The organism is Kutzneria sp. 744, assembly GCF_000568255.1.
Lineage (GTDB): Bacteria > Actinomycetota > Actinomycetes > Mycobacteriales > Pseudonocardiaceae > Kutzneria.
Genome location: NZ_KK037166.1, coordinates 2,031,559 through 2,088,729, shown reverse-complemented (window position 1 = coordinate 2,088,729; position 57,171 = coordinate 2,031,559). Strand labels below are relative to the sequence as shown.

Below are 57,171 nucleotides of genomic sequence, written 5' to 3'. Positions count from 1 at the left end.
GAACGTGTGGTCCCTGCCGTCGGTGCAGCTGGCCGTGCGTCGGCTGGCGGCGGCCAGCACCGCGGCGACGGGTGTGGTGCTGGTGGGGGTTTTGGCGGTCGGCACGCTTGCCGTCGGCAGCAGTGTCAATCACGCCGAGCAGAACGCCTTGGCCAGCAAGTCCGGCAACAAGATCGGCGCGACGACGTCGGTGCAGATCTCCACCTCGTTCGGGCAGAGCAAAGAACCGCTGCCGGCCGCGGTGGCCGCGCACGGCACCGTGGTCGGCGTGGTCGACCGGGGCGTCAGCAACATGGTCGCGGTCGACCCGGCGACCTTCGCCAACGGCGCGTGGATCGACCCCGACCGCCGCACCGAGATGCTGGACCTTGTGAGTCAACTGGGCCATGGCGCGGCGATCGCGGTGGGCGGGGCCAAGATCGGCTCGTCGATCAGCATCCCCGGGTTCGCGCCGCTGCACACTATCGGGCAGCTGCCGGTGTTTCCCGGTATGCCGTACAACATCGGCTACGTGACGGCGCGGTCGGACAACACCACCGCGTCGGAGGTCAACTCGTTCTTCCTGTGGTCCAGCCAGGACTCGACGACCGTGCTCAACCAACTGGCCGCCGCGCACATCGACCACATCAGGTACCAGACGACCGACATGGCCCTGGACGCTCTGCCCTTCTACACCGTGGCTTGGACGTTCGGCTACATCGCCTCGGTCGGCGCCCTGCTGGCGGTGATCGCGGCGGCCTCGCTGCTGCTCGCGGTCGGCGCACGGCGCAAGCAGACGGCGTTGTCGGGCGCGCTGGCGACCCGGATGGGGTTGCGGCCCAAGACATTGGTCGTCAGTCACCTGCTGGAGTTCGGCGCGGTGGCCGCATCGGTGTTGGCGGCCGGCGTGACGGTCGGGCTCGTCGTCGCCGCGTTCTCCTTGCCACGCCTGGATCCCGCGCCCTGGCTGCGGCCGGTGTCGGTGCTGCCGGACTCGGTGATGTTCGTGCTGGTCGCGGTGGCGATCGGGCTGGCGGTGGTGGCCGTGGCCGGATGGATCGCGGTGCGCGGGGTGCGCACCGCCCGAGTCGGGGAGCTGATCCGTGGCTGACGTCCTTGCCGCGCAAGGGGTTGGCGTCGACTATCCGACGCCGGCCGGTGCCGTGACGGCCATCGACGGCGTCACGGTCGCGGTGCCCGACCAGGGCATCACGGTGTTCGCCGGGCCGTCCGGCTCCGGCAAGTCGACGCTGCTGCGGGTGCTGGCCCTCGTGGAGCGGCCGACCCGGGGTGTGGTGGAACTGAGCGGTGAGACGGTGAGTACCCGCTCGCACCGTCAACTCCGCGCTTTGCGACGCCAGACCATCGCGTTGATGTTCCAGAGCCCGCTGGAAAACCTGCTGCCGGAACTCACGGCCGCGCAGAACGTGATCGCCGCGGCGCAGAGCGCCGGCCAGGCCCCCGATCTCGAACTGCTGGGTGTCGTCGGCCTGGACGGCATGGGCGACTACCGGGTGCCGGCGCTGTCCGGCGGGCAGCAGCAACGGTTGGCGCTGTGCTGTGCGCTGGCCCGCGATCCGAAGGTCGTGCTCGCCGACGAGCCCACGTCGCAGCTGGACGACACCTCGGCCGGGCTGGTGCTGGAATCGCTGAAGGTGTTGGTGGACCGGGGAGTTCCCGTCGCCGTGGCCTCCCACGACGACCGGGTGATCGAACTGGCCGACCGTGTCGTGCGCATGAGATCTGGGCGGGTGGCGTGATGGCGTTGGTGGCCAACGGGATCGGCCGGTCCTTCCGGCAGGTCGAGGTGCTGCGCGGGGTGGACCTCGCGGTGGCGCCGGGGGAGTTCGTCACGATCGGCGGGCCTTCCGGCTCCGGCAAGAGCGCGCTGCTGTCCATTCTGTGCGGCTTCGACCGGCCGGATGTCGGCAGTGTGCTGATCCGCGACGTGGTGATGGACGGCGCGCCGAGCTGGCAGCGATGTGCCGTGCTGCCGCAGGCCCTCGGGCTGGCCGGCGAGCTCACCCTCGCGGAGAACACGGCGTTGCCGTTGCTGCTGACCGGATCGCCCGACGCGCGGGCGCGCAGCGTCGCCGTGCTGACCGAGCTCGGCATCGGCGAGCTCGCCGACCGGTACCCGAACGAGGTGTCCTACGGCCAGCAACAGCGGGCGGCGCTGGCCCGGGCGATCGTCGGGCAGCCGGACGTGCTGCTGGCCGACGAGCCCACCGCGCACGTCGACCACGCCAGCGCCGAGGTCGTGCTGACGGTGCTGCGCCGGGTGGCGGATCGCGGCACCGCGGTGATCGCGGCGACCCACGATCCCCGCGTGCACGCGGTGGCCGACCGCCAGCTCCGGCTGGACAAGGGCCGTCTTGTGCCGTAATCAGGAATGTATGCAGGGCCAGGAAGGCATGCGGGAGGCGATGCGGATCATCGGCGGGGCCCGGCGCATCACCGTGCTCACCGGGGCCGGTGTGTCCACGGCGTCCGGCATTCCCGACTTCCGCGGGCCGAACGGCGTGTGGACAAAGGATCCCGAGGCGCAGCGGCTGTCCTCGCTGCCGGACTACCTGGCCGATCCCGAGGTGCGCCAACAGGCCTGGCGCAGCCGAGCGGTGCACCCGGCCTGGACCGCCGAACCCAACGCGGCGCACCGGGCGCTGGTCGACCTGGAGCACTCGGGGCGGCTGCGGGCGTTGCTGACGCAGAACATCGACGGCCTGCACCAGCGGGCCGGCTCCAGCCCGGACCTGGTCGTGGAGCTGCACGGGTCGCTGACCGAGACGGAGTGCCTGAGCTGCGGCGACCGTCGCCCGATGAGCGAGGCCCTGGCCCGCGTCGCCGCCGGCGAGGCCGATCCGCCGTGCGTGGTGTGCGGCGGGATCATCAAGTCGGCGACGATCTCGTTCGGGCAGGAACTCGACCAGGACGTGCTGAGGCGAGCCCAGCGGGCGGCGCTGGACTGCGACCTGTTCCTCGCCGCCGGCACCTCGCTCACCGTGCACCCGGCGGCCGGGCTGGTCGGGCTGGCGGCCAAGGCCGGCGCGCAGGTGCTGATCTGCACCGCCGAGCCCACCCCCTACGACGACATCGCGACGGCGGTGGTGCGGGAGCCGCTGATCGAGTCGCTGCCCGCGCTCGTGGCCGCTGAAACGATCGAGCCCAAGGGGCGCCTGTCGACGTGGGGCGATCCGGCCACTTGGTAGCTAGGCTGCTGTGATGCGGGTCCCACTCACCGTCAGTGACTTCCTGGACCGTGCAGCGACGGTCCTCGCCGACAGCGTCGCGATCGTGGACGAGCCGGCCCAGCCGGCCGATCCGGTCGCCACCACCACCTACCGCGAGTTGGCCGGGCGGGTCCGCGCCTGGCAGGCCGGCCTGGACCGGCTCGGCATCGGCGAGGGCGAGCGGGTCGCCGTCGTCAGCCACAACTCCGCGCGGCTGATGGAACTCCTGCTCGCCGTGCCGGCCAGCGGACGGGTCTGCGTGCCGGTCAACTTCCGGCTCAGCGCCGCCGAGATCGGCTACATCGCCGAGCACAGCGGCGCGTCCGTGCTGCTGGTCGATCCCGAGCTGGACGAGTCGCTCAAGGCGGTGACCGCGCCGCACCGGTTCGTGCTCGGCGCGGAGACCGAGCAGCTGATGCTGCCGGACGTCGAGCCCCGGCCGTGGTCGGAGCCGGACGAGGACGCCACCGCGACGATCAACTACACCTCCGGCACCACCGCGCGGCCCAAGGGTGTCCAGCTCACGCACCGGAACATCTGGACCAACGCCGTCACTTTCGCGATGCACACGCGGGCGTGGGAACGCGACGTGTACATGCACACCCTGCCGATGTTCCACTGCAACGGCTGGGGCATGCCCTACGGACTGACCGGCGTCGGCGCCCGGCACATCGTGCTGCGCAAGGTCGACGGGGCCGAGATCCTGCGCCGGGTCGAGGACCACGGCGTGACCCTGATGTGCGGCGCCCCGGCCGTGTGGAACGCCGTGCTGGACGCCGCCCAGACCTGGACCGGCGAGATCCCCGGCCGGGACAAGGTGCGCATCGTCTGCGCCGGCGCCCCGCCGCCGACCCGGACCATCGCCCGCGTGCAGGACGAGCTGGGCTGGGAGTTCCTCCAGATCTACGGCCTGACCGAGACCTCCCCGCTGCTCACGTTCAACCGGACCCGGCCGGAGGACCTGGATCTCCCGCCGCTGGAGCGCGCCGCCAAGCTCTCCCGGGCCGGCGGCCCCGCCCTCGGCGCGCGGATCGCCATCTCCGACAGCGGCGAGGTGCTAGCCCGCTCCAACGTCGTGCTGGCCGGCTACTGGCAGAACCCCGAGGCCACCGCCGACGCCCTGGAGGACGGCTGGTTCCACACCGGCGACGGCGGCTCCATCGACGAGGAGGGCAACGTCGTCATCTCCGACCGTCGCAAGGACGTCATCATCACCGGCGGGGAGAACGTGTCGTCCATCGAGGTAGAGGACTGCCTGTTCAGCCACCCCGCCGTCGCCGAGGTCGCCGTCATCGGCGTGCCCTCCGAGAAGTGGGGCGAGACCATCAAGGCCCTCGTCGTCCTGGCCGACGGCGCCTCGGTCGACGAGGCCGACCTGATCGCCCACTGCAAGCAGCGCCTGGCCGGCTACAAGGCCCCCACCTCGGTGGAGTTCCGCGACTCCATCCCCCGCACCGCCACCGGCAAGATCCAGAAGTACAAGCTCCGCGCCCCCTACTGGTCCGCCCACACCCGCCAGGTCAACTGACCCCCGCGAGTCACGCTCTCGGACCCACCGAATGTCGGTTTCGGGCACACCCACTCCCGCGAGTCCCGCCCAGCGTCACACCGAAACCCGCTCTCCGTCCCCGCGAGTCCCGCTCTCCAGCAGTCATGAATTGGTTTCATGACTGCCCCAGAGCGGGACTCGCGGTGTGACGGGGATAGTTGTGTCCGAAAACGGCATTCGTGCTGCTTGAGGGCGTGACTCGCGGGGATTTTAGGCCATTGGTGTGACACGTGTGGCTGATGATGGGTGAGTTCTACACGGGAAGTGTGGCGCTGGTGGGGTGGGAGTGGCACAGTGACTCGTGCCTGGTTGACGCCGTTCGGCCCATCTGCGCTGCGCCGAACGGACCAGCCTTCGCGAGGAGGTGCGGCGGTGGTTCGAGCAACGGTGCTGGCCGGGGTGGTGCTTGCCGTCCTGGTGGGCGCGGCCGGCCCGGGGAGCGCGGGGCCGCCGCCGCCGAACAATCCGTCGGACACCGACATCAGCGCCGGCCAGGACGCGGTCCGGGACAAGGCGGCGAAGGTCGGGGACCTGAGCAACCAGCTGGCGGCGGCGGACGCGAAGCTCGCCGACCTACAGGACCAGGTCGAAGCCCGGATGGAAGAGGTCAACAAGGCCCGGGTGGACCTGGAGACCGCGCAGGCGGCGGCCAAGCAGGCCGGTGACGAGGCGGCCGCGGCCAAGCTGGAGTCGGACGCGGCGGCCAAGGCGATGGACGACGCCCGCCGGCGCCTCGACGACTTCGCGGCGGCCAGCTTCTCCCAAGGCAGCGCGGTCGGCGGCTTCTCGGCCCTGTTCGACGCGACGAGCCCGGACAACCTGCTGGCCCGGGTGCAGATGCTCAACGCCGTCAGCGAGTCCGAGCTCAAGGCGATGGACGTGACGCAGCGGGCCGAGGTGGACCGGGCCAACAAGGACTCGGCCAGCCGCAAGTCGTTGCAGGTGGCCAAGGAGAAGCAGGACGCGGCCGACGCGGCCAAGCGCGAGGTGGACGCGGCGATGGCGGCGGCGGTGGCCGCCCGCCAGAGCGAGGCGGCGCAGGAGAAGCAGCTCCAGTCCTCGAAGTCGGACATGGACGCCCAGCTGTCGGCGGCCCAGGCCAACGTCACCGACCTCCAGGCCCAGCGCCAGCGCTACGACGACTGGCAGACCGAGAAGAAGAAGGAAGAGGAAGCCGCGGCGGCCGCCGCGGCAGCGGCAGCGGCTTCCCGCCCGGTGGCCAACCGCCCGCCCCCGCCGCCCCGCCCGGTGCCGGTGGCGGCCGCGGGACGGGCGGCGGCGGTGATCGCCCGCGCGATGGCCGAGCTCGGCATGCCGTACGCCTGGGGCGGCGGCACGCCCAGCGGCCCCAGCCGCGGCATCAGCGACGGCGGCGGCGACGCCGACTACTACGGCGACTACAACAAGATCGGCTTCGACTGCTCGGGGCTGATGGTCTACGCCTTCGCCGGCGTCGGCGTGTACCTGCCGCACTACAGTGGCTACCAGTACTACGCGGGCCAGCACGTGCCGCTGTCCCAGATGGCCCCGGGCGACATGCTCTTCTACGGCAACCCCAGCAACATCCACCACGTCACGATGTACGTCGGCGGGGGCCGCATGATCGAGGCGCCCTACTCCGGCGCCTACGTCCGCGTGGTGCCGGTGCGCTGGGGCGAGATCATGCCGTACGCCACCCGCGTCCTCTGAGGCCGTCGCAGCGTCAACGGCGTGCAGAGCGCCAGCACGCCGGCCACGGCGATGGCCTCGCGCGGCCCGATCCAGCTGGCCAGCAGGCCCCACAGCGCGGTCATCACGGCGATGCTGACCTTGGTGGTCACAGACCACGCCGACAGGACCCGGGCCACGTTGTCGGCCGCGGAGTTCTCCAGCCGCACGGTGGCCGACACCGGGGCGTAAACGCTGCAACACACGATGATCCCGAACTCGACGCCGATCACCAGCAGCAGCCCGGGCAGGCCCGGCCCGACAAAAGCCAGCCCCACCACCCACACCGCCCGCAACGCGCCGCTGGCGAACAACACCCGCTCCGGCCCGATCCGCCGCACCAGGGGACGGGCCAGGCGTGAGCCCACGAGCCCGCCCAAGCACGGAATCCCGAACGCCAGGCCGTACTGCCACGGCGTGAATCCGAGATCCCCCAGCATCAACACCGCTAACAGCGGCGCCGTCGCCATGAGCAAGCCGTTGTACAGCGCGGCGTTCACGAACAGCGGCTGCAACACCGGATGCCGCACGATGTGCCGCCATCCGTCGAAGATCTCACCGAAGCCGATCTTCCGTGACGCGTTCGGCACCGGCTCGGAACCGTGAATGGCCCGAATTCCCAGCGCCGACACCAGGAAACTCAGAGCATTGGCCACGATCGTCGTCATCGGCCCGAACACGCCGATGGCCAGCCCGCCGGTCGGCGGCCCGACGGCGGTCGCGGCCCAGGACGTGGCCTCGAACCGTCCGTTGGCCTGAAGCAGATCCTCCCGTGGCACCAACGATTTCAGGAACGCCCCGCTGGCCGCCGTGAACACGATGTCGGCCGTGGCGACCACCACCGACACGGCCACCAGCTGCCCGAAGGTCAAGCCGCCCAACAGATACGCCGCCGGCAGCGTCAACAGCGCCGCGAACCGCAGCAGGTCCATCGCCACCATCACCGGCCGCTTGCGCCGGAACTCGACCCATGGCCCCAACGGCACCGCCGCCAGCGCCCCGACCACCAGCCCGGCCGCCGCCAGCAGCGACACCTCGGCCGGCGTGCTGTGCAGCACCAGGATCGCCACCAGCGGGAAAGCGTCGAACGCGAACCAGGTGCCGACGGTGCTGGCCGTGAAAGCCGCCCACAGCCAGGCGAAATCCCTACCCATGGCCAGGATCTTCTCGGTTGCCGGCCGAACGATCAAACAACCCCGACCCGGCGAGCCACAACCGCGAGTTGTAGCCTCGCGCCGTGGACCTCAATGCCGTGCGGACCTTCGTGGTGGCGACCGAAGAGGGCCAGCTCCAGGAGGCCGGCGTCGAGCTGGGCATCAGCCAGCAGGCGGTGTCCAAGCGCATTGCCGCGCTGGAGAAGGAGCTCGGCGTCCGCCTGTTCACCCGCACCGCCCGCGGCATCCAGCTGACCGCCGACGGCCAGGCCTTCCTGCCGCACGCCCGCGCCCTGCTGGACGCGGCCGACCGGGCCGTGGCAGCCGTCCGCCCGGGCGGCCGCCCGCTACGCGTCGACGTGCTCGGCCGCCGCTCGGTCTGTGCCGCCCTGGTGCAGGAATTCCACCGCCAGCACCCGGAATTCGAGCTGGAGGTGGTCACCCTGCCCAACGGCACCGCCGCCACCGCGGCGGTCCGGGCCGGCGAGGTCGACGCCGCGTTCTGCGGGCAACAGTCCCCGCCGCCGGAGGGCGTGCGCACGATGCGCGTCGAGAACGAACCGCTGCACCTGCTGGTCGGCCTGGGTCACGAACTCGCCGCCGCGACCGAGCTGAGGCCGGAAGACCTTGTGGGGCAACGGATCTGGATTCCCGGCATCGTGCCCGGCGCGGAATGGGGCGCCTACTACAAGGAACTGGCCGCCGCGTTCGACCTGTCCATCGACGCCGAGGGGCCGAACTTCGGCACCGAGCACATGCTGGACCGGATCGCCGACACGCCGTCGCTCGCGACCTTCTTCGGCACCGTGATCCGGCTGACCCGGGCCGAGGACCTGCGCCTGATCCCGGTGCGCGATCCGACGCCGGTCTACCCGCACTCGCTGATCTGGCGCGCCGACAACCACCATCCCGGCCTGGCCGAATTGCGTAGGCACCTGGACGAAAACTGGCGGTCCAGCCGCCGCGAGGACGTCTGGACCGCCAGCTGGGCCACCGAAGGCTAGAGGGCGCGGACGATGTCCTCCACCCGCTCCTTGGCGTCGCCGAACAGCATCTTGCTGTTGTCCTTGAAGAACAACGGGTTCTGCACGCCCGCGTAGCCGACGGCCATCGAGCGCTTGAACACGATCACGTTCTGCGCCTCCCACACGTGCAGCACCGGCATGCCGGCGATGGGGCTGCCGGGGTCGTCGGCCGCCGGGTTGACCGTGTCGTTGGCCCCGATCACGAGCACCACCGACGTCTGGGGGAAGTCGTCGTTGATCTCGTCCATCTCCAGCACGATGTCGTACGGCACCTTGGCCTCGGCCAGCAGCACGTTCATGTGGCCGGGCAGGCGGCCGGCCACCGGGTGGATGCCGAACCGCACGTCGATGCCGCGTTCGCGCAGCTTGCGGGTCAGGTCCGCGACGGGGTACTGGGCCTGGGCCACGGCCATGCCGTAGCCGGGCGTGATGATCACCGTCTCGGCGTCGCGCAGCAGCTCGGCGGTGTCGGCCGGCGTGATCTCGCGGTGCTCGCCCTGCTCGATCGCCGCGAACGTGCCGGACTCCACGCCGAAACCGCCGGCGATCACCGAGATGAACGACCGGTTCATCGCCTTGCACATGATGTACGACAGGTACGCACCGGAGGAACCGACCAACGCGCCGGTGACGATCAGCAGGTCGTTGTTCAGCAGGAAGCCCGATGCCGCCGCCGCCCAGCCGGAATAGCTGTTCAGCATGGATACCACGACCGGCATGTCGCCGCCGCCGATGGACGCCACCAGATGCCAACCCAGCAGCAGTGCGATCGCCGTGACCGCGGCCAGCAGGACGACGTTCGGCGTGATGACGAAGAACACCGTCAGTACGACAAAGGCCACCAGCGCGGCGAGATTGAGGAAGTGCCGCCCCGGCAGCATCATCGGCGCCGACTTGATGCGCGCCGACAGCTTGAGGAACGCCACGATCGAGCCGGTGAACGTGACCGCGCCGATGAACACGCCGATGCACACCTCGGCGTGGTGGATGCCCGGCAGCGCGCCGGCATCGGCGTCCAGGTAACCGTTCCAGCCGACCAGGACCGCCGCCAGACCGACAAAGCTGTGCAGCAGCGCGATGAGCTCCGGCATGCCGGTCATCTCGACGACCCGCGCCCGCCACAACCCGATGCCGCCGCCGGCCGCCATCGCGACGATCAGCAGCACGATGCCGATGACGGCCATTCCCTGCAGCGCCAAAACAATGGTCGCGATCAGCGCCAGCGCCATGCCCGCGATGCCGAACAGCACGCCGTTGCGGGACGTCTCGTGCTTGGACAAACCGGCCAGGCTGAGCACGAAAAGCAGTGCTGCGACGAGGTATGCGGCCTGCGCCGCCGTTGCCACGGTCATGGGTCAGCTCCTCGAGAACATGCTGAGCATGCGCCGGGTGACGGCGAATCCGCCGAAGACGTTGATACTGGCCAACAGCACCGCCACGGCGGACAGCACCGTGACGGCGACCGTGCTGTGCCCGATCTGGAGCAGGGCGCCGACCACCACGATGCCGGAAATGGCGTTGGTGACCGACATCAGCGGCGTGTGCAGGGCGTGGTGCACGTTGCCGATCACGTAGAAGCCGATCACCACGGACAGCGCGAACACCGTGAGGTGGCCGATCAACTCGTTGGGGGAGAAGCCGACCAGCAGGAACAGTGCGATCGCCGCGACGGCGACCACCAGGTGCCGGGCCCGCTTCGGCTGGTCCTTCTTCTGCGGCGCAGGCGTTTTCTCCGCCTGCTGCGGTGGCGCCGCGCTGACGCTGATCTTGGGTGGCGGCCAGGTCGTCTCGCCGGCGCGGACCACGGTCACGCCGCGCAGCACGACGTCCTCGAAGTCCAGCACCACTTCGCCGTCCTTGCCCGGCGTCAGCAGCTTGAGCAGGTTCACCACGTTCGTGCCGTACAGCTGCGAGGCCTGGGCCGGCAGGCGGCCGGCGAGGTCGGTGTAGCCGATGATCGTCACGCCGTTGGCCGTGACCACCACTTCGCCGGCCACGGTGCCCTCGACGTTGCCGCCCTGCACGGCTGCCATGTCGACGATCACGCTGCCGGGCCGCATGCTGGCCACGTGCTCCTTGGTCAGCAGTCGCGGCGCGGGCCGGCCGGGGATGAGCGCCGTGGTGATGATGATGTCGACATCCCGGGCCTGCTCGGCGTAGATCTCCGCCGCGCGCCTGTCGTACGCCTCCGAGGTCGCCTTGGCGTAGCCGTCGGTGCTGGCTTCCTGCTCGACGTTGACGGCCAGGAAGTCGCCGCCCAGCGACTTCACCTGCTCGGCCACCTCCGCGCGCGGGTCGGTCGCCCGCACGACGGCGCCCAGGCTGTTGGCCGCGGCGATCGCCGCCAGGCCGGCCACACCCGCCCCGGCCACCAGGACCTTGGCCGGCGGCACCTTGCCCGCCGCCGTGACCTGGCCCATGAGGAAGCGGCCGAAGACGTTGGCCGCTTCGATCACCGCCCGGTAGCCGGCGATGTTGGCCATGGAGCTGAGCACGTCCAGGGACTGGGCGCGGGAGATCCGCGGCACCGCGTCCATCGCCAGCACGGTGATCGGGCGCTCGGAGAGGGTCTGGACCAATTCAGGCCGTAACGCCGGGCCGATCATGCCGATCAGCGTCGCGCCGTCGTGCAGCGCCTCGATCTCCGGCTCGGTCGGCGGGTTCACCTTGATCACGACATCGCCCGCCCAGGCCTCGCCGTGGCCGGCGATTCGGGCCCCGGCCTGCGCATACGCCTCGTCCGGGAAGCTCGCGGCCGCCCCGGCGCCGGTCTCCACGAGCACCTCGTAGCCGAGGGCGGCCAGTTGGCGCACGGTCGCCGGTGTGGCGGCCACCCGCGTCTCGCCGGCGGCCGACTCGGTGACCACGCCCAGTGTCCGACCCATCACGGCTCCCGTCTGTGTCGCTGGCCCCCGACTCCATCTTCGTTCACAATGACCGTTCCGCGACTCATTTCGGTTCACACGTGAATCTCGATCGGGAAATGCACCGGATGGCGGAGCGTCTACAGTGCACACGCCAGACTCTATGTGACGGTTGACACAAAAGGTTGTTAGGCCTGTTCGAGCGCGCCGAGCCGCGGCACGAGCAGCAGCGACAGCGCCAGCACCACGCCGCCGATGATGATGGGGGCTCGCACGTCGAGCACCGTGCCGAGCACACCGCTCAGCGCCGCGCCGACCGGTCCGGCGCCCCAGCCGACGAGCCGGTAGGCGCTGGTGACCCGGCCCATCAGCTCGCGCGGGGTGAGCCGCTGGCGCACCACCACCGCCTGCACGTTCCACAGCAGGATGCCGAAGCAGCCGACGGTGTAGCCGACCGCGACCACCGGGATCGACCAGGCGACGCCCGCCACGAGCAGGCCGACGGCCATCATGCCGATGGCCAGGCCCAGACCGGGGCCCAACCGCAGGTGCCGCCGGACCCAGCCGCCGGCCAGGCCGCCGAGCATGCCGCCGACCGCGCCGATCGCCAACACGAGCCCGTAGACCGCCGCCGGGGCGTGCAGGGTGTTCACGATCAGCAGCACGAGCATGGTCAGCGCCATCTGCACGGCCAGGTTGGCCACACCCAGCTCCAACGCCAGCAGGCGCAGGCCCTTGTGCCGCCACAGCCACCGCACGCCCTCGGCGATGTCGGCGCGGATGGTGGTGTTCACCTCGGCGCGGGCCGGCGCGTGTCGGGCGCGGATGGCGAACACCAGTCCCGCCGCCGCAACGAACGTCACCGCGTCGACCAGCAGCGGCGCGCCGGCCGAGAGGGCGAACAGGGCGGCGCCGAGCGGCGGCCCGAGGAACTGGAAGCTGATCAGCTGCGCGGCCTGCAGGCGGCCGTTGGCCTTGGCCAGGTCGTCGGGATCGACCAGGTCGGCGATGAACGGGCCGGAGATGGTGTCGAAGACGGCCCCGGCGCTGCCGAGTAGGAACGTCATGACGATCAGGCCCCACAGCGGCGGCGCGGTCGTCAGGACCCAAACGGCGAAGGCGGCGACCAGCAGGCCGCGGACCAGGTCGATGCGCCACATCAGGTTGCGGCGGTCGTGCCGGTCGGCCAGCGCCCCACCGAGCAGGGTGAACAGCAGGATCGGGACCGTGCCGGCGAAGGTCACGATGCTGACGGCCGCCGCCGTCGGCGACAGCGCCGCCGCGAGCAGCGGCAACGCCGCGGTGCGGATGCCGTCGCCGAGAAGCGAGGTCGACGCCGCCGCCCAGAGCTTGGCGAAGTCGGTGTCGCGAGTGGTGTTCGGCGCCCCCATGACCGGAGACTAGCCGATGTCGTGCCGCGGCGGTTTCCCTTTCGTGCAGCCGAAGCGGCGACGCCTAACCCACGTCGCGCTGCGCCGGGCCTTCCGCTGCGCGGCCGCCGAAACGGGCCGTGGCGCGCCGGGCCGGCCAGGCGGCGCCGAGGGCCTCGTAGCGGCGGACGGCCTCGGCCAACGCCGCCTCACCTTCGCCCCGTCGGCCGGCCGAAGCCAGCACGACGGCGAGATCTTCCAGCGCCTGGGCCAATTCCACCGGCCGGCCGACATTCCGGTAGTGGGCGACGGCCTTGGCCACCTGGGCCGGATCACCCTCGGCCAACCCCTTACAGCGCAACAAAGCGGCGGCGGCACGGGCGGGGGGAGCCTCGCGGGAGGCCTCGCCGGCGCAGATCTCCAGGGCCCGGGCGACGACGGAAGGGGAATCGGCTTGCCGGGCAAGGCGAACGACGTCGGGCAGCCACTGGTGGCGAAGCATCATGGGGGCGTAGCGAGGATCCAGGACGGGTTCCAAGGCGATGAGGGCCTCGTCGATGCGGCCATCGCGCTCGGCGGCCTGGGCTTCGGCCATGAGCAGGAAGTCGCAGTTCTCGCGGTCGGCGGTCGTGAGCATGGGCAGCTCGTCGGCGGCGGCGAGGTGCGCGGCGACCTCGTCGCCGTCGTCACGGAGGGCTGCGATCAAAGCGGCGACGCCATGGGAAAGCAAGAGCATGGGGCTGCTCTCGCGCAGGCCCAGGAAGGCCAGCTCGGGACCGGACTGGGTGATGATGCTCAGCTCCAGCAGGCCATCGCTCCACCGGCCGGCCCAATAATGGTTGACGGCGGTGGACATCGGCAGACCGCCGGGCAGCTGATAACGGTGCACCAAGGTGCGAACGGCCGACAGAGCATGATCGGCGTCGTCGAGGCGGTCGAGGTTCTGGAGGCTGAACACACGATTGTCGAGCAGGCTCAGATGCAGGTGCGCCAGGCTGGCATCGTCGGCGACAACGGCCAAAGCCTCGTCCACGTAACGCAGAGCGGCGGCATGATCGCGGTCGATGGACTCGAACAACCACAGCGCCTGCAAAGCGAAAGCGACGGCGAAGTTGTCGCCGGCCTTCTCGCCACGGTCGATGGCCGCCAGCGCGGTGGCCTTGGCGGAGGCGAACTCCAACAGCCCCATGCCCTCCCGCACGGCCAACAACGCCTGGCACCGGGCCTGCCACACCGCCGAGATCTCGGGCGCCGAAGCGGCTTCCCGCAGCGCCGTGACGGAATGCCCCTCCTGCCCGCGACGGTAGAAGATGACGGCCCGGATCCACTGCATCTCGCCGGCCAGATCGGGATCACGGGTCAGCGCCAGCACCGACCGAACCTCGTCCTCGGGCAGCTCCCCGCGCCAGTACAGCACCCGGGCCAACACGGCGGTCAGGTCCACGTGCCGAGGATCGTCCTGCTCGCAGACGGAGACAACCCTGCGCAACAGGTCCAACCCGATGTCCGGCGCCCGGTGCGCGATCCGCTCGCCGTGCTGGAGCATCCAGTCGATCACCCACGAGTCCACGGCCACCGGAGACGCGACCAGCTGCCGTGCAACGGTTTCCATCGACGCGCCGGCCCGGTCCAGCCGCTCGGCGGCCTGCCGGTGCAACACGGTGCGCACGGTGGGAGAGGTGGCGTCGTAGAGGGCCTGGCGGATGAGGGCGTGCCGGAAGTTGTAGCGATTCCCGTTGGCCAGCAACACCTTCGCGGCGGCGGCCTCCTCCAGCGCCGGCAGCAGCTCGGCGACCGGCCGCCCCAACAGCACGCTCAGGTCGGCCGTCGCGAACTCGGTGCCGAGCAAAGCCGCCCGGCGCAACACTTCCGTGGTGGTAGCGGTGAGGAAGCCCAGCCGGTGCGTCAAAGCCGACGACAGCGAGGTCGGCACCGACACGTCACCGACGGCCGACACCTCGGCCCGGCCGGCCGTCACCTCGACATGGCGGTCCCGGAGTAAGGCGTCGGCCAACTCGCCCACGTACAAGGGATTTCCGGCGGCTCGGTCGGCCAGGCCGAGTAAACCGGAGCCCGGCGTGCCGCCGACGATGCCCTGCAACAGCTCGGCGACCTCGCCCCCGGCCAAAGGCGCGAGCTGAAGCACAGGGCCGCCCTGCTTGGCCACGATGTCCCGAACCCCGTCGAGTACGGCGGTTCGCGGCACCGGGCGCAGCGAGCCGACCAGGAGCAGCGGCAGCGTGGCGGTCTCCAGGGCCAGCCGGCTGAACACCAGCAGGCTGGCCTCGTCGGCCCACTGGATGTCGTCGGCCACCAGCGTGAGCGGGCCCTCGGCGCACATCTCCTGCACGATGGCGACCAGCTCGTTGACCACGGCCAACGTCGGATCGCCGCCGCCGAGCGGATCGCGGCTGGACTGGGCCAGCCGCATCATCTCCGCGACCCGGGCCCGGGCCGGATCGGGCGAATCGGCGTCGATGCCCAGGCAGTCCAGCATGAGCCGCAACGGAATCCACTCTATAAAGAGACAAAGGTGACTGGGCCAGCCGCATCATCTCCGCGACCCGGGCCCGGGCCGGATCGGGCGAATCGGCGTCGATGCCCAGGCAGTCCAGCATGAGCCGCAACGGAAACCGGCTCGCCAGCTCGTCACCCGCGCCCCACACCAGCTGCACGCCGGCGTCCTCGCAGCCGGCCATGCCCGTGGTCAACAGCTCCGACTTGCCGATGCCGGGCTCGCCCTCGACCAGCAGCACGCCGCCCCGGCCGCCGCCGACGTCACGAACCGCCTGGCGCAGCACGGAAAGCTCATGGGTGCGGGCGACGAAGGTCCGCGCCCGGGGGCGGGGCCGCGAGGCCCACCACGCCGGTCGGCGACGGACCGGGGCCGGCGCGGCGACGGTCGGCGCGGCCAGGGCCGGGTCGTTGGTGAGGATCTGCTGCTGGATCTCGGCCAATCGCGCGCCGGGAACGGTGCCGAGCTCGTCCATCAACACCCGGGCCGCCGCACGGAACTGCTCCACGGCGTCGGCCTGCCGACCGACCCGGTACAGCGCGATCATCAGCAGCCCGCGCAGGCCCTCGTGCAGCGGGTTCTCCCGCACGAGCGCGGTCAGCTCGGCGACGAGTTCCGCGTGCTGACCGGCGGCCAGTCCCGCGCCGGCGCGGATCTCCAGCAGGTCGAGGCGGTTGGTGAGCAGCCGGTCCCGCAGGCTGGCCGCCCACGGACCGGGCAAACCGGACAGCGGTTCTCCATGCCACAGAGCCAAAGCGCGGTCGGCGGCCTCGGCCGCGGCCGACTGATCGCCGTCCGCCACCGCCTGTTCGGCCTTGCGCAGCAACGCGTCGAACTCGTGCAGGTCCACATCGGCGGCGTCGACACGCAGCCGATAGCCGGGGCCCTCCGACAGCAGCAGGGAGGAGACGGCGCGGTTGCCGCGATCGGGTTCCAACGCGCGACGCAGGCCGGAAACGTAGGTGTAGACGCTGCCATCGGCCGACGGCGGCGCCTCGTGACCCCAGATCGCGTTGATCAGGTCCTCTCTGGACACCACCTTGTCCGGGCGGGCGGCCAACACCGCGAGCAGCGCGCGCTGGCGCGGGGCCCCGAGCTTGTGCTCGTCCCCGTCCCGTCGGACGAGCACGGGGCCCAGCAGTTCGACCCTCAGTTCCCGGGCCTGATCAGCCACTGCGTTCCCCAGTCTCGATGGGCACGGTCCCCGCCGGCGCCGAATGCCCGGACACCTTACCCGTCAGGGCCGCTCGCGAGTCCACCCCCAGCTTCTGCATGATGCGTGAGACATGGGCCTGCACGACCCGCCGGGACAGCGCCAGCTCGGCCGCGATCTCGGGGTTGGACCGGCCCAGCGCGACCAGCTCCGCGACCCGGACCTCGTCTCCCACCAGGGCGTGCCAGCCGGCGACGGTCGGCTGCCCGGTCGACACGCCGGCCCGCCGGATGCCGAATTCGCGCAGCCGCGACTCCGCGCGTCGGATGTCCCAAGAGGCACCCAGCTCTGCATAGATGAGCAGGGCTTCCCGAAACGTGTGGCGGGCACGGTCGATCTCGCCGCGCCGGGCCAACAGCACGGCGGCGTCCTCGCTCGTGATCGCGAACTCGACGCGCCGGCCGGCCTCGCGGTACCGCTGTGCCACGACAAGGAGCGGCTCCGGGTCCTGGGCGATCAGCGCGGCGCAGCGCTGGGCGGCGTGGAAAGCCCGCGCTGGCACCGTTTCCGCGGCGGCTTCGGCCTGGGCCAGGTGCAACGCCGCCGTGGCGACATCGGGCTCGCCGGCGTCCAATGCGATCCGGGTCAGGTCCGGCAACCACTGGTGCCGCAACGTCATCCGACCATAGGACGTGTCGAGGATCGGTTCGTAGGCCGACACCGCGGCGGCGAGGTCGCCGTCCTGTTCGGCGGCCGTGGCCTTGGCCGCCAGGAAGAAGTCGCTGTTCTCCTGGTCGCCGGGCGCGATCACCGGGTACGACGACGCCGTGCGCAGGTGCGCGTGCAGCTGCTCGGTGTCGCCGCGGTGCCCGGTGATCATCGCCGCGGTGCCGTACTGCAGCAGCGGAACCCGGGACCGCAGGTCGAAGATGGTGATCTCGGGCTCGTCGCCGATGATCGAGTCCAGCTCGGCCAGCGCCTCGTCCCAGCGGCCGAGCCAGTAGTAGTGCACGGCGGCGCCGATGTGGACGCGCCCGGACGGCAGCCCGGTGCGGCGGACCATCGCGCGAGTGCGGGCCACGGTGTCGGTGCCGTCGGTGAGCCGGTCCAGGTTCTGCAGGCTGAACAGCCGCGCGCCGAGCAGGTTGATCTGGAGGTCCACCAGGTGCTGGTTGCCGGTCGCGGCGGCCAGCGCGTTGTTCACGTGCGTAAGCGCCGCGGAGTGGTTGCGGCGCACCGATTCCACGTACCAGAGCTCCTGCTCCGCGGCGGCGATGGCTGGGGCGTCGTTCGCCTCCGTGGCATCGACGAGGGCGGCGCGGGCGGTGGCCTCGGCGGTGTCGAGGTCGTCCAGGCCGGTCCGTTCGAACTGGGCCCGCAGCGTGTCGTGACGGGCGGCCCAGAAGTCCGGCGCGGACGGATCGGCCGCCGCCGCACGGAGATCGGCGATGGCCTGGGCGATATCGCCGCGCCGGTAGGTCAGGCAGGCCAGGATCCAGCGCATTTCGGCGGCGTGGGCCGGATCCCGGGTGATGTCGAGCAGCGCACGGGAGGCCGCCTCGGGCTGCCGGCCCAGCCGGAACTGCCGGCGAACCTGGCTGACCAGCAGGAATTCCCGCTCCTCCGGCGTCGGTGACGTGCTGTCCAGCGCACGGTCCAGCAGCGTCAGCACGAGCCCCGGATCGCGCCCCGCGACCGTCTCCACGTTGGCCAGCAGCCACTGCACCGACCAGGGGTCGAACTCGCCGGCCGCCGCCAGCTGCGCGGCGGTCCGCTCCACCGGGGCCCCGGCGTGGGCCAGGGCCTTGGCCGATTCGCGGTGCAGCGTCGTGCGGACGGCCGCCGGGCGCTCCTCGTACAGCGCCTGCCGCACGGCCGGATCCCGGAACGCCAAACGATTGCCGGCATCCACCAGCAGGCCGGCGTCGGTGGCCTCCTCGACCGCGCCGACCAGGTCGGCGGCGGAGGCGCCGACGATCGCCGCCAGGTCGGCCAGGTCGAACTCGACGCCGAGCAGCGCCGCCCAGCGCAGTCGGTCCAATGCCGTGGGGGACAGGAACTCCAGCCGCCGCGCGGCTACCACGGCCATGGCCCGGTGCGCGTCGAAGCCGCTGGACGGGTCGACGTCGGCGACGCCGTCCACGGTGCGCAGCATGGACTCCCGAACCAGCCCGTCGACGAGTTCCCGGACGTGCAACGGATTGCCGGCGGCGTGGTCGACCAGGCCCCGCAGCACGGTGCCCAGCGACGCCCCGACGATCCGGGCCGCCAGCTCGTGCACGTCGTCCGCGTGCAGCCGGCTGAGGGCCAGCGTGCGGCCGCCGGCCAGGTCCACGTGGTGCGCGGTGGGGTTCGTGCGACGCGCGCCGACCAGCAGCAGCGGAAGCTGCTGGGTCAGTCGGGACAACCGGTGCCACGCCAGCAGACCGGTCTCGTCGAGCCACTGCACGTCGTCGATCACCAGGATCAGCGGCGCCTCTGCACAGGCCTGGTCGACGAACGACAGCAGCCGGCTGATCGGGGCCAGCGGGCCGTCGCCCGACAGGTCCTCACCCAGCGCCCACACCACGCGGCAGCCGGCCACCGGCGCGTCGGCCAGGCCGACCGCCAGCAACGCGGACTTGCCGATGCCGGGCTCGCCCTCGACCAGCACGCAGCCGCCCGCGCCGTCGGCCAGCGCGACCACAAGCGCCCGCAGCCAGGCCACTTCTCGCGGCCGTCCGACGAACTGGGTTGGCACTTCCGGCTGGCGGGTCGCGGGGGCCAGCTGGTCGTGCTGCGTGCCGATGCCGGGGATCGGCACCTTCTGCTGGGCCTGGATTCGGTCGTGGATGTCCTGAAGCACCGGGCCCGGGTCCAGACCGAGCTCGTTGACCAGGACCTCGCGTGCGCTCTCGAACTCGGCCAGCGCCTCGTCGCGGCGGCCGGCCCGGTACAGCGCCACCATCAGCAGGCCGCGCAGGCCTTCCCGGCGCGGGTGTTCCCGCACCAGGCCGGCGAGTTCGGTGATCGCACTGTCCTGGTTGCCCAGGGCCAGCAGCAGCGCGCAGCGGCGTTCCAACGTCGCCAGCCGCAGTTCGGCCAGCCGCGCCCGGTGCAGCTCGGCGAACGGCCCCGACAGTCCCGAGAAGGCCTCGCCTTGCCACAGAGCCAAAGCCGCCGTCACCGACCGCAGCGAGGCGCCGAGATCGTCGGCCGCCGACCGCAGAGCGTCGAACCTCGTGACATCCAGCTGCGTGCGGTCCACGTGCAGCGCGTACGCCGAGCCCACCGACTCCAGCACGTGCTCGGTGGACTGGTTGCTGCCGCGGACCCGCTGCTGGAGGGATCGCCGCAGGTCGGAGATGTACGTGTGCAGGATGCCGACCGCGCGGGCCGGCGGGTCCTCGCCCCAGACGCCGTCGACCAGCTCCTCGCGGGTGACCGCCTTCCCGGCCGCCATGGCCAGGATCGCGAACACCGCCCGCCGCCCCGCCGTGCCGAGATCGACCTCCTGCTCGCCGCGCCAGGCGCGGACCGGGCCGAGCAGCTGGACCCGCAGTGGTGCGGTCACGCCCGAGCGTCCCCGGGTCGTGCTGCGGTGCGACAGTGCATGTGCGGAGTGTAGCCACCGGGGCGGAAATTGCGATCCCGCCGAACAGCGTGATCGGCAGTGCCGCCCGTCACCGCGGTTTCCCGAGCCTGTCTCGGAAACCGCCCGCCCATGTCCACTTCCGCCGTGCCCTTGCGGACGGGGGCCGACGGTGCCATAGTCAACGCATCGGTTGATAAACAGATTGGTTGACAATGGCCCCCGACGAGCAACTGGACCGCGCGTTCGCCGCGCTCGGCGACCCCGTGCGGCGGGCCCTGATCGCCCGCCTGTCGCGGAGCGACGCGACGGTGAACGAGCTGGCCGAGCCGTTCGACATCACCAAGCAGGCGGTGTCCCGGCACATCCAGGTGTTGGAGTCCGCGGGCCTGATCACCCGCAGTCGCGACGGCCAGCGCCGCCCGTGTCACCTCGACGCCGGCGCCCTGGAGCAGCTCACGGCGTGGATCGACACGTATCGGCTCGCGGCCGAAAGCCGGCACCGGCGGCTCGACGCCGTGCTGGAGGCCCTCAAGGAGGAGGAATCGACATGAGCAACCCGACCACCATCACCGCCCAGCCCGGCACCCCGTTCATCGACATCTCGCGCGAGTTCGAGGCCACCCCGGCCCAGGTGTTCCGCGCCGCCACCGACCCCGACCTCATCGCCCAGTGGCTCGGCCCGCGCGAGCTGTCCACGGACGTCGAGGAGTACGACGCGCGCCCCGGCGGCAGCTACCGCTACGTCAACCGCGACGCCGACGGCACCGAGTACCGCTTCCGCGGCGTCTTCCACACCGTGGCGAAGGACGAGTGCGTCGTCCAGACCTTCGAGTTCGAGGGCGCGCCCGGCCAGATCAGCCTGGAGACGGTCACCTACACCGACCTCGGCGGCCGCACCCGCATGCACACCCGCTCCGTGTTCCCGTCGGTCGAGGCCCGCGACGCCATGCTGGCCAGCGGCATGGAGCACGGCGTCAACGACTCCTACGACAAGCTGGCAAAACTCGTAGAAGCCTGAAACCGGACAACCTTTCGGGCACCTGGTGCGTGAACCCTCGGAGAGCCAGACGATCCCGAGGGGGAAGCGCATGGGGTGGAAGACGCTGGGAGTCGCGGCGGCGGTGGTGGTCGCCACGGTGGCGACCGCAACGCCCGCATTGGCCGGCACGCCGCACTGGGAGGTGAGCGCGCTGCCGCTGCCGCCGGGGGTGTCGCCGGGGTATCTGGAGGCGTCCGACGGCCACGGCGGTTACGCCGGGATGATGTTCACGCCGGACCGGTTCACCCTCGTCACCTGGAAGGACGGCCGGCCCACCGACCACGGCATGCCGCCGGGTGCGGACTTCGGCCAGGTGGTCGGAGAGAGCAACAGCGGCACGGTGCTGATCATTGCCGATGCGGGGGACGGCGCGGCGAAGCTGTTCACGCTGGACGGCTCGGGTTACCACCAGGTGGTGACGGGGCGGTACACGGACATCCGGCGTGCGGCGATGGGGCCACGTGGCGACATCGCGGTGCAGGCGGTCGACCCGCTGGGGCAGCAGTCGTCCACGGTGGTGCTGTACTGGTCGCCGCTCGGCCAGGCCGGTCTGCGGCCACTGGCCGGCGCCCCGGCGAACTCCACGCCGGCGGCGATCGACTACGACGGCACCGTGCTGGTGAACAAGGACGACACGACTCCGTACGTGGTCCGCAACGGAGTCGCCCGCCCGCTGTCCGCTCCCGGCCACACCTACGTGTGGGCCACCACCATCCGCCATGGCGTGGTGGTCGGCGGCGCGGAGTCGCAGGCGCTGATGTGGACCGGGCCGGATTACGTTGCGACGCCGCTCGACCACGGCATGTCGACGTGGGACGTCAACGCGTCCGGCCTGATCGTCGGCGAGGAGTACGAGCCGAGCGTGCAGAACGGCCCGGCGGCGGTGTGGCAGGGCACGACGTTCCTGACCGAGCTGCCGTTGCTGCCCGGCACGACCAAGGCGCGGGCCCGGTTCGTCGACGATGACGGCACCATCGCCGGCTGGTCCTCGGAAGGCTCGGTCGGTGACGGCGGTCAGCCCGTGGTGTGGCGGCTAGTGTCCTCTGCGTGACGGACTTCGCCGCGGTGCTGCTGGCCGGTGGCCGCGGCAGCAGGATGGGCGGGATGCACAAGCCGGCGCTGGTCGTGGCCGGCCGCACCCTGCTCGACCGCTGCCTGACAGCGGTCGCCGACGCGTCGCCGGTGGTCGTGGTCGGACCGGCCACGACCACCGACCGCACCGTCTTCTGGGCCCGTGAGGACCCGCCCGGCGGCGGCCCCGTCGCCGGGCTGGCCGCCGGTCTGGAGCTGATCGGCGAGGCGACGTCGGTCGCCGTGCTGGCCGCGGACCTCGTCGGCGTCACGGCGGACACCGTGGCCCGGCTGCGCAACGCCGTGACGGCCGACGGGGCCTTGCTCGACGACGGTCACGCGCAGTGGCTCATCGGCGTGTGGCGGACGGACTCCCTGCGTAGAGTGCTGCCCAAGGACCCGGCGGGCGCGTCGCTGCGCTCGGTGCTGGGGGCGCTGGACTACGCCTCCGTCACCGCCGAGCCGGGGGAGACCGTCGACGTGGACACGCCCGCCGACCTGGCCAAGGCTGCTTCACAGCACCCTCACCGGTGATCGGGTTACCTACCGTCGGAGCACGCCGTCATCTAGGAGGTCCGCACGTGAGCGAGCCCGTGAACACCGAGGGCACGCCGCCGAACACGCCGGCTCGGGACGCCCAACTGCTCGAGCGCACCGTGTTCGAGGTCAAGCGGGTGATCGTCGGCCAGGACCGGCTGGTCGAGCGCATGCTGGTCGGCCTGCTGGCCAAGGGCCACCTGCTGCTCGAAGGCGTGCCCGGCGTGGCCAAGACGCTCGCCGTGGAGACCTTCGCCAAGGTCGTCGGCGGCTCGTTCAGCCGGGTGCAGTTCACCCCGGACCTGGTGCCGGCCGACATCCTCGGCACCCGCATCTACCGCCAGAGCAGCGAGACCTTCGACGTCGAGCTGGGCCCGGTGGTGGCCAACTTCGTGCTGGCCGACGAGATCAACCGCGCGCCGGCCAAGGTGCAGTCGGCGATGCTGGAGGTGATGGCCGAGCGGCACGTGTCGATCGGCGGCCGGACCTTCCCGATGCCCGACCCGTTCCTCGTGCTGGCCACTCAGAACCCCATCGAGAACGAGGGCGTCTACCCGCTGCCGGAGGCCCAGCGCGACCGGTTCCTCTTCAAGATCGTCGTGGAGTACCCGACGGCCGAGGAGGAGCGCGAGATCGTCTACCGGATGGGCGTCGCCCCGCCGCAGCCGCAGCAGGTGCTCGGCACCGACGAGCTGGTCCGGCTGCAGGACGTCGCCGCCAAGGTTTTCGTGCACCACGCGCTGGTGGACTACGTGGTGCGGCTGGTGCTGGCCACGCGGTCGCCCGGCGACCACGGCCTGACCGACGTGGCCGGCTGGGTCGCCTACGGCGCCTCGCCGCGAAGGACGCCATTCGGTAGCTGCTCTAGCCCTATCTTTCCCGCCGCTCATATACGGCGACAGGATCCCCGTAATCAATAAGGACTTGTCCTAGAGCAGCAGAGTGCTTACTATATTCAACTGCATTTTACCGCCTGACTTGGCTGGGAACTGGGAAGGCCTATTACGATAGGTGAGCCACGAGGTCGCGACTTCAACCCAATCCATCTGTTTCATCGCTGCTGGTTGAACTTTCTAACAGGGATCCGTATTGTTAGGACAGCTGCGTCGCGGCGACAGTCTACAATCCCTCTTAGTTGGTTTCTCCCGTTTGTCTGCCAGTAATCAATGTCTCTGGGCGATCGCTCCTCTCTGTGCCCCGCCCGCATCGACCCATAACCCACAACCATTTATAAGTCGTAGAGCGCGTCATGCAGACCGTGCCGCTGCCGCAGGTCTCCGCGCGTCCGCAGCCCGGCCAGCCGATGACCGGTCAGCCGCTGACCGGCCCGCAGGCCGCGCAGCAGCCGTTCCAGCCGCACCTCGGGCCGATGCAGCCGCCCGCGCCGGTCGGTAGGCCGTGACCGAGCTTGCGAGGTCACCATTGGGCACTGGGACCTGGGTCGCAGACCCGCCGAGCGCCAGCGAGGTGGGCCTGTGACCGACCCACGCCCTCGCTGGGCTCCTCCCGTGTTGCGTGAGGAGAAGCTGGAGTCGGCGCTGCGCACGTTGGAGATGGACGTGCGGCGCCGGTTGGACGGCCTGCTCCAGGGAAACCACCTGGGCCTGGTGCCCGGGCCCGGCACGGAGCCGGGTGAGGCGCGGCCGTACCAGCCGGGCGACGACGTGCGCCGCATGGACTGGGCCGTCACGGCCCGGACCACGCAGCCGCACATCCGGGAGACCGTCGCCGACCGTGAGCTGGAGACGTGGCTGGCGGTCGACCTGTCGGCGAGCCTCGACTTCGGCACCGCGGCGTGCGAGAAGCGCGACCTGGCCGTCGCGGCCGTGGCGGCGTTCACGCACCTGACCGGCGGTGGCGGCAACCGCATCGGCGCCGTGCTGTCGACCGGGCAGGAGATGGTGCGACTGCCGGCTCGTGGCGGCCTCGCGCACTCCCGCAGCCTGGTCCGTCGCGTGGCGACGACGCCGCGGGCGCCCGAGGGCGTGCGTGGTGATCTGGTGGCGTTGCTGGAACAGCTGCGCCGGCCGCCGCGTCGCCGTGGGCTGGCCGTGGTGATTTCCGACTTCCTCGGCGACATGGCGTGGCAACGGCCGCTGCGTGGGCTGTCCGCGCGGCACGACCTGGTCGCGGTCGAGATCGTCGATCCGCGCGACATCGACCTGCCCGAGGTCGGCCTGGTGACGTTGGTGGACCCGGAGAGCGGCCGACAGCGCGAGGTGAACGCGTCGCCGTTGCTGCGCCGGCAGTTCGCCGCCGCCGCGGACGAGCACCGCGCGCAGGTCGCCGCCGGCCTGCGGCAGGCCAACTGCGCGCACCTGGTGCTGCGCACGGATTCCGACTGGATCGCCGACATGGTCCGGTTCGTGGTCGCTCGCAAGCGGCGCTGGTCCGGGGGAGCGGCTGGATGAGCTTGTCCGGGTTCGCGGACCCGTTGTGGCTGCTGCTCATCGGCGTGGTGGCGGTCTTGGCGGTCGGGTATCTCGTCACGCAGCGCCTGCGTCGCCGGGACACCAAGCGCTTCACCAATCTCGAGCTGCTGGAACGGGTCGCCCCCCGGCGTCCGGGCTGGCAGCGGCACATTCCGCCGGCCATGCTGGCCGTCGGCCTGATCCTGCTGAGCATCGCGCTGGCCGGTCCGACGGCCGAGTCGAAGGTGCCGCGCAACCGGGCCACGGTCATGCTCGTCGTCGACGTCTCGTTGTCCATGAACTCCAAGGACATCCCGCCTTCTCGGCTGGCCGCCGCGCAGCAGGCCGCGAAGTCGTTCGCCGACCAGCTCACGCCCGGCGTGAACCTGGGGCTGATCGAGTTCGCCGGCTCGGCCACCACGCTGGTGTCGCCGACGACCGACCGCACACAGGTCAAGGCCGGCATCGACGCGTTGAAGCCGGCCGAGGGCACCGCCACCGGCGACGGCATCGCCGCCGCCGTGCAGGCGATCCAGTCCCTTCGGCAAGCTGATCACCGGCGCCGACGGTCCGCCGCCGGCCCGCATCGTGCTGCTGTCGGACGGGCCGGGAGAACAACCCCGCCGACCCGAACGCCGCGCGGGGCGCGTACACCCAGGCGAGGGCGGGCGCGGCAGGCCCAGATGCCGATCTCCGGCATCTACTTCGGCACCAAGGGCGGCACCGCCGACGTGGAGGGGCAGGCCGAGGACGTGCCCGGCGACCAGCAGGCCATGCGGCAGATCGCCGAGCTGTCCGGCGGGCAGGCCTACGACGCCGAGAGCGCCGGGCAGCTGCAGAACGTCTACAGCTCGCTGGCCTCGCAGATCGGCTACGAGACCAAGACCGTCGACGCCAGCCAGCCGTGGCTGGCGCTGGGCACGTTGATCTCGCTGCTGTCGGTGGCCGCCTCGGTGCTGATCACTCAGCGGATCTCCTGATGATCCCGCCCGTCTAGGCCGTAGGGAGGCCGAAGGGCAGCCGGCTGCTACCAGGACGCCCAGAATGTGGATCTTGGTCTTGCCTGGCGGCGTCCCCGCTCGCGATGATGCCCGGATGGGACGCGGCCTGTGGTGAGCTGGAGCCGTCCCGGCGGGCTGAGCGGCTACTCGATCCTGTGGGCCGGGCAGATCCTGTCGGTCAGCGCGGCCCGGATGGTCAACTTCGGTTTCGGCGTCTGGCTGTTCCTGCGGACGCACAGCGCGCTGGACCTGTCGCTGATGACCGGCGCCGCGTTCGTGGCGACCATGCTGTGCAGCCCGCTGGCCGGCGCCGCCGTCGACCGGCTGCCGCGGCGGCTGACCATCGCCGTCGGCGACGCGGGGACCGTCGTCGTGCTGGGCTCCCTGTTGGCGCTGTTCGCCTTCCACGGCGTGCAGGCGTGGGAGTTGTTCCTGGCCAACACCCTCATCGGCGTGCTGGTGGCGTTCGAGGTGCCGGCCTACTCGGCGACCATCTCGCTGATGGTGGCCAAGGAGGACCTGTCCCGGGCCAACGCGATGCGAACGATTGCCGACTCGGTGCAGAACGTCGTCGCCCCCACCCTCGGCGCGATCGCCTTGCAGTGCCTGGGAATCGACGTCGTGGTGCTGATCGCCGTGCTGGCCGGGGCGGTGGCCGTCGGCACCGTGTTCCTGGTGCGCATCCCGCAGCCCGACCGGGCCGCCGCGTGCGCGACCGGCTGGTGGCTTGGCGCATTGCTCGGATTCCGCTACATCACCGCGCGCCCCGGGCTGCTCGGGTTGCAGATGACGTTCTTCGTCGTGAGCATGCTGTCGGTGATGGGCTGGCAGGTGCTCACGCCGATGGTCCTGTTACGCAGCGGGAACGACGAGCTCGCCGCCGGCCTCGTCCAGACCGTCGGCGCCTTCGGCGGTGTGGTCGGCGGCGTGGTGATGCTGCTGCGGCCGCCGCCCGTCCGTCCCGTGCGGTCCGTGCTTTTCGCGGTGCTGGCCTACTACTCGCTCGGGCGGATCATGCTCGGCATGGGCGACGGCATGTTCTGGTGGGCGGCCAGCTGGTTCTGCTCCTGGGTGTGCATGCCCTTCCTGCGCGGCAATCTCGACGCCATCTGGCAGGTGAAGGTCGACCCCGCCATGCAGGGCCGGGTCTTCGGCGCCCGCCAGGTCGTCGACAACCTCGCCCTCCCCCTGGCCCTGGCCGTCGTCGGCCCGCTGGCCGACAACGTCCTGGAGCCCGGCATGCGGCCCGGCGGCGCCCTGCTGGAGGTCTTCGGCTCCGTCGTGCCCGGCGGCCCCGGCGGCGGCATGGCCCTGGTCTTCTTCGGCACCGGCGTGCTCGGCGTCGTGGTGGGCCTGTCCGGGTTCTTCGTGAAAGTGGTCCGGGACGTGGACACCGACCTCCCCGACCACGACGCCCTGCCCGATCTGGTCACCAGCCACGCCTGAGCCTCCCTCGATAGGGGGACGCCGGTTGCCGGCCCACCCGGGCAGGGTCACGCTCCCAGGTGGGAGGCCCTGATGATGACGAGTGCCGAGAAGCGCGCCGCGATCGGTGGATTCCTCTGGATCGTCGCGACGGTGCAGTACACCGTCGCGCAGTTCGTGGTGGCGGCCCAGTGGCGCACGCCGTTCAGCTGGCGCGACAACTACATCGGCGACCTCGGCAACACGGACTGCGGCGATTTCATGGCGACCTACGTCTGCTCGCCCAAGGCCGGCCTGATGAACGCGTCGTTCATCGTCGCGGGCCTGCTGATCGCCGCCGGTGCCGGCCTGCTGCGTTCGCGGTGGCCCGACACGGGGCCGGCGACCGTGGGCGTGCTGCTGTGGATCCTGGTCGGCGCGGGCAAGCTGCTGCTCGGGGTCGCGCCGGAGAACGAGGACCTCTCGCTGCACATGATCGGCGGGTTCAGCCTGCCGGTGGCCAGCGTGGCGATTCTGGTGCTGTCACTGACGATTCGCGACACCAGGCTGGGCATGTTCGGCATCGTGGTCGTGGTCTTCGGGCTGCTCGGCACCGCCATGTCGATCTTCGCGCCGGAGCTGCTCGGCGTGGGCGGCGCCGAACGACTGGCCGGATATCCCGGTGACATCTGGCTTTTTGTCGTCGGCGGCGCCGCCCTGTTGCCTGACCGCCGATCAGCCCAGGTGCTCGCGGAGGTGGCGTAGCTGCCGCTCGATGTGCCCGCGCGGCACGTCGTGCACGCCGAACGGGGACACCGTGATCTCCTTGGGCGCGGTGATCTCGTTGTACGCCGCGAAAACCGTGGACGGCGGGCAGACCGCGTCCATCAGGCCGGCGCTGAACAGCGTGGTGGCGGTGATCCGCCGGGCCAGCAGGGCGCAGTCGACGTAGCGCAGGGTCTCCAGCACCGCCGGCACCAGATCCACGTGCTGCGCCAGGAAATCGCTGATCTCCGTGAACGGCGCCTTCGGCGTGATCTTGATGGCCCGGTGGAAGTCGCACAGGAACGGGATGTCCGCGTGGCACACCCGGACCCGGTCCCCGCACAGCGCCGCGGCGGCGATGGCCAGCCCGCCGCCCTGGCTGCCGCCGCTGACCGCGATCCGAGACGGATCCACACCGTCCAGTTCGGACGCGACGTCGACCGCCCGCACGGCGTCCACGAAAAGCCGGCTGTAGTAGTACGTCTCCGGGCTGGAGATGCCCCGGGTCATCACGCCCGGGTACTCGGGCCCGGCGGGCGACCGCCCCGGGTCGCCGGTGGCGCCGATCGCCCACTTCGCGCCCTGCCCGCGGGTGTCCATCACCAGCACGGCGTATCCGGCGGCGGCCCACAGGGTGTGGTCGAGCGGCAGGCCGCGCCCGCCGCCGTACCCGATGTACCGCACCACGATCGGCAGCCGCTGCCCCTCCGTGCCGGCGGGCCGCAGGTACCAGCCCCGGATCCGGTCGCCGCCGTCGCCGGAGAACTCCACGTCCCACACCGGTGTCGGCCCGTAGGCCGACTCCTCGTGCCGCACCAGGGAAACCGGCTCGGCCACGGCGCGGGCGGCGGCGATCCGGGCCGCCCACCACGCGTCCAGGCCGTCCGGCTCGGTGGCGGTCACCCTGTGCTCGGCCAGCTCCGACGGTCCGAGAGGTCGAACAGGGGCATGTTTTCCTCCTACTGGCAACAGGTCAGGTCCTTCGGCGAGTATCGCAGGAGCACGACGTCGCCGACCTGGGTGCAGCCGAGGAGTTTCATCCGGGCGGCGGTGCCGCCGGGATAGTTGGCCGGGCCGAGGAACCGCGGCGCGTCGACCTGCCCGACCACCAGCGGCGCTATCGCCACGTGCAGCTCGTCGGCCAGGTTGAGCGCCACCAGCTGGGTGTGCACGGTGCCGCCGCCCTCGACCATGAGCCGGTCGACGCCGCGCTCGCCCAGCCGGGCCAGCACGGTGTGCCAGTCGAACACCGCGCCCGTGCTGACCACCTCGGCCCGCTCACCGAGACGGTCCCGCACCTTCTCGGCGGCGGAGTCCACCGTGAACACGAGTTTCTCGCCGCCGCAGCCCCAGACCGCGAGGTCCGGATCGAGGTCGCCGGAGCCGGTGACGATGACCTTCATCGGATGCGCGGGCAGGCCCCGGGCCGCCCGCTGCGCCCGCCGCTGCTCCGAGTGCACGATCAGTCGCGGGTTGTCACGGCGAATCGTGTTGGCCCCCACCAGGACGGCGTCCACGTCGGCGCGGACCGCGTCGACCCGGTCGAAGTCCTCCGGGCAGGACAGCAGGAGGCGTTGGCATCCGGCGTCGTCGAGGTAGCCGTCGATGCTCACGGCCGCCGACAGCACGACATACGGCAGTTTCATGGGCCTCAACTCACGAGACTGGACAGCGTGATGGTGTGGCCGGTGTGGTCCACCTTGGCCCGCAGGTAGCGCAGGTTGTTCTCGGTGGCGAACACGCCGGTCGGCACGCGGCGGCGCACCGAGACGCCGAGCTTGCGCAGCTGCTCGGCCTTGTCCGGGTTGTTGGAGAGGAGGTCGATCTTGCGCACGCCCAGCGCGTCCAGCATCTGCGCGGCCACGGTGTAGTCGCGGCCGTCCTCGGGCAGGCCCAGCGCGGCGTTGGCGGCGTAGGTGTCCAGTCCGGTGTCCTGCAGCGCGTACGCGTCGAGCTTGTTGTAGAGGCCGATGCCGCGGCCCTCTTGGCGCAGGTAGAGCAGCACGCCGCCGGTGGCGGAGATGCGTTCGACGGCCTCGCGCAGCTGGGGCCCGCAGTCGCAGCGGGCGGAGCCGAACACGTCACCGGTCAGGCACTCGGAGTGCGGGCGGACCAGCGGCGTGCCGGTGGTGATGTCGCCGAACACCATGGCCACGTGCTCAAGGCCGTCGGCCAGCCCGTGGAAGGTGACCGCGTCGGCAGTGACGGAGAAGCCGTCAGCGAAGCGAAGGGGGATCCGCACCCGGGTGCGGACGGTTGCTGCCTCGGCGCCGCTCGTCGACATGGTGGACTCCGATCTGCCAGTGGCCGCGCTACGACCGTCTTCCTGTTCAAATTTCAACAACATCGCGGCGGCCCGGATGGTTTCCCGGACAGATGTGACCTGCGTCGCATGTGCTGCGCCCTGGTGAAGCATCGCTGAGCCTAACTCCTTTCCTTCACCCCAAGACACGATCACCGCAGCCTCCTGGTTCATCCCATGTTCAGGGAATTCGCTTGCGCGAGCGCGGCCAGCACAAGGTCGAGGGTGGTCTCGAAGGAGCTGCCGCTCCGGTGTCCGGCCAGGTGGCGGGCGGTGGCGGCGATGTTCGCCACGGGTGTCCGGTGACAGTTGACGGTAGTTCTCGCGCCACGCGTTTCTGTGCGCTTCCCGGACCGCGGGCGGTTGAGACCGCACCGCCGAATCCAGCGCGGAGTGGCTGAGCGTCATGTCGATGAACGCGTGGTAGTAGCCGACGGCGTCGGTGTCGGCGAAGTCCGCGGAGCGCTGAGCCGACGGGACCAGCTCGATGGCGCGGGCTTCGTTGGGTCGACGGGTGACGCGGGCGGCGGCCAGCCGGGCGACCCGGGGATGCGCCAGATTCGTCCGGTAGATCCGTATCGCCAGCTCACGCAGGGTGGCTAGCCAGTCCGGCCCCGGCTCAAACCCGTCGATGGCCTGTCGGATGACCTCGTCCATCACGGCGGAAGTACCGGTAGAGCGCCGTCGCGTCGGCGCCGAGGACGGCCCCGAGCCGCCGTGCTCCTCGATCAGCCGCATCGCCGTGGCGGTGATCAGCACGGCCGACAGCACGACCCCGGAACGGGTCGGCCGCCGACGGCGGCGGGTGGCGATGACACGGTCCCTGAAGGAGCTGGCCGGCCTCGACGAGCACCAGGTCCGCCGCCGGCGGTCCTGGCACCGCTGGACCCGTTCTGGCCATGCTCGCCCACGCCTTCCTGTCCGTCATGACTGCCGCTCAAGCCGCCACCCCGACCAGCGACGTCGATGACCTGATTCCGCTCACCCGCAACGAGATTCGGCGACTGTTCACCGCTGCCACCGCCCCCCGTCCGGACCGCTGCCCACGCCCTGAAATGGTCCCGGTGGCGTCGTCGGCGCCAAGCCCGTGCCCAGGCCAGCCACTACCGACGGCAAACAGCCGCCATCAGTCACGGATCACGAACAACGGCTGGACCACTAGCTTTACCTCGGTGGACCGATCGGAGATCTTCGATATCGCGCACCTGCGCCATCCCATCGCGGCGCCGGTCGCGCCCGACCGGTTGCGCGAGTTGGTTGGGTGGTTGAGCCCCGCCGTCGGCGCCCGCGCGGTCGACCTCGGCTGCGGTGAGGGCGAGTGGCTGCAGCAGGTGCTGCTGGACCATCCCGCGACGACAGGCGTCGGGATCGACCACATGCTGCCGGCCTCGGCCGCCCGGCGCACCGGCGAGCGCGGGCTGACGGACCGGGTGCGATGGATCGAGACCGACGCCGCCACCTGGAACGACGGGCTCTTCGACGTGGTGCTCTGCGTCGGCGCCCGGCACGCCTTCGGCGGGTTGGAGGACATGCTGGTCGCCGTCCGGCAGCACCTGCGCCCCGGCGGTCAGGCGCTGATCGGCGAGATGATCTGGGAAGGGACCCCGTCCGCGGCAGCGCTAGCCGCGCTCGGGCTCCCGTCCGACTCCGTCCCCGACCTCGCCGGCCTGGTCCGGGCCTTCCACCGGCACGGCTTCGAGCCGTCCTTCGGGCATGTCAGCACACTGACCGAATGGGACGACTACGAGTTCAGCTGGACCGGCTCGCTCGTCGACTGGGCCGTGCGGTCGGCCCCGACCGTCGAGCACCGCAACCAGGCGCTCACCGCCGCCCGCGAGCACCGTGACACCTGGCTCGGCGGCTTGCGGCGTGAGCTCGGGTTCGCCACTTTTGTCTTGCACGATGTCTCGCCCGGGCCGGTCTGAGGGGCCATCAGCTGGCCATGCATGAGCCGCAGATTTATGAGTTGACGATTCCTTTGCTGGGGAAGGAAAGGGCAGCGCGCCAGTACCTGTTCGGCGCGCTGCTGCGGTCCGGGGCGACGCTGGGCGTGCTCAACGGGCTGCGCCGCCGACCTTCGGATGTGTCCACTTTGGACCGACCCGGTCGGGAGACCGAACGGACCACAGTGGACATGGTGCACGCCAAGCTGCTGCCGTTCCCGTCGGAACTGTTGCGATACAACGGGAGTCAGCTCACCCGCTGGTCGCCGGGCCAGGCCGACCGCAACCTGTGGCTGCGGGTCTTGGACCGGGCAGGGGTGGGTTTTCGCTCGTGAGTGGCCCACAATGCCCCACATGGAGATCACCGAGGCAAGCCGCCGCCGCATCGTCGTGGTCCTGGTGCTGTCGGCCCTGATCACCGTCTCCTACATGCTGCTGTGGATCTTCGCGCGGGACGTGGTGGCCAGCGAGGCCCGGCCCGGCTACGTCGAGTTCGAGAACTCCTTCCCGTTGGCCGACACCTGGCTGCTGGTCTGCCTGCTGGGCGCCATGTTCTCGCTGCTGGCCCGCCGCCCGGCCGCGCTGTTCTGGCTGCTGGCCGGCGGCGGAGTCGGCGTCTACCTGCTGTGCATCGATTCCCTGTACGACATCGAGAACGGCATCTGGTGGCTGCCCGGCGGGGCCGGGGTCCTGGAGCTGGGCATCAACCTGACGACCCTGGTCGTCAGCGTCGGCCTGCTCCGCTGGGCCTGGCGCCGGCGGTCCACGTTGTCGGCTTCATGAGCCGCTGCAACACTTCCTGTCCCCGGGCGCCCCATCCGGGTTGGCCGCCGGGACGGCCCTGTTCCCACAGTTCGCCGATGTCCACGAGGAACAACGCCCTCCCGATGGCCCAGCCCTTGGCCCGCAGGACCGTGGCCTCGTCGGGCCGGTAGGCGTCGAAGAACCGGTCGGTGTCCGGCAGCAGCACCCAGGCCGAGGCCAGGTCGATCGCCGGATCGCCGCCCGACAGCGAACCCCAGTCGATCACTCCCGACAGGACGCCGTCGCGCGCGACCACGTTGGCCGGGTGCAGATCCGCGTGCCGCCACACCGGCGGTCCCGCCCAGGTCGGGGCGTCCAGGGCCCGCTGGTAGTCGGCGCGGAGTTCCGCCGGCACCTTGGGATGCGGCGTCAGCGCCACCCGGTCGACGTCGATCGGCGCGTCGGCCGGGGCCGGTTGGTGCAGGGCTAGCAGGAACTCCGCCAGCCCCTCCGCCGCATCGGCGCTGAGGTCCGCCCGGTCGGCGGGCTCGCCGTGCACCCAGGCGTTGATCGTCCACGTCTTCGGGAAGCGCTCCGACGGCTCGCCCACCCGGACCGGCACCGATACCGGCAGCGGCAACGTCGGGGCCAACTGCGGCAGCCAGCGGTGTTCCATGCGCAGCAGCTCCGACGCCCCCTCCTGGCGGGGCATGCGGACGGCCAGGTCGTCGCCCAGCCGCCACATCTGGTTGCCCCAGCCGCCGGGCACCGGCCGCAGCGGCAGGCCGGCCAGATCCGGGTGCTGGTCTCGGAGCAGGTCGCGCACGAAGGCTTCGTCCATGGCTCCAACCCTGCCCCACGCCCGGAATTCGTTGGCGGCCAGGTGGTTGGCGCGGGCACCATGCCTCGGGTGGGGACATGGGGGATCCGGGCTTATGACCCGCGTGACGAGGAACTCTGGCTGCGGTGCCGGGTGTTGAGCTTCCTGCACTCGTGTTACTACGACGACGTGCTGGTGGCCAAGCCCCGCTACGACTGTCCGTCCGTCGAACTGGTCGCCGTGGACGGCGGGATCGTGGTGGGCGTGCTGGACGTGGCGGTGCGGGACGACCTCGCCACCATCGAGACGATCGCCGTCCACCCCGACCACCAGGCCCAGGGCATCGCGACCGGCCTGCTCGACCACGCGTTGCCCCGGCTGCGTGAGCTTGGCGCCACCGACCTGGATGCCTGGACGCGTGAGGACAAATCCGCGCTGCGGTGGTATGCCGCCCAGGGTTTCGTCGAGAGTGAGTACTACATCCACGTTCACGCCACTGGGGACGAAGTCACCCAGACCATCGGGGGACTCGCCGTCGCCGGGGCGTTCCTGCACGCCGATGGGGCCGGCGAGAACGACCTGCGCGCCCAGTTCGACCGCGTGTACCGCTGCCGGCGGCTGGTCCGCGCGGTAGCGCTTCAGGCGTAGTGCGGCCGGAGGCCGGCCGCGAGGACACGGTCGAGCATCCGGTCCGGCAGCATCCGGGCCAGGCGGGTGATCAGGGCCGCGTCGCGACCGATGGTGTAGCGGGTGCGGGGTCTTCCGGCGGTCACGGCCTTGGCGATCACGCGCGGGGCTTCCGCGGCGGTGCCGGCCGGCGACCCGACCGCCGTCGACGCGGCGACTCGCGCCGCCGATCGCGCCCAGGACGAGTTCCTGGCCATCGTCACCGATCTCGTCGGCGCCCGGGACGCCGATCGCTTCGCGGCGCTGCTGCTGACCAGCGCGCACCGGATCACGGACATGGAAGCCGGCGGGCACCTGTCCGCCGACAAGTGGCATGTCACGGCCGAGGAGCTCGTCTCGATGCTGGTGGCCATGATCGAACGCAGTGGATCAGCGCAGGATCGCGGCCAGCATTAGACCCCGGATCTCGGCGGCGATGTCGGCCACCGGCCACGGCGGCCGGTGCGCCTGCCACTCCCGCAGCAGCCCGGTGATGGCGCCGACCAGGCCGATGGCGGTGAGCCGGTAGTCCCGCTCGGGGGCGACGCCGTGGGCGGCGGCGTGCCGGGCCTCGGCCTCGATGAAGTCGGCCCAGCGGGTGACCCACTGCTGGTGCTGCCGCTCCAGCTCCTCGCTGACGCCGACGGCCTCGACGTAGTTCAGCCGCGGCAGCCGGGGATCGGCGGTGACGCTGGCGACGAAGGCGTCCAGCAGCAGGGAGATCCGCGTGACGACGTCGTCGGATTCCAGGGTCTGCAGCGCGGCGCGGACCCGGTCGAGGGCGACGGAGTTGATCAGGTCGTGCAGGGTCAGCAGCACCTGCTCCTTGCCGGTGAACTCCTCGTAGAAGTTGCGGGTGGACACGCCGGCGTCGGCGCAGATCTGGACGATCTTGGTCTGCCGGTAGCCGACCGTGGTGAACAGCCCGAGGGCCGCCTCCAGCAGCCGCTGCCGGCGTTCGGCCCGGCGCTGCTCGGAGGCCACTCCCGCGTAGGCGCGCTTGGCGATGGCCGACTCCTCACCCGTGTGACAAAAACTGGTAATCGGGATTGCCAGATTACCCGAGACGGCCCTACCTTGTGAAAATCCTGATTACCACTTCAGCTCGGAGGCAACGATGCTTCGCCGAGTGCTCGTGCCGCTGCTGGCCCTGGCCCTGGTGACGGCTCCGGCCGTCGCGCAGGCCGATCCCCGCCCGCCGGCGCCCGCCCAGGACCCCTTCTACACACCGCCGACGGCCCTGCCCGGCGCGGCCGGCGACCTGATCCGCCAGCGTCGGGTCGACTGGTACCCGGAGCCGTTCCGCGTGTTCAAGGCCCCGGTCCAGACCTGGCTGGTGCTCTACCGCTCCACCTCCGCCACCGGCACGGCCAACGCCGTCTCGGGCATGGTGCTGGTGCCGCCGATCCCATGGACCGGCCCCGGTCCCCGCCCGGTTATCGCGTACGCCATGGGTACGCAGGGGCTCGGCGACGACTGCGCGCCGTCGTATCACCTCCGTACCGGCACCGAGGTGGAGATCGCCTTCCTCGCGCAGGCGATGCTCAAGGGGTACGCCGTCGCGCTCACCGACTACGAAGGCCTTGGCACGCCAGGGACTCACACCTATGCCGTCGCCAATGCCGAGGGCCACGCCCTGCTCGACGTCGCCCGGGCCGCGAGCAAGGTCGACGGCGCCGGCCTCAGCGCCGATGCGCCGGTCGGCGTTTTCGGCTACTCCCAAGGAGGTCAGGCCGCCGCGGCAGCGGGGGAGTCGCAGCCGACCTACGCCCCGGACGTGCGCGTCGTCGGTATCGCCGAGGGCGGCGTCCCGGCCGATCTCACCGAAGTGGCCGCCTACAACGACGGCAACGCCGGCTTCAGCCTCGTCGCCGGCGCTGCCGTCGGCTACGCGGCGGCGTATCCCGAGCTGCCGTTCGCCGATGCCCTGAACGCCAAGGGGCGCACGGTGGTGCAGAAGGTCGAGACCTCCTGCATAGTCGAACTCGCGCTCGCGGATCCCTTCGACCGCCTGGACAATCTCACCACCACGCCCGGGATGATCAAGGATCCGCGGTGGCAGGCCCGGCTCGCCGAGAACCGCCTCGGCGCGCACAAGCCGGCCGCGCCCGTGCTGCTCTACCACGGCACCCTCGACGAGCTGATTCCGTTCCAGGTGGGGGAGGAGCTCCGCGACCGCCTCTGTGCGCTCGGTGCTTCCGTGCAGTGGCAACCGGTTCCGCTCGCCGGGCACATCGTCGCGGTCAGCGTCTACGGCACCGCCGCCCTGAACTGGCTCGGCGATCGCTTCGCCGGCCGGGCCGCCACCCCCAACTGCTGATCGTGATAGGCAGGTCGGGTGGAACTGTTCACTCGCACCTGGGGTTCGCCCGACGCGCCGGCCATGGTCCTGCTGCACGGCGCGTCGGCCAACGGCGGCACCTGGTCGGAGTTCGCCGCGAGGTTCGCCGACCGCTGGCACGTCATCGCGCCGGACCAGCGTGGTCACGGCCGGAGCCCGCGCGCCGACGCCTACTCGTTCGATCTGTTCGCCGATGACCTGCACGGCCTGCTCGACCAGTTCGGTGTCGAGCGGGCCGTGCTCGTCGGGCATTCCATGGGCGGTGTCGCCGCGTACCGCTACGCCGAGAAGCACCCGGAGCGGCTGGCCGCGATGGTGCTGGAGGAGGTCCCGCCGCCGGTTCCGCTGGACCTGCGGCTGGCCCCGCGTCCCGAGGGCGAGCTGGACTACGACTGGGCGTTGCGGCCGCTGATCATCGCCGAGCTGAACGATCCCGATCCCGACTGGCCGCAGCGGCTGGCCGGCATCCCCACGCCGACGCTCGTCGTCGCGGGCGGCGAGCAAAGCCACCTCCCGCAGGCCGCTATCGCCACCATGGCCGACCTGATGCCGGCCGCCACGCTCGTGACGATCGACGCCGGGCATCTCGTGCACCAGAGCAGGCCGGACGAGTTCGCGGCCGTCGTCGAGCAGTTCCTGGCCGACACCAACAGGTGAATCACCGTGCCACGGTCGGCCGTCTGGCCTAGCGTGACGGCGGGTGAGGACGGTACGGATCGTCGCCGTGGGCGTGGTGATCGCGGTGCTCGCCGCGGGCGGCATCATCGGCTTCCAGATCGACAGCAGCAATCGCCAGACCGACTACGTCGTCGGCAGCGACGACGCCAACCGGGTCGAGCTCGACGTGACGCTGCAACGGGTCGACGTCACCGGCCGCGAGCTGGATCTGCGGATCATCCCGGTCATGCACGGCAACCTGGCCGACGGCTTCGACGCGGTGCCGGTGCGGGACATCGAGGTCGACACCAGCTCGCTGACCAGCGGCACGCTGCGGTTCAAGGCCCATGACCGGGTGTCGTTGCAGGACGTGCGGATCGGTGTCGACGACGGCCTGGTGTCCTCCTACCCGTTCGACAGCTACTCCGCCGCGATCGGCTTCTACGTCACGGCCGGCGACCAGAACGTGCCGGTGTCGCTGCGGTTTCGGGGCTATGACGCGCTGTTCACGGCCGCGGCGACCGACGCCGAGTGGCGTTCCGGCGTGCTGAAGGCCAACGTCGCGGCCGGCCGAACGTTCAGTTCCCTGGTGCTGGCCTGGTTCCTGATGATCGCCATGTGGGCGCTCGCGCTGTCGGTGCTGGGCGCGGCGCTGACCATCGTGTCCAAGGGCATGGGGCTGGTGTGGCCGGCGATGGGCTGGATGGCCGCCACCCTGTTCGCCCTGGTCGGCTTCCGCAACGCCGCCCCCGGCTCGCCGCCGATCGGCGGGCTGATCGACTACGGCGCCTTCTTCTGGGCCGAGTTGCTGACCACTGCCGCCCTGGTTTACGTGACGGTGCACGGCATCCGGCGGGCGCGCCTAGCGTGAGCGCCGCTCCAGCAAAGGGCTGATCCGGTAGCCGACCAGCTCCCGCATCACCAGCGCCGTGCTGGTCCGCTCCACCCCGGGGATGGCCAGCATCAGGCCGGCGATGCGGTACAGGTCGTCGCCGTCCTGGGCGACGACGTGCACGAACAGGTCGGGCTGGCCGCTGATGCCGTGCACCTGGAGCACCTCCGGCACGTCGGCCAGCGCGTCGGCGACCTCGTCGAGGCGCTGCTGCGTCACGACCATCATCACGAACGCCGTCAGCGGATAGCCCAGCGCGCGGGGCGGAATGCGGTGTTCGAACGTGTCCAGCACGCCCGGCTGCTCCAGCCGCAGCAGCCGCGCCTGCACGGTGTTGCGGGACAGCCCGGTCTGCTCGGCCAGCGCCACGGCGGTGGCCCGCGGCTGCTCGGCCAGCGCTTGCAGCAGGCGGAGGTCGGTCTGGTCGAAGCGGTCGTCGTTGCGCACTCTGCTCGCTTTCGCCGGTCTGATGCTCGGTCGGATTGTGCGATCTGCTCAATCCAACCTACTCGCATTGTGCGTAGTGAGCGTCGGTGTTGTCATTTCAGGACGTTGTGCACGCATGGAGGTGGCGAGATGACCAGGCCGAGCCCGGCCGCGCTGGCGGTGCTGATCGAGATCGAGCGGCGGGTGCTGTGGCTGTCCACGGCCGTCATCCACCACGCGAACCTGGTGCGCCCCAACACCTCCGGCCTCAAGGTCGGCGGGCACCAGGCGTCCAGCGCCTCGATGGTGTCGATCATGACGTCGCTGTGGTTCCGGCACCTGCGGCCGCAGGACCGGGTCTCGGTCAAGCCGCACGCCTCGCCCGTGCTGCACGCGATCAACTACCTGCTGGGGGAGCTCGACGAGTCGTATCTGACGACCCTGCGCGCCTTCGGTGGCCTGCAGAGCTACCCGAGCCGCTCCAAGGACCCCGACCCCGTCGACTACTCGACCGGATCGGTGGGAATCGGGGCCACCGCACCGATCTGGGGCGCGATCGCCCGCCGCTACGTGGGCGCCGGCAGCGGCCGCCAGTACTCGCTGCTGGGCGACGCCGAGCTGGACGAGGGTGCGGTCTGGGAGGCGGTGCTCGACCCGTCGGTGGCCGAACTCGGCGAGATCGTGTGGATAGTCGACCTGAACCGACAGTCGCTGGACCGGGTCGTGCCGCAGATCGCCGCCGACCGGCTGCACGCCATGTTCGCCGGGGCCGGCTGGCAGGTGATCACCCTCAAGTACGGGCGGCTGCTGGAGGAATTGTTCACCCGACCGGGTGGCCCGGCGCTACGCGAGCGCATCGACACCATGCCCAATCCCGAGTACCAGCGACTGCTCCGCTGCGACGCCGCGCAGTTGCGGGATCGTTTGCCCGCAGGGGATCCGGCCATCGCCGAGCTGGTGTCCGATGTGGACGACGGCACCCTGGTGGCGGCCGTCCGCAATCTCGGTGGACACGACCTGGCCGCGCTGGACGAGGCCTTCGAGCAGATCGAGGACACCCGGCCGACGGTGATCTTGGCGTACACTGTGAAGGGCAACGGGTTGCCCACACAAGGGCACCCGCAGAACCACTCATCACTGCTGACCACCGAGCAGCTGGCCGAGCTGGCGCGACGTCTTGGGAGGGACGTCGACGACCCCTGGCAGGCGTTCCCGGTCGGCTCCGATGCGGCCGTCCTGTGCGAGGACACGGCGAACCGCCTGCGGCGCAAGAGCGTCGCGACCGCGCAACCGCCATCGATCCCGCTCGACTTCGGCCGGGTTCAGCAGGGCACGACCACGACTCAAGCAGCGCTCGGCCGAACGCTGCTCGATCTCACCCGCCGCGCGCCGGACGCGGCCCGGCGGGTGGTCACGGTCAGCCCCGACGTCAGTTCCAGCACCAATCTCGGCGGCTGGGTGAACAAGGTCGGCGTGTGGTCGCCCGACGAGCGCGTCGACTGGTTCGCCGACGACGCCGACACGATCCTGCACTGGAGGGAAAGCCCTGGGGGACAACACATCGAACTCGGCATCGCCGAGACCAACCTGGTCGGGCTGATCGGGGAGCTGGGCGCCACCTGGAGTCGCTGGGGCGAGCCGCTGCTGCCGATCGGCGTGCTCTACGACCCCTTCGTCTCGCGCGCCCTGGAACCGTGGTCGTTCGGCATCTACGCCGGCGGACAGTCAATTCTGGTCGGCACGCCGTCCGGGGTCACGCTGGCGCCCGGAAGGCGGCGCGCACCAGTCCATCACGACGCCCTCCATCGGACTGGAGCAGCCCGGCTGCGTCACCTACGAGCCGGCGTTCGCCATCGACGTCGAGTGGACGCTGCTGGCCAGCCTGGCCCGGCTGGGCAAGCCGGACGGCACCTCGGCCTACCTACGGCTGTCGACCCGACCGGTCGACCAGTCGCTGGCCGACGTGTCCACGGATCCGGCCGCACGCGAGCGTCGCCGTCGCCAGGTCGTGGCGGGCGCGTACTCCTTGCGCCGCAAGGAGAACCCGGCCATCACCATCGCCGCGATGGGCGCGGTCGTGCCCGAGGCGCTCCAGGCCGCCGAGCGGCTCGACCAGGTGGGCATCGAGGCCGACGTCGTCTGCGTGACCAGCCCCGGCCTGCTGTTCCAGGCCCAGCAGGCGAGGCAGGGTCTCGCCGACGGCCCGTCCTGGATCCTGGACCAGGTGCTGCGGCCGACGCCGCTGGTGACCGTGCTGGACGGTCACCCGCACACGCTCGCCTTCCTGGCCACCGTGAACCGGGTGGCGTCGATCTCGCTCGGCGTCACACGGTTCGGCCAGGCCGGCTCGCTGGAGGACGTCTACCGCTACCACGGTCTCGACGCCGACAGCATCGTGCGCGCGGCCTTGGACCTCAGGTGACCGACCTCAGCTGAGCTCGACGTAGCGCTTGTCGAACGCGACGTAGCCGGCGAACTCGTGGCCGACGCGCTCGGCCGCGCCGTCGTACGGCTGCGGGTAGCTCCAGCCGGCGTCCTTCTGCCCGGCCACGGTGTGGTACTGAGCCGGGCCCTTCCACGGGCAGGTGTACGGGGTCGGGCTGTCGGCGAACTCACCGTCCACCAGGGACGACGGCGGGAAGTACCAGTTGCCCTCGATGGAGACCAGCTCGGACTCGGGGGCCTCGGCCACGACACGGCCGTTCACGGTTGCCTTCATGTCTGGGCCAACGGCCGGCGCCGCCCCGATAATTCCGTCGTGTGACCGAAAGGGCACCGATACGCTCGATCCGGTGACCTTGCCCCGGCGACTGCTGGTCGACGCCTCCCCGCTCCGCCGATCACTGGCCTTCCGCCGGTACTGGATCGGTTCCGTCCTCTCGGCCGTCGGCACCCAGATGACCCTGTTCGCCGTCACCTACCAGGTTTTCACCCTCACCAACAGCTCGCTGGCGGTCGGCGGCATCGGCCTGTGCGCCGCCGTGCCGGCCATCGCCTTCGGCATGCTCGGCGGCAGCATCGGCGACGCCGCCGACCGGCGCAAGATCGTGCTGTACAGCAGCCTCGCACTCGCGGCCGTGTCGGCGTTGTTCGCCGTGCAGTCCCTTCTCGAGCTGCGGCAGCTGTGGCTGCTGTACGTGCTGGCCGTCGTCGAGGCTTTGATCGTGTCGGTCAACGTGCCGGCCCGTCGCACGTTCACGCCCCGCCTGCTGCCCGCCGAACTGCTGCCGGCCGGGGCCGCGCTGAACCTGATGACCATGCACCTGAGCAACACGGTCGGCCCGCTGCTGGCCGGGCTGGTCGCGGCGGCCGGCGGTCTCAACGCGTGCTATGTGATCGACGTGATCAGCTTCGGGGCCGCGCTCTACGGCGTGTTCCGGCTGCCGCCGATGCCGCCCGAGGGCACCCTGGCCAAACCCGGATATTTAGCAGTGTAAGTACTGCCAAGCATGATATCCTTCCGGGACTCTCTGCAGGAGGTTCCCTTCTCCGTCCGTCCCATGTGATTAGCCCCCATGTACTCACTACACTCACTGTAGGATACCGATATGACCAAGGCTACCCGGAACATCAAGTCGGTCATGGAAGCCGTCGGCTTCATCCGGGGTTCCTCGGTGCTGACCGGCGCGGTGCTGGCCGACCTGTTCGCGATGGCCCTCGGCATGCCGTTCGCCGTGTTCCCGGCGATCAACGCGGCCTTGTTCGGCGGCGGCCCGCAGACCCTGGGCCTGCTCAACGCCGCGCCCGCGATCGGCGGCGTGCTCGGCTCGGCGCTGTCCGGACCGGTCGGGCACGTGTCCCGGCAGGGCCGCGCCATGCTGTTGGCGGCCATCGGCTGGGCGGTCACGCTCGTCGGCTTCGGGCTGTCGACCGCGCTGTGGCTGTCGGTCGGGCTGCTGGTGGTCGGGGGAGCGTTCGACGTGATCAGCGTGGTGTTCCGGACGACCATTCTCCAGGCCGCGACCCCCGACCGGTACCGCAGCCGGATCAGCGCCGCCGAGTACGTCGCCGGCTTCGGCGGCTCCCAGCTGGGCAACTTCCGGGCCGGCGCGGTCGCCAGCCTCAGCACCCCGGGCCTGTCCACCGTGATCGGCGGTCTGTCCACCATCGCCGTCTCGGTCCTGTTGTGGCGGCTGCTGCCCGGCTTCGCCGCCTACCGCGCCCCATTGTCCAATGACTGAGCAGCCCCGATTCGGCCCGGGGGTGGCGTTTCAGGCAACAACACCGTGACAATTGTCCCGAGCAGGTTTGAAACCCTCGTGTGCGCGCCGGGTGAGCGTCCGCGCCGGCAGCGTGACCTGCGGATCGGACTGTGACCATGCCAGACTTTCACGCCTCTTACCGGTTGCGGACCGACCACTTTGGCGGTAGATCTCTAAACCTGCTCGTAACCCGCCGGCCACATGTGCGCGAACGTTTCGGCAACGCACGCGACATCGGGGAGAATTCCATGACAGCAGCCAGCTCCGCCGGCACGGCGACACCCAGGCTGAGCCTCGTTCCCGCCCGAATGGACCGGTTGCCCTGGACCAGATTCCACTGGTCGATCGTGATCGGCCTGGGCGTGTCGTGGATCCTGGACGGCCTCGAGATCCAGATCGTGTCCGCCGCCGGGTTCGAGAAGACCCTCGGCATGACGCCGGCCGAGGTCGGCGCCACCGCCACCATCTACCTGGTCGGCCAGGTCGTCGGCGCGCTCTACTTCGGGCGGCTCACCGACAAGATCGGCCGAAAACGACTGTTCATCCTGACGCTGGCGATCTACCTGGTGGCCAGCGGCATCGCCGGCTTCTCGTTCAGCGTGTGGTTCCTGTGGATCTTCCGGTTCATCGCCGGCCTCGGCATCGGCGGCGAGTACACCGCGATCAACTCGGCCATCGACGAGCTCATCCCGTCCCGCTACCGCGGCCGCGTGGACATCGCCGTGAACGGCACCTACTGGGCCGGCGCGATGATCGGCGCCACCGCCAACCTGTTCCTGCTCGACCCCAACATCTTCCCGGAGAGCTGGGGCTGGCGGATCGGCTTCTTCATCGGCCCGGTGCTCGGCCTGATCATCATCTACCTGCGCCGGCACATCCCGGAGAGCCCGCGGTGGCTGATGACGCACGGCCGGCTGGAGGAGGCGGAGCGCACCGTCGACGAGATCGAGGCCGGCGTGCGGCGCGAGGGGGTGACCCTGACCGATGTGCCGCCGGAGAAGGCCATGTCCATCGTGGAGGCGCCGCGGCTGGGCTTCCGCACCGTGACGGGCATCTTCCTGAAGAAGTACCCGAAGCGGTCCTTCCTCGGCTTCTCGATGATGGTCACGCAGTCGTTCCTGTACAACGCCATCTTCTTCACGTATTCGTTGGTGCTGCAGAACTTCTACCACATCAGCGCCAGCGGGGTGTCGGTCTACTTCTTCCCGTTCGCGGTGGGCAACCTGCTCGGCCCGCTCATCCTGGGACCGTTCTTCGACACCGTCGGACGGCGCAAGATGATCCTCGGCACCTACGGCTTCGCCGGACTCGTGCTGGCCGTCTCGGCGGCGCTGTTCCAGGCCGGCTCGTTGAACGCCACCACCCACACGATCTTCTGGTGCGTGTCGTTCTTCTTCGCCTCCGCCGGCGCCTCGTCGGCCTACCTGACGGTCAGCGAGATCTTCCCGCTGGAGCTGCGGGGGCAGGCGATCTCCTACTTCTTCGCCATCTCCCAGGCCGCCGGAGCCGTCGCGCCGTTCGTGTTCAGCTCGCTGATCGGCAACGGCCTCGACCGTGGACCGCTCACCATCGGCTACTACTTCGGCGCCGCCATCATGATCCTCGGCGGCCTGATCGCCTGGTTCGTCGGCGTCAACGCCGAGGGACAGTCCCTTGAGGACGTGGCCGAACCGTTGTCCAAGGCGCCCATGGCCGAGGCCAGTTAGTATCCGCGACGACGAGGAGGTAGCCGTGGCTGATTTCATCGTCGTGGGCGTCAGTGTCCGCAGTGGATCGCCCACCGCCCTGCGCTGGGCCGCCGACGAGGCTCGCCGTCGCCGGTGCGGCCTGGTCGCCGTCCGCGCCTGGCGGGCCCCTCGCCCGCCGAGCGCCCCCGGCGGTCACCCGCCGGCCGTTTCCCGTGACGTCCCCGGCGCCTTCGCCGCCGCCGAGGAGAAGCTCTCCGCCGATGTCGCCGAGGCCTTGGGCCCCGACGCCAAGATCGAGTGCCGCGTCATCAAGGGCACCCCCGTCTCCGTGCTCCTGAAGGAGTCCGAGGGCGCCCTCATGCTGGTGCTCGACGCCCCTCGCCGCACCGACCTCACGGCCAACACCCTGTTGGCCCACCGGTTGATGTACCACGTCGGTTGCCCCGTCGTGGTCATGCCGCCCGCCCTCACCCTGCCCGGCCCCGGCCGGGCCGCGCGCATCGGCAAGGAGGTCGGCACCCGCATCGCCAAGGCCGCCGCCTCCGCCGGCCGTCCCGGCATCCGCATGCCCCGCCAGTCCTGACCCTTCGTTGTCGAGCACCGCCGGCCACCCTGGCCGGCGGTGTTCTTCTTGTCCCGTCACCCTTGCCCGTGGCCAGGCGTCACCAGCTCTTCGGCTTCAGCCGGCCCGCCACACGCGTCTGCCTCCGGTGCCTTCGCCGTTCGTCCCGTGATCGTGATCGCCGCGCCGATCATCACGATGCCCGCCCACTGCCCAGCCGTCAGCTGCTCGTGCAGCGCCACCGCCGCGATCACCGCCGCGGCCGCCGGCTCCAGCAGCGTGATCGTCACCGCCGCGGCCGCCCCGATGTGCCTGATGCCGCGGGCGAACAGCCAGTACGACATGCCCGTCGTCACCACGCCCAGGTACGCCACCCCGGAAACCCCTTGCGGCGTCAGCAGATTCCCCGTCGCCGTCACCGCGATCACCGGGGCCATGAGCAGCGCCCCCAAGGCCAGGATCCCCGTGAGCGCCGTCGCGTCGCCGTGCCGTGCCGTCAGCGCCTGGATGGACACCGCCTGCCCGCTGAAGAACGCCGCCGCCAGCACCGACAACCCCAACCCCGCCAAGGAAAACGTCGTCCCCGCCCCATTGGCGAAGGCCAGCAGGCACAGCCCGCCCACCGCCGTCGCCGTGCCCACACTCCAGCCCGCACCCGGCCTCCGGCGGTTCTTCACGGCCGTCCACAGCCCCGTGAACACCGGCGACAACCCGATTCCCACTGCCGTGCTCACCGCCACCCCCGCGCTGCCGATCGCCCCGAAATAGGCCACCTGGAAGCCCGCGATCCCCACCGCCCCGCCGACCAGCGGCCCCAGATCCGCCCGCGTCCACCTGCTCCGGAGCGGCCGGCCTTTGGCCACGGCGAAGAGCACCAGGGCGCCGATCGCCAGGCGGATGCCGCCGGCCGCGACGCGGTCGCCTGGTCCGATCAGCGCAGCGACCGGTCCGAGCGTGCCCCACAACAGCGCGCCCGCGGCGGCGCTGGCCGCGGCCCTCCGGGTTCTCGTCACCCGGCGAAGGTAATACGGTATGACAGTCATACGCAACGGTCTGACCGCTATACTCACGCGGTGTGACGGCGCTTCAGACGACCAGTACCCGGGACGCCTTGGTCGCCGAGGTGCGCAGGCTGATCCTCGGCGGGGAGCTCTCGCCCGGCGAGAGCCTCACCGAGACCATGCTGGCCTCGCGGTTCGGCGTCGCCCGGCCGACCATCCGCTCCGCGCTCCAGGAGCTCGTCGCCCGCAACCTCGCGCAGCGGGCGACCGGTCGGTCGCTGATCGTCCCCGTGCTCACCGAGGCCGACATCCAGGACCTGTTCCTCATCCGCACCCCCCTCGAACTCGAGGCCGTCCGCGTCATCGTCGAGTCCGGCGTCTCCCTGTCCCGCCCCGAGCGCATCCTGGCCGAGATGGACTCCCTGTCTCCCGACGTCAGCTGGGCCGATCGCGTCGAGATCCACACCGAGTTCCACATCGCCCTCGTCGAACTGGCCGGCAGCCCCCGCCTCAACCGCATCTACCCGGCCCTCCAGGAGGAGATGCAGCTCTGCCTCGCCCAGCTGCACAACTTCTATCCCGGCGGCACCAGCCTCGCCGCCGAGCACCGCCGCCTGCTGGCCGCCATCGCCACCGGTGACGTCGCCGTCGCCCAGGCCGAGATGCGCGAACACCTCTCCGCCGCCGTCCGCCACCTCGCCGCCCGCTGACGACCGCCACTACCCGCCGACACGCTCGCCTGTCGTCCGTCACCTTTGCCGCCCGCTGACCGCCGCTAGTACCGCCAATACGCCCGCCCGCCGCCCATCACTTTTGCTGCCCGCTGGCCACCGCCATTACGCGGCAACACGCCCGCCTGCCGCCCGTCACCTCGCCGCCCGCTGACGGCCGCCACTACCCGGCAACACGCCGTCCGCCACTCGCCGCCGTTGGCCGGCGCCACTGCCCGGCAACCCCGCCCGCCCTCCTTCCTTTCGATAAATCATTTGCCCGGGCGTCGGGGATTCTGCTCAACTCGTGGCGTCACCGAGCTGGGAGATGAGATGCGAGCAGCTGTCATGTTCACCGCAGAGGTAATGTTCCCCCTTCTGAAGGACATGACGCCGCATGGCAGTGCTCAACCTCGGAATTCTCGCGCACGTCGACGCCGGTAAGACCAGCCTGACCGAGCGGCTGCTGCACGCCGCCGGGATCATCGACGAGATCGGCCGCGTGGACGACGGAAACACGCAGACCGACTCGATGGCGCTGGAGCGCCGGCGAGGCATCACCATCAAGTCGGCGGTGGTGTCGTTCAGCATTGGCGACCGCACGGTCAACCTCATCGACACGCCCGGCCACCCGGATTTCATTGCCGAGGTGGAGCGGGTTCTCGGCGTGCTCGACGGGGCGGTGCTGGTCGTGTCGGCGGTCGAAGGTGTGCAGGCGCAGACCCGCATTCTGATGCGGGTGCTGCGAAGGCTGCGCATTCCGACGATCGTCTTCGTGAACAAGGTGGATCGCGGCGGCGCCCGCTATGACGGACTGGTGGCCGACATCGCGGCCAAGCTGTCGCCGTCGATCGTGCCCATGGGATCGGTCGCCGCCCTCGGAACTCGGGCCGCGCGGGCCGTGCCTTTCGGTGTCGAAGACGTCGAATTCGTGGAACGGCTCGTCGAGCTGGACGACGAGCTGACGGCCGCCTATCTGTCCTCTTCGGACATTCCTTACGAGCGGGCGCGGTCCACGCTGGCGGAGCGGTCCCGGCGAGGGCTCGTGCATCCGGTGTTCTTCGGGTCCGCGATCACCGGAACGGGCGTGGGCGCCCTGATCGACGGCATCACGTCGTTCCTGCCGGCGGCCCCGGAGGACGTCGACGCGCCGGTCTCGGGCGCCGTGTTCAAGGTCGAGCGCGGTCCGGCCGGCGAGAAGATCGCCTACGTGCGCATGCACGCCGGCCGCCTGCGCGTCCGGGACCGGCTGCCCGACGGCGACGACAAGGTGACCGCCATCGCCGTCTTCGCCGAGGGCGCAAGCGTTTCACAACCGGCCGTCGCCGCCGGCTCCATCGCCCGGCTGTGGGGCCTCAACGGCATTCGCATCGGTGACGTCATCGGCTCGTCAACGCGTGCGGAGAAGCATTACTTCTCGCCGCCGACGTTGGAAACCGTCGTTCTGCCGGCTCGTTCGGGGGAGCGGGGCACGCTTCGCGCCGCCCTCGACCAGTTGGCCGAACAGGATCCGCTGATCGACGTCCGCCAGGACGAGATCCGCCGAGAGATAACGGTCTCCCTCTACGGCGAGGTGCAGAAGGAGGTCATCCAGGCCACGCTGGCCGAGGAGTTCGGGCTCGACGTCTGCTTTCGCGAGACCACGACCATCAACATCGAACGCGTCGTCGGCACCGGCGCCGCGTTCGAGATCATCGACGTCGCGCCCAATCCATTCCTGGCCACTGTCGGCCTGCGCATCGAACCCGGTCCGGTCAACGGTGGCGTGCGGTATCGGCTCGGTGTTGAGCTCGGCTCCATGCCGTACTCCTTCATGAAGGCCGTCGAGGACACCGTCCGGGAGACTCTGTCCCAGGGGCTGCATGGTTGGCAGGTCATCGACTGTGTCGTCACAATGACTCATTCCGGCTATTACCCCCGGCAGAGCCACATGCACGCCACCTTCGACAAATCGATGTCCAGCACCGCCTCCGACTTCCGTGGCCTGACGCCGCTCGTGTTGATGTCCGCCCTCGCCGAGGCCGGCACGCGTGTTCACGAGCCCATTCACCGCTACCAGTTGGAGATTCCCGCCGAGTCTTTCGCCGCCGTGCTGCCTGTTCTCGTGCGCCTCCGCGCCGCGCCCCTGACGTCGTCCATCACGGGCGGGACGCATTCCCTCGCCGGCGACATTCCCGCGGCCGAGGTCCATGGCCTCGAACGTCGGCTACCGTCGTTGACCAGCGGCGAGGGTGTGCTCGAATCCGCTTTCGACCACTACCGCCCCGTCGACGGCCCTGCGCCGGACCGGGTCCGACGGGACCACAACCCGTTGAACCGCAAGGAGTATCTGCTGCACGTGCTGCGCCGGGTCTGACCTCAGCTGCGGCGGCGTCGGTGGAGCACCCAACCGATGTTGACCACGGTCGTCGCCGACAGCGCCGCCAGCAGGACCCCCGCCCACGTCATGCCGAGCCGAAAGGAGGCCACGGCCGAGGCGATGCACAGCAGCAGGCCGACCACGGCCAGCCACAGTCGCGCCGTTCGCGTCGGAACCACCCCGCCCATGCCGGCTGTCGGATCGTGGAAGGCCAGGGGAGCCCGGGATCTCCCGCTCTCCGACTGCCCCCTGTCACCCGCCGTCATGCCGCTCCGTCCGACTCTCGTGGCTGTCCCGTTCGATGCAGCCCCCGGTTCCCATCCAACCAGATCAACCTGGCAACGCCGCCGCTGGTGATCATCGCGGACCCCGGCGGCCAGGTTCGCGTGGTTGGATGGAAACGGGGGCTGCGTTTTTCCGGCCCATGATCATCGGAACGGCAGGGAGCAGGGGATGTCCGGCTATCGGGAGGCCAAGCAGCGGATCGTCACGGCGTTTCAACGCCGGGTCGGCAACCCGATCCTGATGCGGATGCCGAGGCACACTCTGCTGGAGACCACCGGGCGGCGCTCGGGGCAGCCCCGGCGGACGCCGCTGGGTGGAAGGCTGGTCGGGCGGGACTTCTGGCTGGTCTCGGAGTACGGGGAGAAGTCGCAGTACGTGCGCAACATTCAGGCCGACCCGAGGGTGCGGGTCCGGATCAGGGGGCGCTGGCGTGCCGGCATCGCGCACCTGATGCCGGAAGACGACGCGAAGGCGCGCCTTCGTTCGCTCCCGGCGGTCAACAGCGCCGGTGTCCGGCTGCTCGGCACCAACCTGCTGACGGTCCGGGTCGAACTGACGGACTAGACGGCCGGCGGGCGCGTGACGTCGTAGCAGTCCCAGTCGAGGGCGACGAACGCCTGGAGGCCGTGCTCCCGGATGTACTGCCGCTCCACGTCGTGGATGGGGTAGAGGCCGGCGATGCTGATCGGCCTGTCGTCGCCGACGTCGATGTCGGTGTAGTCCTCGGGGGCGAGCACGGCCGGCGGGCCGACGACGAAGGCGCTCATGGCCGACTCGGCCGAGATCGGCTCACCGAAGTTGATCACGTCGCCGTACTCGAACGGGCACTCCCCGCGCAGCCCCTCGGCCAGGTCGCCGACGGCCAGCGCCCACAACCGGTCGTCCGAGCGCACGCTGATGCACAGCTCGGGCTTGCTGAGCACCCAATCCTCATGCTCGGCAAGGGAAAGCCCGTAGGTGACGCCGGTGAGGTGGTCCTCGGGCAGGTCCTGGTAACCGAGCATGGTCACGGCCGGCAGGCCGGGCTTGGTCGACTCGATCGCGGTGAACCACGGCTCGACCCCGCCGGACAACGAGTCCAGGTGGGCGAAATACCGTTCGGCACGACTGGTCATGGCCGACCCCCGGCCGGCAAGTCACGGAACTGGGGTTTCCACCGACGGAGCACGTCCAGACAGTACTAGGTTTCGCCCGTGATCAACCGGCCACGGCGCGGAGGTGGACGAGCAGGTCCTCGGGATCGGCAATGCTGTCAACCGGTGGAGTTGGGTTGACGGCGTCAACCTGGTTGGGGAAACCGTGCCCGCGGTGGTGACAGGTGCGACCTCGGGTATCGGCGAGGCGATCGCGACGGCGCTGGCCCGATCCGCGACGGTGACGCTGGTCGGTCGGGAGGATGCCCGGCTCCGGGTGGCCGCGACACGGATCGAGCGGGCCCCGCGGGGTGCGGATCTGATGCTGGCGCGGGCGGATCTGGCGCTGGGCAAGGAGGTTCGGCGCATGGCGGAACGGCTGGCGCTGCCGGACGTGGTGGTGAGCAACGCGGCGGTGATCACGGACCTCGATGACCGCACGGAGGAGGGAGCGCAGAAGCACGACTTCGACTGCCGGATCCGGACCTGACGCCGTTCGCGGCGTACGGGCGCACCAAGAACATGAACGCGATGTTCGGCTACGAGCTGGCGAGGAGAGTGAAGGGCATCACGGTCAACGCGATGCACCCGGGGATCATCGGCGGCACGGGGCTGGGCCGGAATGCCCGTGGGGCGCTGAAGAAGCTGGGGGAGGAGCTGGCCGAAACGGCGCCGGGGCCGGAGGTGGGGGCGGACACGGCGGTGTGGCTGGCGACGGCGTCCGAAGTGGACGGAGAGACCGGCGGCTTCTACGTGAACCGCCGCCGGGTGCGGACGGCGGAGCACACGAGGGACCGGGAGCGGTGCGGGCGGCTGTGGCGGGAGAGTGCCCAACTGGTGGGAAGTTTCGAGGGGTGGTAAGCGATTTCCGGTAGCGTGGCGGGACGTGCGCCGCTGGAATCGTGACTTCACGCTGTTCTTCGTGGCTCGGGCGGCGGCGCGGCTGGGCGACATGATGTTGCCGGTGGCGCTGGCGGCGGGCTTGATCCGGTACGGGTACGGGGTGGGCGCGGTCGGCGGGGCGATGGCGGCCTTCAGCGCGTGCTTCGCCGGGTTCGTCATCTTCGGCGGGGTGATCGCGGACCGGTTCGACACCCGAGCGGTGATGGTGGCGGCGGACCTGACCCGGGTCGTGACGCAGTCGTCGGTGGCGGTGATGTTCTTCGCCGGGCACGTGGTGTTCTGGCAGATCTGCCTGGTGGGAGCGGTCAACGGCCTGTGCGCGGCGCTGTTCCAGCCCGGCATCGCCAGCACGATCCCGCGCATCGCGACGGACGTGCAGGGCGCCAACAGCGTCATCCGCGTGGCGGAGTCGGTGATGGGCGTGGCCGGCCCGGCCTTCGCGGGCCTGCTGATCGGCGTGACGTCGGTGGGCGGCGTGTTCGCGGTGCACGCGGCGACGTACCTGACAAGTGCCTTGTGCCTACTGGGTTTGCGCCTGCGCCGAGGCGAGCGGCCGGCGAAGCGGACGCGGTTCCGGGCGGATCTGGTCGAGGGCTGGCGGGAATTCCGGGCCCGCGGCTGGGTGTGGGGCGTCATCCTGGTCTGGATGGTGCTGATGATCACCACCTTCGGCCCGCTCACCCCGCTGGTGGCCACGGAGATCATCACCACCCACGGCGACACCGCGTACGGCCTGATCAACTCGATCGGCGGGGCGGGCATGGCCGTCGGCGGCCTGGTCGCGATGCGCCTGCGCCCACACCACCCGCTGCGCGCCGGGGCGATCGCGATGCTCGGATACGGGCTGCTGCCGGCGATGGTGGCCGTGGGCGCCCCGATCTGGCTGGTGGGCCTGGGTTTCGCGGTCACCGGCGGCGTGCAGACGTTCTGGAGCGTGATGTGGGCGACCAGCATCCAGACCCAGATCCCCGGCTCGATCCTCAACCGCATCCACGCCTACGAGGTCGCCGGCTCGCTCGCCATGATGCCGGTCGGCCAGGCGTTGGCCGGCCCGGCGGCCGGCGCGCTGGGCGCGGAACCGGTGCTGCTGATCGGCGCGGTCGCGGCCGTGGCCGGCATGGCGGCGCTGCTGCTGGCCCCGCCGGTCCGCGACCTCGGCCGGGCCGACGGCCCCGTTCGCGAAGGATCGACGCTGGTGAGAGGCTGACGGCATGCGCGCCGACCTGCTCTCCGTCCCCGGCGAACCGGACCGTGCGAATGAGGACTTCGCGGCGCTGTCGCCACAAGGGGCCGCCTTGGTGCTGGACGGCGTCACGCCGCCGCCCGACGGACAGACCGGCTGCGTCCACACGGTGACGTGGTTCGTGCAGAAGCTGGGGCCGGCGTTGCTGAGGCGGGCGGAACGGCGTGACCAGTCGTTGGCGGACTGCCTGGCCGATGCCATCGCGCAAACCGCGGCGGCGCACGAGAGCACCTGCGACCTGAGCCACCGCCGCACGCCGCAGGCAACCGTTGTGGCCCTCCGGTGGGACGACCGGCAGGTCGAGTACCTGGTGCTGTCGGATTCGGTGCTGCTGCTGGACGTCAACGGAGCGGTCACGCCGATCCTGGACGGCCGCCTCGACGAGGTGACCGGCCGGCCCGACCTGCGCGCGATCCGCTACACGCGCCAGTACTTCGACGCCCTGGAAAGCCTTCGCAACGCCGACGGCGGCTTCTACACCGCGGCCGCCGACCCGGAGGTCGCGAAGCGGGCGGTCACGGGCCACCTGCCGCGGGCCGAGGTCCGCGCGGCGGCGGCGATGTCGGACGGCGCGACCCGGTGGACCGAGGTGTTCGGCTTCGGCGACTGGGCCGAGCTGTTCACCCGCATCGAGGACAAGGGCGCCGTGCAGGTGGTCGACGAGGTGCGCGCGGCGGAAACCGCCGATCCCGACCGGACGGCGTTCCCGCGGGGCAAGTCCCGCGACGACGCGTCGGTGGTCTTCCTCCAGTTCTGAGGACCCATGACCAGGGCGCCGATCGCTACGACATTCGCCGGTCCCTCGCTGCTCTGAATGGGCGTCGAAATGGAAAGACTCCTGCCGTTCGAGAATAAGAACGCGCCTTCTTGACGAACGGCGGCGACGCGATGATCGTCAACACCCCGATCTTGGACGGGCGCGGCGGCGGCCATCGGGCATGCAACCGATCGGGCGTCGAGCGCCGTCATAGTGTCGGACACATCCACGAATCGTCCGGTTCTCCTGGTCGGGCCCGGTTACCGGCCGGGATGATCGGGCGGCGGCAGCGTTTTCACAACCTCCTTTCGTCGGGGTGCTGAAGTTGATGACTGTTAAGGCGCGCATCCCATAGAATGGGCGTCATTACCGTTGTTTTGTCCGCTTTGCCGGCCATTCGGTCACCATGGGTCCATCGGTGATGTCGTGTACGTGATCACCAGGTCACGATATGGCCACCCGTGGCGGGCGATTCCATACCTTGGTAGGGAATCCATTCCCTGGCGGAACTTCGGCTGTTAGTGTTCCGGTAACTCCCTCGCCGAGGGAAATAAACCCTGCCATTTTCATCTCCCCTGTAGGGATGGAGCAATCGTGAAGCTGACCCGTCGCGCCTCGGTGGCGCTGCTGGTTGCCGCGCCGATGGTTCTTGCCTCCGGCGCCGGGTTCACTGCCTCCGCGCAGACGGACCCGCACACCACCCAGCTGGCCAACAGCGCCGCCCCGGGCCTCGAGTTCGCGACAAGAACCGGATCGGTGAACGCCGACCAGCAGATGCAGGTCGCCGTCTCGCTGAACTACCGGGACGCCGCCGGGCTGGACGCCTTCCTGGCCCGCGTGAACAACCCGAGCTCGGCCGACTACCACCACTACCTGACGCCGGACCAGTTCCGCGACCGGTTCGCGCCCACCCAGGCGCAGGTCGACCAGGTGCGGGCCTATCTGGCCGGCAAGGGCCTGACCGTCACGGACGTGGCGTCCAACCGGATGCTGATCGACGCCAAGGGCCCGGCCAGGACGGTGCAGAGCGCCTTCGCCACCACGGTGTCGCGCTACCACGACAACAAGACCGACAAGGACTTCACCGCCAATGACACGGCCCCGTCCGTGGACAGCGCGGTGGCCGGCCTCATCGGCGGCGTCTCCGGTCTGAACAACCACTACCAGCTGCACAACTACACCAAGGCGCCCAACGCGAACGCGCCGAAGGCGGGCAGTGGCCCGGCCGGCGGCTACACCGCGCAGGAGCTGCGCTCCGCGTACGGCGTGGACAAGCTCAACAGCGCCGGCACCACCGGCGCCGGCCAGACCGTGGCCATGCTGGAGTTCTCGCACTTCAGCCAGACCAACATCAGCAAGTACGACCAGCAGTACGGCACCGGCTCGCCGACCCCGACCGTGGTCAAGGTCAGCGGCGGTGACGACGACACCGCCGGCGACGGCACCGTCGAGGTCGAGCTGGACATCGAGGTCGCGCACGCGGTCGCGCCCAAGGCCAATGTCGCGGTCTACGAGGCCCCGAACAGCGACCAGGGCGAGATCGACATGTGGAACAAGTTCATCACCGACAACGTGTCGGTGGTGTCCTCCAGCTGGGGCGCGTGCGAGCTCGACGACACGGCGTCCACCGAGACGGCCGTGGACAACGTGGCCAAGCAGGGCGCGGCCCAGGGCCAGACCTTCCTGTCGGCGGCCGGTGACTCCGGCGCCTACGACTGCTACCGCCACAGCGGCACGCAGTCGCCCAACGCCAACAACCTCGCGGTCGACTTCCCCGGCTCCGACCCGTACGTGGTCAGCGTCGGCGGCACCGTGCTGACCGAGGGCAGCGGCGGCAGCTACAGCTCCGAGACCGTGTGGAACGAGGGCACGGCCACCAAGTGGGCCGGCGGCGGCGGCGTGTCCAGCAAGTTCGCCCGTCCGTCCTGGCAGACCGGCCCCGGCGTGAGCACCAGCTCGCTGCGTCAGGTCCCGGACGTCTCGGCCGTCGCGTCGGACTACTCGATCTACACCGGCGGCCAGTGGGGCACCGTCGGCGGCACCAGTGCGGCCACCCCGCTGTGGGCGTCCGTGCTGACGCTGGCCAACCAGCAGGCGGCCGCGGCCGGCAAGGCCCGCGTCGGCCAGGTCCAGTCCACGCTGTACCAGCTGGGCTCGTCCAGCAGCTACGGCTCGCTGTTCCACGACATCACCACCGGCGACAACCTGCACTACAGCGCGGTCGCCAACTACGACAACGCCAGCGGCTGGGGCACGCCCAAGGCCGACGCCCTGGTGCCGAACCTGTCCGGCGGCGGCACCACGCAGCCGGGCGCCCCGTCGGTGACCAACCCGGGCAACCAGTCCAACCTGGTCGGCGACACCATCAACGTCACCGCCCACGCCACCGGCGGCACCTCGCCGTACACCTGGTCGGCCACGGGCCTGCCCACCGGCACGTCCATCGCCTCGGGCACCGGCGTGATCAGCGGCAAGACCACCACGGCCGGCACGTACAACGTCACCGTCACGGCGAACGACTCCGCCAACAAGGCCGGCAGCGCCTCCTTCACGTGGACCGTCGGCACCACCGGCGGCAACTGCTCCGGCCAGAAGCTCGGCAACCCGGGCTTCGAGACCGGCAGCGCCTCCCCGTGGAGCACCTCCTCGGGCGTGGTCAGCAACGCCTCGGCCGGCGAGGCCGCGCACGGCGGCAGCTACCTGGCCTGGCTGGACGGCTACGGCTCGACCCACACCGACACGCTGAACCAGTCGGTGACCATCCCGGCCGGCTGCCACGCGACCCTGTCGTTCTGGCTGCACATCGACACGGCCGAGACGACCGCGTCGACCGCGTACGACAAGCTGACCGTCAAGGCCGGTTCGACCACGCTGGCGACGTACTCCAACCTCAACAAGGCCAGTGGCTACGCGCAGAAGACGTTCGACGTCTCGGCGCTGGCCGGCCAGACGGTGACGATCTCGTTCACCGGCGTTGAGGACTCGGGCCTGCAGACCTCGTTCGTCATCGACGACACGGCTGTAAACCTGAGCTGACGCACCGATCCACGGAGCGGGCCATCCCTCAGGGGTGGCCCGCTCCGGCTTTCCGGAGCTTGGCCCGCAATGCCTTGCGCGCCACCGGACCCAGGTCGTCGACGACCTCGACCAGGATGGCCAGCCGATCCAGCGTGGCCAGCGCGGCCTCGG

General features: G+C 70.6%; 55 protein-coding genes and 3 pseudogenes (1 of these 58 only partly in view). 38 read left to right on the top strand and 20 right to left on the bottom strand.

What is annotated here, in order from left to right; genetic code table 11:
- The 6 genes from KUTG_RS09265 to KUTG_RS09240 form a co-directional block, all read left to right on the top strand.
- Positions 1–1,090: the end of a hypothetical protein gene (locus KUTG_RS09265; protein WP_043716375.1), read on the top strand. The gene continues 1,421 nt to the left of window position 1, outside the view; 1,090 of the gene's 2,511 nt are visible here — the last part of the coding sequence; its start codon lies off the left edge, out of view; its stop codon occupies positions 1,088–1,090.
- Entirely contained in the window at positions 1,083–1,739 is a 657-nt protein-coding gene (locus KUTG_RS09260) for an ABC transporter ATP-binding protein (protein ID WP_043716374.1), read from the top strand. Before KUTG_RS09265 ends, KUTG_RS09260 begins: the two co-directional genes overlap by 8 nt.
- Positions 1,739–2,365 (top strand): ABC transporter ATP-binding protein, encoded by a 627-nt coding sequence (locus KUTG_RS09255; protein ID WP_052394253.1) that lies wholly within the window; start codon positions 1,739–1,741, stop codon positions 2,363–2,365. The genes KUTG_RS09260 and KUTG_RS09255 overlap by 1 nt, the downstream gene beginning before the upstream one ends.
- Before the next feature lie 10 nt (positions 2,366–2,375).
- A complete protein-coding gene (locus KUTG_RS09250; protein WP_052394252.1) occupies positions 2,376–3,188 on the top strand; it encodes an SIR2 family NAD-dependent protein deacylase in 813 nt (270 codons plus the stop codon).
- Between the two features lie 13 nt (positions 3,189–3,201).
- Entirely contained in the window at positions 3,202–4,737 is a 1,536-nt protein-coding gene (locus KUTG_RS09245; RefSeq protein WP_043716371.1) for an AMP-binding protein, read from the top strand.
- Between the two features lie 393 nt (positions 4,738–5,130).
- The gene (locus KUTG_RS09240; RefSeq protein ID WP_043716370.1) at positions 5,131–6,447 is read left to right on the top strand and encodes an NlpC/P60 family protein; all 1,317 of its coding nucleotides are present in this window, start codon (positions 5,131–5,133) and stop codon (positions 6,445–6,447) included.
- Here the strand turns inward: KUTG_RS09240 and KUTG_RS09235 are convergent.
- The gene (locus tag KUTG_RS09235; protein ID WP_052394251.1) at positions 6,384–7,619 is read right to left on the bottom strand and encodes an MFS transporter; all 1,236 of its coding nucleotides are present in this window, start codon (positions 7,617–7,619) and stop codon (positions 6,384–6,386) included. The two genes, KUTG_RS09240 and KUTG_RS09235, sit on opposite strands and share 64 nt — an antisense overlap.
- Positions 7,620–7,702: 83 nt before the next feature.
- Between KUTG_RS09235 and KUTG_RS09230 the strand changes: the two genes are divergently transcribed.
- Positions 7,703–8,623, top strand: coding sequence for a LysR family transcriptional regulator (locus tag KUTG_RS09230; protein ID WP_043716369.1), 921 nt, complete (start codon positions 7,703–7,705; stop codon positions 8,621–8,623).
- Here KUTG_RS09230 and pntB read toward each other — a convergent pair.
- The 6 genes and pseudogenes from pntB to KUTG_RS09200 form a co-directional block, all read right to left on the bottom strand.
- Entirely contained in the window at positions 8,620–9,996 is a 1,377-nt protein-coding gene (gene pntB / locus KUTG_RS09225; RefSeq protein ID WP_043716368.1) for a Re/Si-specific NAD(P)(+) transhydrogenase subunit beta, read from the bottom strand. The genes KUTG_RS09230 and pntB overlap by 4 nt on opposite strands.
- A gap of 3 nt (positions 9,997–9,999) precedes the next feature.
- Entirely contained in the window at positions 10,000–11,529 is a 1,530-nt protein-coding gene (locus tag KUTG_RS09220) for a Re/Si-specific NAD(P)(+) transhydrogenase subunit alpha (protein ID WP_043716366.1), read from the bottom strand.
- Positions 11,530–11,696: 167 nt separating this feature from the next.
- Entirely contained in the window at positions 11,697–12,899 is a 1,203-nt protein-coding gene (locus tag KUTG_RS09215) for an MFS transporter (protein ID WP_052394250.1), read from the bottom strand.
- Between the two features lie 64 nt (positions 12,900–12,963).
- Positions 12,964–15,384, bottom strand: coding sequence for an ATP-binding protein (locus KUTG_RS63350; protein WP_232240724.1), 2,421 nt, complete (start codon positions 15,382–15,384; stop codon positions 12,964–12,966).
- A gap of 127 nt (positions 15,385–15,511) precedes the next feature.
- Positions 15,512–16,522: pseudogene (locus tag KUTG_RS66065) on the bottom strand (BTAD domain-containing putative transcriptional regulator); the annotation flags it as partial.
- 37 nt (positions 16,523–16,559) lie between these two features.
- Positions 16,560–20,099 carry a BTAD domain-containing putative transcriptional regulator gene (locus KUTG_RS09200; RefSeq protein ID WP_043716362.1) on the bottom strand — a complete coding sequence of 1,180 codons (3,540 nt, stop codon included), beginning with the start codon at positions 20,097–20,099 and terminating at the stop codon, positions 16,560–16,562.
- Positions 20,100–20,332: 233 nt separating this feature from the next.
- On the opposite strand from KUTG_RS09200, the gene KUTG_RS09195 reads away from it, so the two are divergent.
- The 10 genes from KUTG_RS09195 to KUTG_RS53165 all read left to right on the top strand — a co-directional run bounded on the left by KUTG_RS09195 (position 20,333) and on the right by KUTG_RS53165 (position 28,348).
- Positions 20,333–20,671: an ArsR/SmtB family transcription factor gene (locus tag KUTG_RS09195; protein WP_043716361.1), complete on the top strand. Its 339-nt coding sequence runs from the start codon at positions 20,333–20,335 to the stop codon at positions 20,669–20,671.
- The gene (locus KUTG_RS09190) at positions 20,668–21,138 is read left to right on the top strand and encodes an SRPBCC family protein (RefSeq protein ID WP_043716359.1); all 471 of its coding nucleotides are present in this window, start codon (positions 20,668–20,670) and stop codon (positions 21,136–21,138) included. Before KUTG_RS09195 ends, KUTG_RS09190 begins: the two co-directional genes overlap by 4 nt.
- A gap of 70 nt (positions 21,139–21,208) precedes the next feature.
- Positions 21,209–22,210, top strand: coding sequence for a hypothetical protein (locus tag KUTG_RS09185; RefSeq protein WP_043716358.1), 1,002 nt, complete (start codon positions 21,209–21,211; stop codon positions 22,208–22,210).
- On the top strand, positions 22,207–22,764 hold the full coding sequence (locus tag KUTG_RS09180) for a molybdenum cofactor guanylyltransferase (RefSeq protein ID WP_157494425.1): 558 nt from the start codon (positions 22,207–22,209) through the stop codon (positions 22,762–22,764). The genes KUTG_RS09185 and KUTG_RS09180 overlap by 4 nt, the downstream gene beginning before the upstream one ends.
- A gap of 47 nt (positions 22,765–22,811) precedes the next feature.
- A complete protein-coding gene (locus tag KUTG_RS09175) occupies positions 22,812–23,687 on the top strand; it encodes an AAA family ATPase (RefSeq protein WP_232240723.1) in 876 nt (291 codons plus the stop codon).
- A gap of 329 nt (positions 23,688–24,016) precedes the next feature.
- Positions 24,017–24,169 (top strand): hypothetical protein, encoded by a 153-nt coding sequence (locus KUTG_RS58195; protein WP_157494424.1) that lies wholly within the window; start codon positions 24,017–24,019, stop codon positions 24,167–24,169.
- A gap of 73 nt (positions 24,170–24,242) precedes the next feature.
- On the top strand, positions 24,243–25,178 hold the full coding sequence (locus KUTG_RS09170; RefSeq protein ID WP_043716355.1) for a DUF58 domain-containing protein: 936 nt from the start codon (positions 24,243–24,245) through the stop codon (positions 25,176–25,178).
- Positions 25,175–26,158, top strand: coding sequence for a VWA domain-containing protein (locus KUTG_RS09165; protein ID WP_232240722.1), 984 nt, complete (start codon positions 25,175–25,177; stop codon positions 26,156–26,158). Before KUTG_RS09170 ends, KUTG_RS09165 begins: the two co-directional genes overlap by 4 nt.
- 132 nt (positions 26,159–26,290) lie before the next feature.
- Positions 26,291–27,625 carry an MFS transporter gene (locus KUTG_RS09160; RefSeq protein WP_198047075.1) on the top strand — a complete coding sequence of 445 codons (1,335 nt, stop codon included), beginning with the start codon at positions 26,291–26,293 and terminating at the stop codon, positions 27,623–27,625.
- Between the two features lie 72 nt (positions 27,626–27,697).
- Positions 27,698–28,348 (top strand): DUF998 domain-containing protein, encoded by a 651-nt coding sequence (locus tag KUTG_RS53165; RefSeq protein WP_052394247.1) that lies wholly within the window; start codon positions 27,698–27,700, stop codon positions 28,346–28,348.
- Here KUTG_RS53165 and KUTG_RS09150 read toward each other — a convergent pair.
- The 5 genes and pseudogenes from KUTG_RS09150 to KUTG_RS66060 all read right to left on the bottom strand — a co-directional run.
- Complete coding sequence (locus tag KUTG_RS09150) at positions 28,319–29,317, bottom strand: acetylxylan esterase (RefSeq protein ID WP_063753496.1); 999 nt, start codon at positions 29,315–29,317, stop codon at positions 28,319–28,321. The genes KUTG_RS53165 and KUTG_RS09150 overlap by 30 nt on opposite strands.
- Positions 29,308–29,994 (bottom strand): RibD family protein, encoded by a 687-nt coding sequence (locus tag KUTG_RS09145; RefSeq protein WP_043716353.1) that lies wholly within the window; start codon positions 29,992–29,994, stop codon positions 29,308–29,310. The genes KUTG_RS09150 and KUTG_RS09145 overlap by 10 nt, the downstream gene beginning before the upstream one ends.
- 5 nt (positions 29,995–29,999) lie before the next feature.
- Positions 30,000–30,632, bottom strand: a complete 633-nt coding sequence (gene ribA, locus KUTG_RS63340; RefSeq protein ID WP_043716351.1) for a GTP cyclohydrolase II — start codon at positions 30,630–30,632, stop codon at positions 30,000–30,002.
- Between the two features lie 188 nt (positions 30,633–30,820).
- Positions 30,821–30,943, bottom strand: coding sequence for a hypothetical protein (locus KUTG_RS65155; RefSeq protein WP_255360861.1), 123 nt, complete (start codon positions 30,941–30,943; stop codon positions 30,821–30,823).
- A 109-nt stretch (positions 30,944–31,052) separates the two neighbouring features.
- Positions 31,053–31,307: pseudogene (locus KUTG_RS66060) on the bottom strand (TetR/AcrR family transcriptional regulator C-terminal domain-containing protein); the annotation flags it as partial.
- Between the two features lie 515 nt (positions 31,308–31,822).
- On the opposite strand from KUTG_RS66060, the gene KUTG_RS09135 reads away from it, so the two are divergent.
- From KUTG_RS09135 to KUTG_RS09125, 3 genes are read left to right on the top strand one after another with little or no spacing between them, the layout of a single operon-like run.
- Positions 31,823–32,575 carry a class I SAM-dependent methyltransferase gene (locus tag KUTG_RS09135; protein WP_043716350.1) on the top strand — a complete coding sequence of 251 codons (753 nt, stop codon included), beginning with the start codon at positions 31,823–31,825 and terminating at the stop codon, positions 32,573–32,575.
- Positions 32,576–32,592: 17 nt separating this feature from the next.
- Positions 32,593–32,928 (top strand): hypothetical protein, encoded by a 336-nt coding sequence (locus tag KUTG_RS09130; protein WP_043716349.1) that lies wholly within the window; start codon positions 32,593–32,595, stop codon positions 32,926–32,928.
- Positions 32,929–32,947: 19 nt separating this feature from the next.
- A complete protein-coding gene (locus KUTG_RS09125; RefSeq protein ID WP_043716348.1) occupies positions 32,948–33,376 on the top strand; it encodes a hypothetical protein in 429 nt (142 codons plus the stop codon).
- Here KUTG_RS09125 and KUTG_RS09120 read toward each other — a convergent pair.
- Positions 33,318–34,178, bottom strand: coding sequence for an aminoglycoside phosphotransferase family protein (locus KUTG_RS09120; RefSeq protein ID WP_052394246.1), 861 nt, complete (start codon positions 34,176–34,178; stop codon positions 33,318–33,320). The two genes, KUTG_RS09125 and KUTG_RS09120, sit on opposite strands and share 59 nt — an antisense overlap.
- A gap of 69 nt (positions 34,179–34,247) precedes the next feature.
- Here KUTG_RS09120 and KUTG_RS09115 point away from each other — a divergent pair, with 69 nt between their 5' ends.
- Complete coding sequence (locus tag KUTG_RS09115) at positions 34,248–34,805, top strand: GNAT family N-acetyltransferase (protein ID WP_198047073.1); 558 nt, start codon at positions 34,248–34,250, stop codon at positions 34,803–34,805.
- Here the strand turns inward: KUTG_RS09115 and KUTG_RS65150 are convergent.
- Complete coding sequence (locus KUTG_RS65150) at positions 34,796–34,930, bottom strand: hypothetical protein (RefSeq protein WP_255360860.1); 135 nt, start codon at positions 34,928–34,930, stop codon at positions 34,796–34,798. The two genes, KUTG_RS09115 and KUTG_RS65150, sit on opposite strands and share 10 nt — an antisense overlap.
- 4 nt (positions 34,931–34,934) lie before the next feature.
- Here KUTG_RS65150 and KUTG_RS09110 point away from each other — a divergent pair, with 4 nt between their 5' ends.
- Complete coding sequence (locus tag KUTG_RS09110) at positions 34,935–35,240, top strand: hypothetical protein (RefSeq protein ID WP_198047923.1); 306 nt, start codon at positions 34,935–34,937, stop codon at positions 35,238–35,240.
- Here the strand turns inward: KUTG_RS09110 and KUTG_RS09105 are convergent.
- The gene (locus tag KUTG_RS09105) at positions 35,214–35,807 is read right to left on the bottom strand and encodes a TetR/AcrR family transcriptional regulator (RefSeq protein WP_232240721.1); all 594 of its coding nucleotides are present in this window, start codon (positions 35,805–35,807) and stop codon (positions 35,214–35,216) included. The genes KUTG_RS09110 and KUTG_RS09105 overlap by 27 nt on opposite strands.
- A 133-nt stretch (positions 35,808–35,940) precedes the next feature.
- On the opposite strand from KUTG_RS09105, the gene KUTG_RS09100 reads away from it, so the two are divergent.
- From KUTG_RS09100 to KUTG_RS09090, 3 genes are read left to right on the top strand one after another with little or no spacing between them, the layout of a single operon-like run.
- Positions 35,941–37,143 carry a lipase family protein gene (locus KUTG_RS09100; RefSeq protein ID WP_043716344.1) on the top strand — a complete coding sequence of 401 codons (1,203 nt, stop codon included), beginning with the start codon at positions 35,941–35,943 and terminating at the stop codon, positions 37,141–37,143.
- An 18-nt stretch (positions 37,144–37,161) separates the two neighbouring features.
- Positions 37,162–37,821 (top strand): alpha/beta fold hydrolase, encoded by a 660-nt coding sequence (locus KUTG_RS09095; RefSeq protein ID WP_052394245.1) that lies wholly within the window; start codon positions 37,162–37,164, stop codon positions 37,819–37,821.
- A 43-nt stretch (positions 37,822–37,864) separates the two neighbouring features.
- The gene (locus KUTG_RS09090) at positions 37,865–38,692 is read left to right on the top strand and encodes a DUF4436 family protein (protein WP_043716342.1); all 828 of its coding nucleotides are present in this window, start codon (positions 37,865–37,867) and stop codon (positions 38,690–38,692) included.
- On the opposite strand, the gene KUTG_RS09085 is transcribed toward KUTG_RS09090, so the two are convergent.
- Entirely contained in the window at positions 38,684–39,160 is a 477-nt protein-coding gene (locus KUTG_RS09085) for an Lrp/AsnC family transcriptional regulator (protein ID WP_043716340.1), read from the bottom strand. The two genes, KUTG_RS09090 and KUTG_RS09085, sit on opposite strands and share 9 nt — an antisense overlap.
- 129 nt (positions 39,161–39,289) lie before the next feature.
- On the opposite strand from KUTG_RS09085, the pseudogene KUTG_RS09080 reads away from it, so the two are divergent.
- Positions 39,290–41,561 (top strand): annotated as a pseudogene (locus KUTG_RS09080) (pyruvate dehydrogenase).
- Between the two features lie 6 nt (positions 41,562–41,567).
- On the opposite strand, the gene KUTG_RS09075 reads toward KUTG_RS09080, so the two are convergent.
- Positions 41,568–41,846: a DUF427 domain-containing protein gene (locus tag KUTG_RS09075; protein WP_232240720.1), complete on the bottom strand. Its 279-nt coding sequence runs from the start codon at positions 41,844–41,846 to the stop codon at positions 41,568–41,570.
- An 85-nt stretch (positions 41,847–41,931) separates the two neighbouring features.
- Between KUTG_RS09075 and KUTG_RS53160 the strand changes: the two genes are divergently transcribed.
- The 4 genes from KUTG_RS53160 to KUTG_RS09060 all read left to right on the top strand — a co-directional run bounded on the left by KUTG_RS53160 (position 41,932) and on the right by KUTG_RS09060 (position 45,612).
- Positions 41,932–42,576, top strand: a complete 645-nt coding sequence (locus tag KUTG_RS53160) for an MFS transporter (protein WP_052394243.1) — start codon at positions 41,932–41,934, stop codon at positions 42,574–42,576.
- A gap of 111 nt (positions 42,577–42,687) precedes the next feature.
- Complete coding sequence (locus tag KUTG_RS53155) at positions 42,688–43,320, top strand: MFS transporter (RefSeq protein ID WP_052394242.1); 633 nt, start codon at positions 42,688–42,690, stop codon at positions 43,318–43,320.
- Positions 43,321–43,589: 269 nt separating this feature from the next.
- Positions 43,590–45,047: an MFS transporter gene (locus tag KUTG_RS09065; RefSeq protein WP_043728731.1), complete on the top strand. Its 1,458-nt coding sequence runs from the start codon at positions 43,590–43,592 to the stop codon at positions 45,045–45,047.
- A 25-nt stretch (positions 45,048–45,072) separates the two neighbouring features.
- Positions 45,073–45,612 (top strand): universal stress protein, encoded by a 540-nt coding sequence (locus tag KUTG_RS09060; protein ID WP_043716338.1) that lies wholly within the window; start codon positions 45,073–45,075, stop codon positions 45,610–45,612.
- Between the two features lie 56 nt (positions 45,613–45,668).
- Here KUTG_RS09060 and KUTG_RS09055 read toward each other — a convergent pair whose 3' ends face one another.
- Positions 45,669–46,604, bottom strand: a complete 936-nt coding sequence (locus KUTG_RS09055) for a DMT family transporter (protein WP_198047072.1) — start codon at positions 46,602–46,604, stop codon at positions 45,669–45,671.
- A 62-nt stretch (positions 46,605–46,666) separates the two neighbouring features.
- Between KUTG_RS09055 and KUTG_RS09050 the strand changes: the two genes are divergently transcribed.
- Entirely contained in the window at positions 46,667–47,302 is a 636-nt protein-coding gene (locus KUTG_RS09050; protein ID WP_043716336.1) for a GntR family transcriptional regulator, read from the top strand.
- A 397-nt stretch (positions 47,303–47,699) separates the two neighbouring features.
- Positions 47,700–49,658, top strand: coding sequence for an elongation factor G (locus KUTG_RS09045; RefSeq protein ID WP_043716335.1), 1,959 nt, complete (start codon positions 47,700–47,702; stop codon positions 49,656–49,658).
- A gap of 2 nt (positions 49,659–49,660) precedes the next feature.
- Here the strand turns inward: KUTG_RS09045 and KUTG_RS09040 are convergent, their stop codons facing one another.
- A complete protein-coding gene (locus KUTG_RS09040; protein WP_198047071.1) occupies positions 49,661–49,840 on the bottom strand; it encodes a hypothetical protein in 180 nt (59 codons plus the stop codon).
- A 274-nt stretch (positions 49,841–50,114) separates the two neighbouring features.
- Here KUTG_RS09040 and KUTG_RS09035 point away from each other — a divergent pair, with 274 nt between their 5' ends.
- Complete coding sequence (locus KUTG_RS09035) at positions 50,115–50,510, top strand: nitroreductase/quinone reductase family protein (RefSeq protein ID WP_043716334.1); 396 nt, start codon at positions 50,115–50,117, stop codon at positions 50,508–50,510.
- On the opposite strand, the gene KUTG_RS09030 is transcribed toward KUTG_RS09035, so the two are convergent.
- Positions 50,507–51,061, bottom strand: a complete 555-nt coding sequence (locus KUTG_RS09030; protein WP_043716333.1) for a suppressor of fused domain protein — start codon at positions 51,059–51,061, stop codon at positions 50,507–50,509. The genes KUTG_RS09035 and KUTG_RS09030 overlap by 4 nt on opposite strands.
- A gap of 103 nt (positions 51,062–51,164) precedes the next feature.
- Between KUTG_RS09030 and KUTG_RS58190 the strand changes: the two genes are divergently transcribed.
- The 5 genes from KUTG_RS58190 to KUTG_RS09005 all read left to right on the top strand — a co-directional run bounded on the left by KUTG_RS58190 (position 51,165) and on the right by KUTG_RS09005 (position 57,018).
- The gene (locus KUTG_RS58190; protein WP_052394240.1) at positions 51,165–51,569 is read left to right on the top strand and encodes an SDR family NAD(P)-dependent oxidoreductase; all 405 of its coding nucleotides are present in this window, start codon (positions 51,165–51,167) and stop codon (positions 51,567–51,569) included.
- 32 nt (positions 51,570–51,601) lie between these two features.
- On the top strand, positions 51,602–51,940 hold the full coding sequence (locus KUTG_RS58185) for a Rossmann-fold NAD(P)-binding domain-containing protein (protein WP_052394239.1): 339 nt from the start codon (positions 51,602–51,604) through the stop codon (positions 51,938–51,940).
- 25 nt (positions 51,941–51,965) lie between these two features.
- Positions 51,966–53,189: an MFS transporter gene (locus KUTG_RS09015; RefSeq protein ID WP_052394238.1), complete on the top strand. Its 1,224-nt coding sequence runs from the start codon at positions 51,966–51,968 to the stop codon at positions 53,187–53,189.
- Positions 53,190–53,193: 4 nt separating this feature from the next.
- Positions 53,194–53,982: a hypothetical protein gene (locus tag KUTG_RS09010; RefSeq protein WP_043716332.1), complete on the top strand. Its 789-nt coding sequence runs from the start codon at positions 53,194–53,196 to the stop codon at positions 53,980–53,982.
- Positions 53,983–54,576: 594 nt separating this feature from the next.
- Positions 54,577–57,018, top strand: a complete 2,442-nt coding sequence (locus tag KUTG_RS09005; protein WP_052394237.1) for a protease pro-enzyme activation domain-containing protein — start codon at positions 54,577–54,579, stop codon at positions 57,016–57,018.
- Positions 57,019–57,171: the final 153 nt, after the last annotated feature.

What these genes read in the sequence shown, in the direction of transcription:
- KUTG_RS53165 (WP_052394247.1), top strand. Translation starts at nt 27,698, where the DNA reads ATGATGACGAGTGCCGAGAAGCGCGCCGCGATCGGTGGATTCCTCTGG.
- KUTG_RS58185 (WP_052394239.1), top strand. Translation starts at nt 51,602, where the DNA reads ATGAACGCGATGTTCGGCTACGAGCTGGCGAGGAGAGTGAAGGGCATC.
- pntB (WP_043716368.1), bottom strand. Translation starts at nt 9,996, where the DNA reads ATGACCGTGGCAACGGCGGCGCAGGCCGCATACCTCGTCGCAGCACTG.
- KUTG_RS09145 (WP_043716353.1), bottom strand. Translation starts at nt 29,994, where the DNA reads ATGAAACTGCCGTATGTCGTGCTGTCGGCGGCCGTGAGCATCGACGGC.
- KUTG_RS09195 (WP_043716361.1), top strand. Translation starts at nt 20,333, where the DNA reads ATGGCCCCCGACGAGCAACTGGACCGCGCGTTCGCCGCGCTCGGCGAC.
- KUTG_RS09235 (WP_052394251.1), bottom strand. Translation starts at nt 7,619, where the DNA reads ATGGGTAGGGATTTCGCCTGGCTGTGGGCGGCTTTCACGGCCAGCACC.
- KUTG_RS09250 (WP_052394252.1), top strand. Translation starts at nt 2,376, where the DNA reads ATGCAGGGCCAGGAAGGCATGCGGGAGGCGATGCGGATCATCGGCGGG.
- KUTG_RS09185 (WP_043716358.1), top strand. Translation starts at nt 21,209, where the DNA reads ATGGGGTGGAAGACGCTGGGAGTCGCGGCGGCGGTGGTGGTCGCCACG.
- KUTG_RS09120 (WP_052394246.1), bottom strand. Translation starts at nt 34,178, where the DNA reads ATGGACGAAGCCTTCGTGCGCGACCTGCTCCGAGACCAGCACCCGGAT.
- KUTG_RS09215 (WP_052394250.1), bottom strand. Translation starts at nt 12,899, where the DNA reads ATGGGGGCGCCGAACACCACTCGCGACACCGACTTCGCCAAGCTCTGG.
- KUTG_RS09165 (WP_232240722.1), top strand. Translation starts at nt 25,175, where the DNA reads ATGAGCTTGTCCGGGTTCGCGGACCCGTTGTGGCTGCTGCTCATCGGC.
- KUTG_RS09065 (WP_043728731.1), top strand. Translation starts at nt 43,590, where the DNA reads ATGACAGCAGCCAGCTCCGCCGGCACGGCGACACCCAGGCTGAGCCTC.
- KUTG_RS09010 (WP_043716332.1), top strand. Translation starts at nt 53,194, where the DNA reads ATGCGCGCCGACCTGCTCTCCGTCCCCGGCGAACCGGACCGTGCGAAT.
- KUTG_RS53155 (WP_052394242.1), top strand. Translation starts at nt 42,688, where the DNA reads ATGACCAAGGCTACCCGGAACATCAAGTCGGTCATGGAAGCCGTCGGC.
- KUTG_RS58195 (WP_157494424.1), top strand. Translation starts at nt 24,017, where the DNA reads ATGCAGACCGTGCCGCTGCCGCAGGTCTCCGCGCGTCCGCAGCCCGGC.
- KUTG_RS09220 (WP_043716366.1), bottom strand. Translation starts at nt 11,529, where the DNA reads ATGGGTCGGACACTGGGCGTGGTCACCGAGTCGGCCGCCGGCGAGACG.
- KUTG_RS09035 (WP_043716334.1), top strand. Translation starts at nt 50,115, where the DNA reads ATGTCCGGCTATCGGGAGGCCAAGCAGCGGATCGTCACGGCGTTTCAA.
- KUTG_RS09045 (WP_043716335.1), top strand. Translation starts at nt 47,700, where the DNA reads ATGGCAGTGCTCAACCTCGGAATTCTCGCGCACGTCGACGCCGGTAAG.
- KUTG_RS09255 (WP_052394253.1), top strand. Translation starts at nt 1,739, where the DNA reads ATGGCGTTGGTGGCCAACGGGATCGGCCGGTCCTTCCGGCAGGTCGAG.
- KUTG_RS09125 (WP_043716348.1), top strand. Translation starts at nt 32,948, where the DNA reads ATGGAGATCACCGAGGCAAGCCGCCGCCGCATCGTCGTGGTCCTGGTG.
- KUTG_RS09030 (WP_043716333.1), bottom strand. Translation starts at nt 51,061, where the DNA reads ATGACCAGTCGTGCCGAACGGTATTTCGCCCACCTGGACTCGTTGTCC.
- KUTG_RS09100 (WP_043716344.1), top strand. Translation starts at nt 35,941, where the DNA reads ATGCTTCGCCGAGTGCTCGTGCCGCTGCTGGCCCTGGCCCTGGTGACG.
- ribA (WP_043716351.1), bottom strand. Translation starts at nt 30,632, where the DNA reads ATGTCGACGAGCGGCGCCGAGGCAGCAACCGTCCGCACCCGGGTGCGG.
- KUTG_RS09245 (WP_043716371.1), top strand. Translation starts at nt 3,202, where the DNA reads ATGCGGGTCCCACTCACCGTCAGTGACTTCCTGGACCGTGCAGCGACG.
- KUTG_RS09130 (WP_043716349.1), top strand. Translation starts at nt 32,593, where the DNA reads ATGCATGAGCCGCAGATTTATGAGTTGACGATTCCTTTGCTGGGGAAG.
- KUTG_RS09190 (WP_043716359.1), top strand. Translation starts at nt 20,668, where the DNA reads ATGAGCAACCCGACCACCATCACCGCCCAGCCCGGCACCCCGTTCATC.